This window comes from Psychrobacillus lasiicapitis, from assembly GCF_006861795.1.
GTDB lineage: Bacteria > Bacillota > Bacilli > Bacillales_A > Planococcaceae > Psychrobacillus > Psychrobacillus lasiicapitis.
In genome coordinates, this window is the sequence record NZ_VDGH01000004.1 from 223,993 (window position 1) to 281,663 (window position 57,671).

Consider the following 57,671-nt stretch of genomic DNA (forward strand, 5'->3'; position numbering starts at 1 on the left):
TTTATTTTTTTTTAGTCATTTAGTCCATTGACTACCGCAATCATTAGGTTTGCGTAAAATCTATTCATTTGCAAAATAACACAACATATAGTATCGTTTATAGATAATGATACACTATATGGTGTGTTTTATTTTTTTATAAAAAGGGAGGCAATATGATGGTATTAGCATCTCAAAACCCAAATGCAACCATTAACATTGAACAATTAAACAAAGATATTGAGCAATTTCCACAAGTACACCCTATTACAACTGACATGAAATTAACACATAAAGGTGTATCTAGACTTGTTATGATTGACCGTTACTCTTTTAAAGATACGGAGAAAAAAACGCTAAAAACAGGAGATTTTGTCGTATTAACGGTGAAAGACGATCCGAAGTTTCCGGCGCGCGGTTTAGGATATATCGTGTCGATTAATGTCGATGCGAAAACTGCAGATGTATTGATCGAAGAAGATTATCGAAGTGCAATTGATGACAGCAATCAAGTTGCATCAGGAGTTGTCACTCGTCCACTTAGCGTAATAGAAAAACCTTTAGAAGTATTCTATGAACAAATTGCTAAACGAAATGCTACTGGACTTGCTTCGGTGGAGAAGACAGAAGAAAAAAGAACAGAATGGTTTGAAAAGTTTTATCAACAATTAGTTTCGTTAAAATTCATTCCTGCTGGACGAGTATTATACGGAGCAGGAACAGGAACGGATGTTACATATTTTAATTGTTACGTAATGCCGTTTGTGGCTGATTCTCGTGAAGGAATTAGTGATCATCGTAAGCAAGTAATGGAGATTATGAGCCGTGGTGGTGGGGTTGGTACGAACGGTTCCACACTTCGTCCGCGTAATACATTAGCACGCGGGGTAAATGGTAAGTCTTCAGGTTCTGTATCTTGGTTAGATGATATTGCTAAATTGACTCATCTTGTCGAACAAGGTGGGTCACGTCGTTAACATATCGGCGACGTAATCTCGTGAATTGCTGGAACATCCTTAGAGCTTTCTTCACCACAACGTGACTAGCAATAGTGAGCGTGAAGGTTTGAAAAGAAGAGAGATTGGACAATCAGCAGCGAAGGGTCTTTGGAAACGGAGATCAACGTTCAACGACTATCGAAACTTCCTAATGCATTGCTATGGAAGAAGTAAATTATAGTTATCAGTAATGATTCTATAAGGCACGAGACAAAGAATAATGATATTTCTTTGATGATATAGTCTGAACTTATGTGAAAGCATAAGAGTTAGGCAGAAATGACCTAACCCCACATATGGTGGTGTAACAAAGTTGGGAGCACAAATGATAATGCTGGCCGATTGGCATCCGGATATTGCGGAATTCATCATTTCGAAAATGCAAAATCCACGAATTTTACGATTCCTAATCGAAAATACAAAAGACGAAACTATTAAACAATTAGCGAAGGACAAGCTTAAATTTAAACCGTTGACATTCCAAGAAGAAGCGATGTATCAAGGTATTATAAACTATAAAGCAATCCCTGGTCTTGGAGGATTCAGCAATGAAATCATTCGTGATGCAGAAACGAAACTTCGCGATGGTGGTACTTACACTGTTCATAATCCAGAATTTTTAACTGGAGCGAATATTTCAGTAACGTTAACAGATGATTTTATGAAAGCAGTAGAAAATGATGAAGACTTTGACCTTCGTTTCCCAGCTACTGAATCTTATACAGAAGAGGAAATGGCATTTTACAACGAAAATTGGCATATAATTGGCGATGTTCGCGAGTGGGAAAAAATGGGGTATGCTGTAAGAACTTATCGTACAGTAAAAGCGAAAGAACTTTGGAATTTGATTAATATTTGTGCAACATACTCAGCAGAGCCTGGCGTTTTCTTCATTGATAATGCAAATGAAAAAACAAATGCAAAAGCATATGGACAAAAGGTTGTTGCAACCAATCCATGTGGTGAGCAGCCATTAGCACCGTATTCTGTTTGTAACCTAGCTGCTGTAAACCTAGCACAATTTGCAAATAAAGAGACAAAGACAGTAAACTATGAAGCATTAAAAGAAACAGTACGCGTTGGTGTGCGTATGCAAGATAATGTTATTGACGCAACCCCATATTTCTTAGAAGAAAATAAAGTACAAGCACTCGGCGAGAGACGCGTTGGACTTGGCGTAATGGGACTAGCAGATCTACTTATTTATTGTGAAAAAGAATATGGTTCTGAAGAAGGAAATGTTTTAGTAGATGAGATTTTTAAAACCATAGCGATTGCAGCATATGAAACTTCTGCAGAATTGGCAAAAGAACGAGGAAGCTTCCCATTCCTAACAGGCGAAACAGAAGAAGAAACAAATCGACTTAGAAAAGCTTTTACTGAAACAGGATTCATGCAAACAATGCCAGAAGAAATTAGAAACACTATTTTAGAATCTGGTATTCGCAACTCGCATTTATTAACTGTTGCTCCTACTGGATCTACTGGAACAATGGTTGGTGTTTCGACTGGTCTGGAGCCATATTATTCGTTTACGTATTACAGAAGTGGACGTTTAGGGAAGTTTATCGAAGTAAAAGCTGATATTGTAAAAGAATATTTAGCTAATAATGAATCAGCGGAAGAAGAAAATCTTCCAAACTGGTTTGTAACGGCTATGGAATTACCACCAGAAGCACATGCAGATGTGCAATGTATTATCCAACGCTGGATTGATAGTTCGATCTCGAAAACAGTAAATGCTCCACGTGGCTACACAGTAGAACAAGTAGAAGCTGTTTATGAACGCTTATACAATGGCGGAGCAAAAGGCGGTACTGTATACGTGGATGGAAGTCGCGATGCGCAAGTATTGACGCTAAAAGCGGAGGAAAATACATTAGACGATCCGGAGCAGGAAGAAGAAAAAGTATTTGAAAAACGTCCTATCGTATTAATCGATACAATCCAAGATCTACGCTCGACGAATGTAACTATAGGATCAGAAGTTGGGAATACTTGTCCTGTTTGCCGAAAAGGGACAGTAGAAGAAATGGGTGGCTGTAACACATGTACAAACTGTAATGCACAGTTAAAATGTGGTTTATAATATAATAAAGAATTAAACAAATGTAGATTTAAAATAAAGTTTTACAGTTACACCCCTTTGGATAAAAAATATCTAAAGGGGTGTTTTTTTATGTCCAAAAGAAAACGATCATCTCAAATTATTTAATACTATTTCTGAAGTAAACATAGTTAGGATTTATGCAACTGTATCGTCGCTAGTGCGTTTATTTCCTTTATATATAAAATAAAGGGAAATAACCATAAATAATAAAGCGAAAACCCGTTTTATATCTAATTCTATGACTAAACTATTGAACCATCCAAAATGATCAATAATAAGCCCAATTACTAGTTGACCAGCTATACCAGCAATATTTGTTGCTATTACTCCAATTCTTGGTACTGCTATAACAGTGAAAAGTAAATACATAGTGCCTAAAAATGCTGCACTTAATTGCCATTTTGGTGCTTCTAAAAGTGCTAGTATATTCCCGCTACCAAAAAATAAAATAAAAATGGTCAAAAACATTGTTCCAGTGAGAAAGGTTAATAATGTTGTTTCTATTGTTCCAGCTTTTCGACTAAATGTACCATTGATAGATGATTGTGCGCTTAATGTGATGCCGCCAATTAATGTGAATATAATCATAAATAAACCCATAATGGTCATACCTCCTAGTTTATTAATATAAGTGCCATGATCATGGAAAGAACTGCAAATAGTTTTTCTTTATTAATCTTGTTTTTCTGACTACCTAACCATCCAAAATGTTCAATAATCATACTCATTACCAATTGCCCGATTATAACAGCAACCATTGTTATGCCAACACCAACGAATGGGACACTGACAACAATGGAAGTTAAATAAATAACACCCAAGACTCCTCCAAGTAATGACCACTTAGGTGCCTCTAAAGTATATGAAATCTTCCCTTTTCCAAAAAATAGCCACAATAGACTCATGATTATTGAGCCCATAAAGAAGTTATAAAAACTTGTCTCTATTTGTCCAATTGTTTTTCCTAATTCAGCATAGATAGCTCCTTCAAAGCTAAGTGCTGCTCCAGCTAGTAGGGCTAACATATAAGATATAAATCGCATATATCGATTCCTCATTTCTGTATAATTGTATATCTAGAAAAATAGATATAAGGTGGTAAAAAAAACAGAAATCAATATTAATTAGATGTCTGTTTTAAAATATTCAGCTAAATGTTGAATAAATTCTTCATTACGTCTGTAGTATGTCCATTGTCCATGACGAATAGATTCAAGTAAACCAGCTCTTTGCATCATATTTAAGTAGCTAGAAACGGTAGATTGAGAAATTTTGGCTTTTTCTTGAATATCTCCAACACATACTCCGCCTTTGTAACTTACCTCCTTGGGTAGGTGAGCGCCTTGTTTTGGGAAATGTTTCTCGGGTTCCTTTAACCACTCTAAAATCTTGAGTCTTGTTTCGTTAGATAATGCTTTGAAAACATCAATAGGTTTCATGAGGGTAATTATATATCTAGAAATTTCGATATGTCAAATTGAAGGCGAGAATAATTTCTTACATGCAAGCGGTACTCACAACATTGTAGTACCTACGCGCAACATTAAAAAAGAGTTACAGATACTGTCCTCTCATCTCATGTAAGTTTGCAATTTTGTGAATTGGTTGCTGTCAATCAGTGATTAGTCGCCCTTGGCCATCGGTTTGAGATAAGCATTTGTGTATTTACTTTTCCTTGTTTAAAAATTCCTTTTGAAGCCTACACTAAAGTAAAAAAAGTTGAGGGGATTTACATGAAAGGTTTAGCAATCAGTACTAGTTTTACAGTGGCATTGATTACTGTAATAATGCTTAAAATATTAGATTTTTTTCATTTCATCAAATGGGATCCAGTAGGATTTTCGGATACTTTTCATGTATTAAAGGATAGCAATACATTTATCAAATGGGTAATATTGTTTATCGTCGTGTGGGCAGCGAGCATTATTTTATATTATATTAGCTTGATATTCATGAAAATTCCGATAGCCATCACAAGTATTGCACTAGGATTAATCATCGCATTTATATTAGAATGGATCATTCTGGATGCTAGTACCATTGAAAAAACGATTAAACGAATGTCCATTCCCTTTATATGTATTATTATCGTGGCAACGCGATTTTTAATGGAATCTGCCATCTTTCATGCGCAAGACAAACCATTAAGTAAATGAAAATTTACCATCCTTATTTCATATGCTAAAATAATAGGTAGTAGTTATTAGAAAATGAGATGAGGGGTAATCATGAAAGTTGCGAAATTGCGAACAGCTATAGAAGAAAAAGGGGTCGACGCATTATTAATTACAAATGGATACAATAGACGTTATATGACAGGATTTACTGGTACGGCTGGTGTTGCCATTGTTTCTAAAAATGATGCAGTTTTTATCACGGATTTTCGTTATACTGAACAAGCTGCAAGCCAGATTAAAGATTTCCGCATTGTAAAACATGAGAAGACATTAATCGAAGAAGTAGCAAAACAAGTTGCTGAAATGGGCATTCAATCGCTTGGATTTGAAAAAGAGGATTTGACTTACAGTAGCTATGAATTGTATAAACAAGCCGTCAAAGCAGATTTAGTACCCTTATCTGGATTAGTTGAAAAAATTCGCTTGATAAAGACGGACGAAGAGATTAGTATAATAAAGGCAGCTTGTCGCATTGCTGATGAGGCTTATGAGCATATTGTTACATACATAAAACCAGGGATGACGGAATTACAGGTGTCCAACGAATTAGAATTCTTCATGCGCAAACGTGGAGCAACCTCTTCTTCTTTTGATACAATCGTTGCTTCAGGAGTGCGTTCAGCACTACCACATGGTGTTGCATCAGATAAAGTAATTGAAGTAGGCGACTTTGTGACATTAGACTTTGGCGCCATATATAATGGTTATATTTCCGACACGACTCGAACAGTTGCAGTTGGGGAGCCAAGCGAACAATTGAAAGAAATTTACCAAGTTGTCCTCGATTCACAATTACTTGCTTTAGAAAAGGTGAAACCGGGTATGACAGGTAAAGAAGCAGATGCAATTGCGCGCGACTATATTGCTTCTAAAGGCTACGGAGAAGCATTTGGGCATTCATTGGGTCATGGGATTGGTCTAGAGGTTCATGAAGGACCAGGATTATCATTCCGTTCGGATGTTGTGTTAGAACCAGGTATGGTTATTACGATTGAACCAGGTATTTACTTACCGAATATCGGTGGTGTACGAATCGAAGATGATGCACTAGTAACAGAAAATGGTTTAGAAAAGCTTACGCATTCGACAAAAGAACTATTAATACTAACTTAATTTTGGAGGGAAATAGATGATTTCAGTAAATGATTTTAAAACAGGCTTAACAATTGTAGTAGATGGTGTACTTTACCGCGTATTGGATTTCCAACATGTAAAACCAGGAAAAGGTGCAGCATTCGTACGTTCAAAATTAAGAAATCTACGTAATGGTTCGGTGAATGAAAAAACATTCCGTGCTGGAGAAAAAGTTGAAAAAGCACAAATTGATAACAAAAAAATGCAATACTTATATGCAAGTGGTGATCAACATGTATTCATGGACACTGATTCATATGAGCAATTAGAGTTAAATGAAAACCAAATCGAAGAAGAATTAAAATATTTACGTGAAAATATGGAAATTCATGTAATTCAATATCAAGGTGAAACACTTGGAGTAGAATTACCAAAATCGGTTGAACTAGAAGTAACGGAAACAGAACCAGGTATTAAAGGAGACACTTCTGGTGGTGGATCTAAAACAGCTAAACTTGAAACTGGTTTAGTAGTAACAGTTCCACTTTTCATCAATGTTGGGGATAGATTAATCATTAACACAGATGAAGGTTCATACGTATCAAGAGCTTAAAATAAAATGATAAATAGCGAGTCTTTCCTCGATTTTTTCGAGAAAAGGCTCGTTTTTTTGTTGTTTTCACATATTAAAAGCCTGGTCAGAATTTTATATTCGCACAAGAGCTTTAGTTGGAATATTGTAGTGCGTAGTTGGAATTTCGCTCTGATTAGTTGTAATAAAGCGCATTTTAGTTGTAAAAGGAAATTTATGGTTCCACTAACCCCTCTATTGTTTAATAGAGCATCCCCTAATTTCCGATAATCTTTTTCATATTCTTGAATATGCGTTCATATGTTATTCGTATGGAAGGGGGAGGCATTGTGGAACTTCACGATGTACTTCGAGTTGCGGGTATAGGATTATTGATTGCGATTCTGCACTTGTTTTTTGAATCTACTGGTAAAAAAGAATTTGCGTTTTTCTTGTTTTTTGTTGGATATATATATATGACAATCGAATTGCTGCGTTTATTAAGATTATTTTTTTACGAGATTTCCACATTTCTAGAATGGCTTCTTATGACGAGTTAGCCAATGATTGTATATGTGACGATTATCCTCGCATTTTGCTTGTTGGAATTAGTAAAAGAGACGTATCCGCGCTTACATTCGATTATCTATACCATTTATATCTTTCTTTTTTTAACGTATTTAGTGATTTCCCTTATAATACCGTTTGTAACTCACTATTTCTCCATAGTTCCAGTCGCCCTACTACCCGTATTTAAATTACTACTTTTTTCTGTCTTATTACTTTTTATTACTCAAATTGTGGAAGAACTTCTTTCGGAGTATGAGTATACAAGCCTTGCAACGATGTTTACATTTACTACAAAAGCAATCATCCTTCTCGCTTGGCTGCAACATATGAAGCAATTTTACGAAAAGTTTTTTTCCGTACTCGGATTACTTTCTTGAAGGAATGAACAATGAATGATGGATGAAATGTTACAGACACTATTGCAGCCGGTCAAAGAGGTCATCCAAACATTTACGTATATATTACTGTTTGGATTGGTATTTGTTTGTTTAGAGTGGTTAATACCATCTAGTAAACGATTATTAAAGTTTTTGTTTATCATGATTATTTGCTTTTATTGTTTAGAGCCTGCAATCCGGACATTAGATATGATCCAAGCGCTCTCGAACCAATTAGTAACGTTATTTTTAGGAATGTATCCATTATTAACAGCAGGAATTGCATTATCTGGTGGCGCATTACTAATCACCTTATGGAATCCAATGGTTATGGTATTTGCTTCTTTTACGACGGTATTAGCTGAGAAAGTATTAATTCCCTCCATTATGGCGGCATTTATATTTGATGTAATAACTAGAATACATCCAGCTACTTCGTTTTCAAAAATGTCCGATCTCATTCGCATGACGCTAGTTGGGACTACCTCTATTATCTTACTTTTATATAGTTTTTTTATGACTGTTAACGGTGTATTTACTTGGTCTGTCAGCGGGGCGGTTAATGAATCGGCAAAAAGACTAATCGCTAATAATATTCCATTTGTTGGATCTCTTTTAACAGAAAGTATTAGTACGATGAAAAGTTACTCATCTTCAGCTTCGGTTGTTACAGGCAATGCAGTACTGTTTTCTGTATTAGTCCTTGTATCGATCCCGACAATCCAGACAATTTTAATTGCTTTTTTATACCGATTATTGGGCGCGATTCTCGACCCTTTTATCGACGGTGATATTAGTGGTTTACTAGACGATATTGGAAGGACATTGTTTGTGTTATCCATTATTTCAGTTTTAATCGCATTTGCTTTCTTTTTTACCATTATTTTAACGATGCTTTTTGCGAAATTACTCATAAGTGTGAAAGGATAAGGAAAATCGTTACCAATTTCTTGTTTGGATTGTTATTGATTGTCGTTGTCGGAGAACTTCTTTCGATATTGCTAGAAGGTTCGGGCAGTGAACGGATAGACTTTCTTGTAAAAATTGCGATAATCTTCTGGATCTTGTCCTTTCTCTTCATATAAATAGTTTGTCTTGCATAAAGTATTGTAACCATCATGAAAAGAAGGGTGAACACTATATCAATTAAACAAAAGCCCACTTTTCGTTTTGTTGTCATAAGTATTGCTGTTCTCATTATCAGTCTACTTTTTTCAGAAATGTTCCTTTGGAATAATGAAAGCAATGAACAAGAAACAAAACTAGCTCCCAAAACAACAGAAGATTTAGGCTACATATTAGAGAAAATCAGTGGGGTTGGTCGCGTGGAAGTTTATTTTCATTACAAAGAGAGCACTGAAAAATCAACGGAAAGCGAGGTATCATTTTTCCAGTGGACAAGTGACAGTAGGGGGGACAAGGAAGAACTGATTGGGATACTAGTAGTAGCGGAAGGAGCGAGGGATAAACGCGTACAAAATAATTTGATTAAGACCCTTTCATCTGTTTTGCAAATAGCTCCACATCGAATCGTGATACAAGAAATGGAAATGGAGGATAAATAATATGAATATAAAAAAGAGATCGGTTTGGTTTTTAACTTTAATCAGTTTAGCAGCGGTAGTGACGGTTTTCTACTTATCGGATCGACCATCGCCTTTTGATGGAATCGCTCTTTTTTCCAATGACACATTAGATGACGTGGAATTAGTAGAAACATCATCTACGAACGAAGAATCATTTGCCTCTAGTAATAATGCATTCGAAGAGATGAGAATGGAAGTACAAGAACAACGTAGCCAGCTTCGTGCCCAATTAGAGACAAAAGTCGGTTCGAATGAATTTACTGCAGAACAAAAAGATGAAGCGTTTAACAAAATTGAAGAATTAGTTAAGGTAGATTCCACAGAAGCGATGCTGGAGCTAATTATTAAATCGTTAGGATATGACGATGCGCTTGTTCGAATCGAAGATAATGATGTATTAATAGATGTTGTGGCGAACGAACAATCTACTAAAAAAGCATCAGATATTATTTATGCTGTAAAAAGAGAATGGCCACAAGCTTACAATGTGGAAGTAAAATTCAACGGTTTATGATAAAAAAAGTGCCTCTAGCGGGCGCTTTTTTTCATTCTTTCGGGAAGATTTCCGCCGTAGCTATTTCAAATTGTCGTAAAAACGTCTAAAATGGGTAGAGTAAGTATTAATAATGTATATAAAAGGGAGACAAGTCACATGAAAATCCAAGAAATTAGAGAAATTATTAAATTGATTGATCAATCTTCATTAGACGAATTTTTATATGAATCAGATGGTACAAAAATTAAACTAAAGAAGAATGATAAAGGTATAATCTCTACAGGTGGACAATCATTTGAAAGCTCTTCTGTAGTGGAAGAACCGAAAATGGTAGAAGTTAAGGCTGAGCCAGTAAGTGAAATCAAGGAAGAGGTAGTTGTGACAGAAGCAAAACCTGTTGTAGAAGAAAGCTCGTTACATAAAATTACTTCGCCAATGGTCGGTACTTTTTATCAATCTTCTTCTCCGGATGCGGGTGCATACGTACAAGTTGGCAGTAAAATAAATGCAGATTCAATCGTTTGTATTGTAGAGGCAATGAAACTATTCAACGAAATTGAAGCCGAAGTAGAAGGCGAAATCGTAGAAATTCTTGTGAAAGACGGACAATTAGTTGAATATGGTCAACCGTTGTTCCTCGTAAAAGGAAATTAAGAAAACAAAAGACGAGGAAAGGGGCATAAAGAATGAAAAAAGTATTAATCGCCAATCGTGGTGAAATTGCGGTTCGAATTATACGTGCGTGCAAGGAATTAGGGATTGAAACGGTTGCTGTGTACTCAGAGGCTGATCGTGAAGCTCTTCATGTCCAAATTGCGGATGAGGCGTATTGTATTGGACCAAGATTATCAAAAGATTCGTATTTAAACTTTTCAAATATTATTAGCGTAGCAAAACTAACTGGGTGTGAAGGTATTCATCCTGGTTATGGGTTTTTAGCTGAAAATGCAGAATTCGCGGAGCTATGTGAGGAATGCGATATTAAATTTATCGGGCCGACATCTCAAGCGATTAGAAGTATGGGTATTAAAGACGTTGCAAAAGAAACAATGCAAAAAGCAGGTGTTCCAACAGTTCCAGGATCAAAAGGGATTGTGGAAACAGAAGAGGATGCACTAAATGTTGCAAGAGAAATCGGATTCCCAGTCATTATCAAAGCAACTGCTGGCGGTGGTGGTAAAGGAATTCGCGTTGCAAAAGACGAAGAAGATCTTATTAAAGGCATTAAAATTACGCAAAAAGAAGCTGCTGCTGCATTTGGCAATCCAGGCGTATACTTAGAAAAATACATTGAAGTATTCCGTCATGTGGAAATTCAAGTACTTGCAGACGGCCACGGCAACGCTATCCATCTTGGAGAACGAGATTGCTCTGTTCAACGTCGTATGCAAAAACTGGTAGAAGAAGCGCCATCTCCAGCATTATCACCAGAGCTTCGTGCTGAAATGGGAGAAGCTGCTGTAAAAGCAGCACTTGCAGTTGGCTATGAAAGTGCAGGTACTGTAGAGTTTATATTTGATCATATCCATCAAAAATTCTACTTCATGGAGATGAATACTCGTATTCAAGTAGAACATCCCGTTACAGAAATGATTACTGGTATCGACTTGATCAAACAAATGCTACTAGTTGCTTCAGGTGAAAAATTAGCATTTAAACAAGAAGATATTAAACTGAACGGATGGGCGATGGAATGCCGTATCAACGCAGAAAATCCTGCGAAAAACTTTATGCCATCCCCTGGATTAGTTGAGTTTTACTTGCCACCAGGAGGACTAGGTGTACGTGTAGACTCGGCTGTTTACCCTGGTTATAGCATTCCACCGTTTTATGATTCTATGGTAGCTAAGCTAATTACGTACGGCGAAACGCGAGAGGAAGCAATCGCGAAGATGAAGCGTGCACTTTCCGAGTTTGCCATAGAAGGCGTGGAAACAACCATTGCTTTTCATGAAAAACTGATGAATCATGAAGTGTTTGTATCTGGAGATTTTGATACGAAGTTCTTAGAAAAATACGATGTGATGAATTCATAAAAGGAGTGTTCTAAATGACAGAAAATAACGAACAAAAATTTGTTCAAATGACTCCTGAAGGAAAAGATAACTTAGGAACAATTGAAATTGCTCCAGAAGTAATTACAGTAATTGCGGGTATTGCTACGAATGAAGTAGAAGGAATTGCTGGAACTCGTGGTAACTTTGCTGCGGGTGTTGTAGAGCGGCTAGGAAAAAAAGTCCACGGTAAAGGGATTAAAACAGAAATCACAAACGATGGATTGTTTATCGACGTCTATTGTTTAGTTAAATACGGTGCTTCTGTTCCAGTTGTTGCAAGAGAGGTACAATCCCAAATTCGTCAAGCAATCGAGAATATGACAAGTCTTACTCCTAAAGAAGTGAACGTTCATATTACCGGTGTGCAATTCGAAACAGCAGAATAATAGGAAAAGAGTCATCCCGAGGGTGGCTCTTTTCATTTTTTCTTTCTTCTCCTACGCATTCTGGAGGGAAATATGCTATTATTGTTCTTTAGATAGCTACATTTAAAGGAGAACTTATTTATGAAACGAAGACAAGCAAGAGAGCTAGCATTGCAAGCACTATTTCAGTTAGACAATCATGAAATTTCCATAGAAGAGGCAATTGGCCATGTTACGGAAAAACAAGACCCATTTTTAACTCAATTAGTTAGAGGAACGATAGATCATAAAGAAGAGATAGATGCTTCTTTAGTAGACAAGTTAGAGAACTGGTCACTCGCTAGATTACCTAAAATAGAACGAACAGTTCTTCGTATTGCGGTATATGAATTATTATTTACGGAAGATACACCAGCGAAAGTAGTTATTAACGAAGCTTTAGAAATTTGTAAAGTATTCGGTGACGAAAAATCTAGTCGTTTTGTAAATGGCGTATTGTCTAAATATACAGAGCAATAATTTTTACAATGAAGGAGCATAAATAGTGACGAATCATATAATTGATGGAAAACAAATCGCAGGAAAAGTAACAGAAAAAGTAAAAGACCGTGTGGAACGTTTAAAAGCCCAAGGTGTAACACCTGGTTTAGCAGTTGTATTAGTTGGGAACAATCCAGCTTCTCAAACTTATGTTAACAACAAAACAAAAACATGTGAAAAACTAGGTATGTATTCTGTCATGATTGAATTAGAAGAGACGATCTCAGAAAATGCTCTTCTAAAACATGTCGAAACATTAAATAATGATCCAAAAATTCATGGTATTTTAGTGCAATTACCTTTACCTAAACAAATAGACGAAGATCGTGTAATTGCAGCTATCTCTCCTCTTAAAGATGTAGACGGTTTTCATCCAGAAAGCGTTGGTAAAATGATGATTGGTCAACCAACCTTCCTTTCTTGTACGCCATTTGGCATTATGAAGTTGTTAGAATACAGTGATGTAGAAATAGCAGGAAAACATGCGGTTATTATAGGGAGAAGCAACATCGTCGGCAAACCGATGGGACAATTGTTGTTACAAAAAGATGCAACCGTAACGTATTGCCATTCCAAAACAAAAGATTTACATACATTTACAAAACAAGCGGATATTTTAGTAGTTGCTACTGGACGTGCGAAAATGATTGACGCAAGCTATATAAAAGAAGGCGCCGTTGTTATAGATGTAGGTATTAATCGTGATGAAAATAACAAGCTTTGTGGCGACGTGGATTTTGCTTCAGCACAAGAAGTTGCATCAAAAATCACACCAGTTCCTGGTGGAGTAGGACCGATGACAATTGCTATGCTTATGGAAAATACATGCCTATCGGCTGAAAATACCCTAACCAACTAATACTAAGGAAAGCTGTTTTTCTACAGAAAGACAGCTTTTACATTGTGGAAAGTCTGAGGAGTTGTTTCGTTCGTGACATCACATACATACTTAACGGTAAAAGCATTAACTAAATACATAAAAAGAAAATTCGATGCAGATACACACTTGCGTGATGTGTATGTAAAGGGAGAGCTTTCTAATGTGAAAGTCCACTCGAGCGGACATATTTATTTTACATTAAAGGATGATGCTGCAAGAGTCACTTCTGTGATGTTTGCGATGAATGCAAGATCGCTCAAATTCATCCCTGAAAGCGGCATGAACGTACTTATTCGCGGTGATATCAATGTCTTTGAAGCAGCAGGTCAATATCAGCTCTATGCAACCAGTATGCAACCAGACGGTATTGGAGAACTTTTCCTCGCTTTTGAACAATTAAAAAAGAAATTAGAAAAAGAAGGATTGTTTCATCCAAGTCGTAAAAAGCCAATTCCTAGTTTCCCTAAAAAAATCGGAGTAGTTACATCGAAAACCGGAGCAGCAATTCGAGATATTTTGACCACTTTAGAACGTAGATATCCGCTTAGCGAAGTAATAGTGTTTCCAAGTATTGTTCAAGGACCTCAAGCAGCTCCCTCCATCGTAAAATCTATCGAACAAGCAAATAGTCTAAATTCGATAGATGTTCTCATTGTGGGACGAGGCGGGGGATCTATTGAGGATTTATGGGCATTCAATGAAGAAGTAGTGGCTAGAGCGATTGCAAATAGTGACATACCTATTATTAGCGCAGTGGGCCATGAAACGGATACAACGATTGCAGACTTTGTCTCTGATTTACGTGCTCCAACCCCAACAGCAGCTGCTGAGATGGCTGTTCCAAGTAAAGAAAACCTGATGAAAAATGTATTATCCTATCAATCTGCCTGTTTACATTTCATCACCAAAAAATTAGCGGATGAGAAAAATAGATTTAAACGAGCTATGGAATCACCTGTGCTTGCAACTCCCGAAAAGTTATATCGTCCTTTTATAGAAAGATATGTACGTGCAGAGCAACAACTGCAAAGAGAAACAAGTCGTTTATATAAAGATAAAAAACGTTCTTTCACGCAAATACAGAATAGATTTATCCAACTTTCACCTCAGAAAGTGATAGACCAACATCAAAGATCTGTACAAACAATTACAAACCAACTTAATCAAGTAGCTATATCAACATTTGAAAAAAATCGGCATCAATTTATCTCCTCTATTCGTACATTAGAAGCATTAAATCCACTAAAAATAATGGATCGTGGATATAGCATTGCGTATAAAAACGGTAAGTTAGTAAAATCAGTGACTGATGTACAGCAAGGTGATTCAATCGTTGTTACTTTATCGGACGGCCGAATTGAAGCGATTATTCAAGAAGTAGATAGAAATGAGAGAGGGGACTAATTTTTATGACTAAAAAAGAAATTCCATTTGATGAAGCTATGCTACAACTAGAGAATATTGTTCGTCAATTAGAGCAAGGGGATGTTCCATTAGAAAACGCTATAGAATTGTATCAAAAAGGCATGGAGCTATCCAAGCTTTGTAGTGAAAAATTACAAAGTGCAGAAAAGCAACTTGTCTCTTTCATGGGAGAAACGACAGAGGAAGCTGGTAAAGAAAATGAGTAATGGTTTACAAGCATTCATCCAAAAAAATCAGCCAATTATCGAACAAAACCTATCTACATTAATACAAGAGATACATGCCCCGGAAAAATTAAAAGAAGCAATGGTTTATTCACTTCAAGCAGGTGGAAAAAGAATTAGACCACTTTATACACTTGCTGTGTTAGAAGAGCTGAATACTAAAAGCGAAGTTGCTGCTACTGTTGCTAGTACGATTGAAATGATTCATACGTATTCCCTTATTCATGACGATCTCCCAGCGATGGATGATGACGACCTTCGAAGAGGTAAACCAACGAATCATGTAGTTTTTGGAGAAGCACTCGCTATTTTAGCAGGAGATGGTCTTCTGACACTTGCGTTTGGAATACTGGCCCGACTTCCTGAATTATCTTCAAGCCAGAAAATAGAACTAATAGAACGTCTAAGCTATGCAGCGGGAGCGGAAGGCATGGTTGGCGGGCAAGTGCTAGATATACTAGGTGAAGGAAAATCGTTAACGCTTGAAGAACTAGAAAAAGTTCATATAAACAAAACAGGGGCTCTTCTATCCTTTAGCATATTAGCCGGTGGTATTATAGCAAATGCTTCTGAAGAAATTATGAAAGCATTACAAACCTATGCGTTCCATATTGGCTTGGCTTTTCAAATTCAAGATGATATTTTAGATATCGAAGGAACCTCAGAACAACTCGGAAAAACTGCGGGGAAAGATGTATTAAGTGAAAAAAATACCTATCCTTCTATTTTAACACTTGATGGCGCAAAAGAGCAGTTGCAAAAACAATATGAGTCAGCAATTGTTGCATTAGAAGAAGTAAATATGCACAACGGCATTCTCATTGAATTTGCCAATTATATTACGAAAAGATCGAACTGATAGCGTATAACTTTGTTTTAATGGGATTTATTGATATTATATTAACTAGTTGTAAAGAAGGAAATCTTAAAAGAAGGTGTGTGATGGCAATGGATTTAACTTCAATTTCTAGCCCATCCTTTTTAAAAAGTTTAGATAATGAACAATTAAAGGAATTAAGTGAAGATATTCGATCGTTTCTTATAGAGAAATTATCTGTAACGGGTGGTCATATTGGACCAAATCTTGGCGTTGTAGAATTGACAATTGCACTTCATAAATCGTTCAATAGTCCAGAAGATAAGTTTCTTTGGGATGTTGGACATCAAGCGTATGTGCATAAAATTTTAACAGGGCGAGCAGATCAGTTTGATACGCTACGTCAATTTAAAGGACTTTGTGGCTTTCCAAAAAGAATTGAAAGTGAACATGATGTATGGGAGGCTGGGCATAGCTCCACTTCTCTTTCGGCTGCAATGGGAATGGCTAAAGCACGAGATTTACAGAATAAAAAGAATTATGTCGTTCCAATTATTGGAGATGGGGCATTAACAGGCGGAATGGCATTAGAAGCCCTCAATCATATTGGCCACGAAAAAACAGATATGATCGTTATTTTAAATGATAACGAAATGTCAATCGCTCCGAACGTAGGCGCGTTGCATAATGTGTTAGGAAAACTTCGTACACATGGCACATATAATCGAGCAAAAGATGATTTAGAATATTTGCTTAAAAAAATCCCAGCAGTTGGTGGGAAACTTGCAGGAACTGCGGAGCGAGTAAAAGATAGTTTAAAATATTTACTTGTATCCGGTGTATTCTTTGAAGAGATGGGCTTCACTTATTTAGGTCCAATTGATGGGCATAGTTTCGAAGCGTTAGAAGAAAATTTAAAAAACGCGAAGAAAATGAAAGGTCCTGTTCTCCTGCACGTTATTACGAAAAAAGGTAAAGGATATAAACCTGCTGAACAAGATAAGATTGGTACTTGGCACGGGACTGGTCCTTATAAAACAGAAACAGGGGCTTTTGTTAAATCAGCAACTAAAGCACCTTCTTGGAGCGGGCTTATTGCTGAAACTGCAAGGAAACTTGCACGAACAGACAAGCGAATTGTAGCGATTACACCTGCTATGCCTGTTGGTTCTAAATTAGAAGGATTTGCTTCTGAGTTCCCTGATCGCATGTTCGATGTTGGGATTGCAGAACAGCACGCAACGACCATGGCAGCTGGTATGGCTGCAGATGGGATGAAACCATTTTTAGTTATTTATTCGACATTCCTACAAAGAGCGTATGATCAAGTGCTTCATGATATTTGTCGTCAAAACTTGAACGTTGTAATCGGTATTGATCGCTCAGGATTAGTAGGAGCAGATGGTGAAACGCATCAAGGAATATACGACATTTCGTTTTTGCGTCATATGCCTAATATGGTTATTATGATGCCAAAAGATGAAAATGAAGGCCAACATATGGTAAAAACAGCCTTTGAATATGAGGATGGACCGATTGCCATACGTTATCCAAGAGGAAATGGCTTAGGTGTGCCAATGGATGAGAATTTAAAAACGATTCCAATTGGTTCATGGGAAGTATTAAAAGAGGGGACACAAGCTGTCATCTTAACGTTTGGTACGACGATTCCAATGGCAATGAAAGCTGCAGAACAACTGGCAGAGGCTAATATATCTGTCGAAGTAGTAAATGCCCGTTTTATTAAGCCACTGGACGAACAGATGCTAGTGAGCTTGCAGGAACGTAATATTCCGATTATAACAGTGGAAGAAAGTGCACTTCAAGGCGGTTTCGGAAGTGCTGTACTAGAGTTTTATAACGAGCAGCATTTGCAAGCAAACGTAAAACGAATTGGTATTCCGGACGTATTTATCGAACATGGTGATGTCGATCAATTATTAGAGGAAATTCATATTACGACAGAAGATATTGTTAAACTAGTGAGAACTTCTGTAACTGAAAGCTCAAGGTATATTTCGTCATGACAAAAGTACCGAAAGAGCGTGTAGATATACTATTAGTGGAACAAGGCTTGTTCGAAACGAGAGAAAAAGCAAAACGTGCAATTATGGCGGGTCTTGTATATAACAAAGAAGAACGCGTAGATAAACCTGGAGAAAAAATAGGAATCGATTCTGTACTAACCGTAAAGGGGCAAGTATTGAAGTATGTAAGTAGAGGTGGTCTAAAGCTTGAGAAGGCTTTAGAGCAATTCGATCTTACCGTTCAAGACAAGATTATGTTAGATATCGGTTCCTCTACTGGTGGATTCACAGACTGTGGGTTACAAAATGGTGTTAAGCATGCATATGCACTAGATGTAGGAAGCAACCAATTAGCATGGAAAATTCGTCAAGATTCTCGTGTAACGGTCATGGAGAAAACGAATTTCAGATATTCGACTCCTGCTGATTTTGAAGAAGGTTTACCTTCGTTTGCTTCTATCGATGTATCTTTTATTTCTTTGAAACTGATCTTTCCAACTTTAAAAACAATTTTGATTCCTAATGGAGATGTAATAGCTCTTGTTAAGCCGCAGTTCGAAGCAGGGAAAGAACGAGTTGGAAAAAAAGGTATTGTAAGAGACCCAGCTGTACATGTAGATGTATTAAATGATATTGCGAGCTTCGCGGAAACGCAAAATTTTCAATTGAAAAATGCTTCGTTTTCACCGATAACTGGGGGCGAAGGAAATATCGAGTTTCTTTTTCATTTAATAAGCGTAGATGAGGGACAAGTTGTTCCTCACGAAATAGATTTTACAAAGCTCGTCCATGTTGCACATAATTCTTTGAAATAATTCGCGGCTCTACACGAGAGTCGCGTTTTTTCTTGTGACTTTTATGGTGAAGTGCTAATGTATAAAGTAACTAATATAAAGTGAAAACTTCCATCAGTGGAGATTTTTCTCCCCCTGCCAATTAAATCTATTGGTCCAACCAATTTTGGATTCACGGGCGAATTCTTCCAAACTATTTTAGTGTATTTTCACACACAAAAGTTGAGTGAGGAGATTATACCCTGTAAATTCAGGATAAATATACAATGAGGTGACATATTTGAATAAAGGACAAAGGCATATAAGAATTCGTGATATTATTGCGAATAACGAAATTGAGACACAAGATGATTTAGTTGATTTTTTAAAAAATACAGGATATAACGTAACACAAGCTACTGTTTCTAGAGATATAAAAGAATTACACCTAGTGAAAGTTCCACTTCCAAATGGTAGTTATAAGTATAGTCTACCTGCAGACCAAAGATTTAATCCGACACAAAAATTGCGTCGTGCACTAACAGATGCTTTTGTTAGTATCGACGGAGCAAGCCATTTTTTAGTCATGAAAACGTTACCGGGTAATGCACATGCAATAGGTTCGTTAATTGATTATTTAGATTGGACAGAAATTCTAGGAACAATTTGTGGGGATGATACTTGCTTAATCTTATGCAGAGAAGAAGCGGATAGTGAAATCGTTAAAAGCAGACTACTGGAGATGCTATAACATCGCTTAGCAAATACTAAATGCTTATTAGTGGAGCTTCTCTAAGGACGCCGCGTCCTAGCGGTAACGCCTAATTGATAAAAAGAGGTGTGGACAGTTGTTAAAGGAAATATCCATAAAAAACTTTGCGATTATTGATGAACTAACGGTTAGTTTTGAAGAAGGACTAACCGTCTTAACTGGTGAGACAGGGGCAGGTAAATCCATCATTATTGATGCGGTTCATTTGTTATGTGGAGGAAGAGGCTCTCAAGAATTTATTCGCCATGGAGAAAAAAAAGCAGAATTAGAAGGATTATTTCTCATTTCTAATCCAAAACATGGTGTTTTCAAAAAAATGATGGATGTCGGGATTGAAATAGACGAAGAGTCGATTATTTTAAGAAGAGATATTAATGATTCCGGTAAAAGCGTTTGTCGAGTAAATGGGAAACTTGTCACAATAGGTATTCTAAGAGAGATTGGCGCTTCCTTGATCGATATTCATGGTCAACATGAAAGTCAGGAGCTGATGGATGACAAAGCGCATATCCATTTGTTGGATCAATTTGCCGGAGATAATTTAAAACTCGTAAAAGAATCGTATAAAGAATTATTTGCGAAATATAAAAAATGGAAAAAAGAACTTGCCACTTTAACAGAAAATGAACAACAAATTGCCCATAAAATAGATTTATATACTTTTCAAGTGGATGAGATTGAAGAAGCCGGTTTAGTCATCGGAGAAGAAGAACAGCTTCAGGAAGAGAAAAAGAAACTACAAAATTTCCATAAAGTCTTCGATAAAATGGGAAATGCTTACGAAGCCATTTTAGCTGAATCGAGAGGGTTAGATTATATCGGTACAGCAATGGCTGAATTACAGGATATAGCAGATGTCGATAAAAATATGCATGACTTAAGTGAAAACGTCTCAACCGCATTTTATATGCTACAAGAAGCTGCATACCAACTAAAAAATGAATTAGATGAAATGGAATATGATAGCAATCAATTACAACATGTAGAAGATCGGTTAGCCTTAATCCAAACATTAAAAAGAAAATATGGATCTTCCGTAGAAGAAATTTTACAATACAAAGATCAAATCGAGTTTAGTTTAGGACAACTTGTAAATAGAGATGAACAAATTCAAAAAATGGCAGAAAAAATTAATCAAATCGAAAAAGACTTAGAATTAGAAGCGACCGATCTAACAGATAAGCGAAAAGTAGCAGCGAAACAGTTAAGCGAAGCAATAATGGAACAATTACAGGAACTTTATATGGAAAAGGCTACCTTTTCTGTTATGTTTCATGAACCAGAGAAAATGGCTTATAATGAAAATGGCTTGGATGAATTGTCTTTTTATATTTCCACAAATGTGGGAGAACCATTAAAAGCATTAACTAAAATAGCATCAGGCGGCGAGCTATCCCGAATGATGCTTGCACTGAAAAGTATTTTCTCCAAACATCAAGGTATCACGTCGATTATATTTGATGAAGTGGATACTGGTGTAAGTGGGAGAGTTGCACAGGCAATCGCTGAAAAAATTGCAGGAATCGCTACAAATTCCCAAGTATTATGTATTTCCCATTTGCCGCAGGTCGCAGCGATGGCAGACCAGCATTTAATGATTAAAAAAGAAGTTAACGGCAATCGTACATTTACCGTCTTAGAAGAAGTAATAGGTGATAAGCGTGCTGAAGAACTAAGTCGCATGATGTCTGGTGCTGAAATTACGAGTACAACGTTAAGACATTCAAAAGAGCTATTAAAATTAGCGAAGGATCGGAAGAAAATATTAAGAAATGTATGAAGACCTATTTATTGGGTCTTCATTTTTTGGGTAACTTCAGTACTTTATTTTTTATCAATTATTTACCTCACATAGAGTTCTTTCTGCGGGACATAGTATTTGTATAGGAGGTGAAATATGAAAAAAACCTATCGTAAATGGTCGCTAATGCCAATACTTTTCATTACATTATTCTTTGCAAGCAACCCTACTTTTGCGGAGCAAACCTCAGTCGTCCCACTTGGTCAATCAATACAAATTGATCTTCAATACGGTGCTGTTTTCCTTAGTCACGACGTTATGCTCACAGATGAAGAATGGTTGCGCGCGGGTGATTCCATTCACCAAATTAACGATCATAAGATAACAAACGTTGAGGATGTAAAAAAGCACGTAAAAGACAAAGAACAAATTACTATTCAGTATGAGCACAATAAAAATATGCATACAAAAGAAATTACTTCCGAACAAACACTAAAACTTCTCCCCTTTTTACGTGATGCTACAGAAGGAATTGGCACATTGACGTATTTTGACCCCGCTACAAAAGAATTTGGAGCACTAGGACATCAAATTGTCGACCATACGACAGGAGTAACTCCCAAGTTTTCAGAAGGATCCATTTATTTATCTTCCATTGAACAAATAAAGAAAAGTATTCCGGGTCAACCAGGATATAAAATCACTTCCCATGAGGCAAATACTTCGCCAATAGGCGGTGTCGATGAAAACAATGTATATGGCATATTTGGTAAGTTAGAGGATAATGCTCTAGAAAATATTCCATTACAACAAGTAGAAATCGCAGATGCAGAAACAATAATGTCAGGTGAAGCAATTATGCGAACATCCATCGATGGTGAAAAAGTACAAGACTTTTCGATAAATATTTCTTCGGTCGATGGACATCTTTTTCAATTTACTGTTACCGATAAATCGCTTATAGAAAAGACAGGCGGAATTTTACAAGGTATGAGTGGAAGTCCGATTATCCAAAAAGATAAACTAATCGGTGTCGTAACACATATGTATGTGGACAAGCCTAAAAATGGTGCGGCACTAGCAATTACTGAAATGATGAAAAAAAATCCATGAAAATGATTATGAGGGTAGGCCAAAATTGGGTCTACCCTTTTTCATGAAGAGAAGTTACAATGTAGCTAGAGAGAAATGGACGAAATTGTCGAAACAATTATTTAATTATCGGAAAAGGTAGAAACTGTAATAGGAAAGGCTTATTTTTAACAAAAATAAAGGAAGTAGTCTAAAAATAGCGAATAGTACTAAAGTCAAAAAACATAAAGGTGGATGAGTAGGATGGAAAAAATTTAAATTGCAATTGTAGACGACAACAAGGACTTACTACGGACAATGGGGTCTTATTTTGATCAACATCCAGAAATAGAAGTTATCGGTACTGCGAGTAATGGGAAGCTTTGCTTGGAATTATTAGAAACTAAAAAACCAGATGTCCTTTTACTGGATATTATTATGCCTCATCTTGATGGAATAGCAGTACTGGATAGCTTGCAAAAAAATAACCAATTGAATGGTATTCAAATTATTATGCTCACTGCTTTTGGACAAGAGGACGTCATGAAGCAAGCGGTTGATTTAGGGGCATCCTATTTTATGTTAAAGCCGTTTGAATTTGATCGTCTTGTTACACAAATTAAGCAAGTTGCGGGCAAAAAAGAATTTGTCCAAGACATTCCTGTGAAGACAAATCCAGAAAAAGAAGCAGCACAAAGTAAACGGATGATTGATCATACAATTACAAACGTTATTAAAGAAATTGGCGTACCTGCACATATTAAAGGGTACTCGTATTTACGCGAGGCGATCCAAATGGTTTATTCGGATGTTGAGTTACTTGGCTCCATTACGAAAGTATTATATCCAGAAATCGCTAAAAAATTTCAAACAACACCTTCTCGTGTAGAGCGTGCAATTCGACATGCGATCGAAGTCGCATGGAATCGAGGAAACTACGAAACTATTTCGAAAATGTTTGGATACACAGTCCACCATTTAAAGTCAAAACCTACCAATTCTGAATTCATCGCGATGATTGCAGATAAAATTCGCATGGAGAACATGGCTAGTTAATCGTTGGTAATACTGGACTAATTATATATATAACCTAAACCAACGAATTATTGATTCGCTGGTTTTTTTATGGCTTAGAAAATTATAAGCCCTATAGCCTATGAATCAGTATAGGGAAACTGTGTGGTAGTTATCTTCGTCCCACTCCAAGTAAACTTGTTATTTTAAGAATTGGTTGCTTTCCATAGATGACTGGTTGCCCTTAGCCATTTACTGGATAATAGGGCAGTGAGATACTTCGAATTCTGGGGTTATTGCGCAATAAATATTTACAAGTCTCCGCTCTATTAACAAAAGTGCATCCGCTAGATTGGTTTTGTATTAGTCGATGTCGGGTTTGTCGCGTTGAGATAATATCTTCTAATTCATATGGAAGTAGGAATGGTCATATCTTTAGTCTTTATTCAATCACGAAAAAAATGAAACTAAAGAACTGTACAACTGAGTGAGTTTTCATTATTTTGTGACTGAGTTAGGTATTATTATGTAAATTCAGCTGCCGTCCTATTTTTTTCGTACGTTAATCATTATTAGACGTATAATAATGCAGGAGAGGAAGTGTGAACTTGAAGATTATCGAACAGAATGATGAAATCACATTAACTGAAAAGAATGGACGTGTGTTCATAGCGATAACTAATGGTGGATATACCTTGAAGAAATTTGATGAATTGACACGCAAGCACACCCGTCTGAAAGTATCGAATTTTTTAGCGTTAAAAAATGCATTTGAACATAAAACGCATGAACCTATTGAGATAGGTAGTTGGATTGAAAGCATGGAGTTAGAAATAAGTGCAGATAAAATGGAAGCGCTCTTGACGATTTATGAATCACAGACATACATCCAAGAAAATTTAGCTGAAATTTATACAAACATTCAAAAAGTATTGCAGGAACAACAGATCATCTATGGTCTTAAACCAATCGATTTACTAAATGTAAAGTCAGGAAAAACATACATAGTTGCAACAGGATTGCCTCCTCAAAAAGGGGGAAATGCGAAAGTGACATATTTGGGTCAAGCAGAAAAAAAGCCTGTCATTAAAGAGAATGGTAACACCGACTTTTTTGACATGAATTTTATTGTCGAAATAAAAGAAGGCTCCTGGTTAGGAGAAAAAATCCCAGCCCAAAAAGGGATAGATGGCATAAATATACTTGGGGAAAACGTACCAGCCGAACCAGGAGATGATATAAAACTAAATTATGATACAAAAAGTGCATACGAAGTAGAGGAAGACGGCAAAACTGTGCTTCGATCTAAAACAAAGGGTATTATTGGAGAGGTAAATGGTGTATTATCTGTTAAAAAGCATCTCGTCATTGATGGAGATGTTGGATTAGAAACAGGGAATCTAACATTTGATGGATCGATACAAGTGAAAGGTACTGTGATGGCAGGATATTCAGTTATCGCATCAGGAGACGTATCGATTGATGGAAAAGAAGGAGTAAATGCGGCGGAATTGATAAAATCCACTGAAGGTGATGTCTATATAAAAGGGGGCATTTTCGGACGAGGTGCAACAAAAGTCGAAGCATACAAAAATATTTTTGTTAAGCATGCGAACGAATGTACTTTAGAAGCAAAAGATACTATTAATATCGGATTTTATGCGCTCGGCTCTACTATTTCAGCCAACCAAATCCTCCTCAATGAACGTAAAGGGAAAATTATTGGTGGAAAGACGATAGCGGTCAATTCGATTATTGCTGCATATTCTGGTAATAGTTTGGAAAGAAAAACGGAACTGATTGTCCAAGGGATCGATCGGAAAATATTAAAAGAAAACGCAAAAGAGAAAGCGCAGGAAATGATTAAGCTACAAGAGGAAATGTCGAAGTTGAAACTCCAAATTGACCAATTAAAAAATGCCCTTACTGTTCAACAAATAGCTGTTTTCGAACAAACAAAGCAAAAGTACAACCAATTGCAGGTAGAAATAAAAGAAATTGATACAGAGATTAAGCGTATTTTAAGAACGTTACGACAACCCAATAATTATTATATTCATATTACAAAAGAAGCTAATGCTGGGACAATTATTCAAATCGGCTACAAAACTTCCGTCTTATCAAGTCCTACGAAAGGGAAATTTAAAATAGAAAATGGGGAGTTAAATGTCTAAAATACCCGTATATGCGCACCGTGGAGCTCCAAATCGAGCGGTAGAGAATTCTTTAAAAGCTTTTAGGCGAGTGCTGATGTTAGGAGTAGATGGAATCGAAATTGATTTACAGCTTTCTGCAGATGGTGTTGCATTCGTCACTCATGATATTGACTTTTTTAGATTAGCTGGAAATAGTCGACGTATTACAGATATGACAGCTGAAGAAATTTTACAACTTAAGCTAGGAAGTCCTTTATATCGTAAATTTTGGTACAGTCGAGTAATGACATGCGATCAGTTTATCCAATTAGTAGCTAATACCGGCATAAAACTAAATATTGAACTCAAGGAATCGTTTCTTGGAAAAATAGAGAAGATTGTAGAAGTTGTAGAAAAAACAAGAGGGATAGAAGATGTACATTTTTCTTCTTTCGAATTTAGTATATTACAAGCGATTCATGCGCTTGGTTTGAACGTCAAAACTGCTTTTATCGGAAAAAAAAACTCCGATTGGGATTATATTTTATCTATAAAAAAATGGGATGCAATCCATTTAAACAAGAGATATTATGATTCGGAGCTAATGCATAGAATATGGAACGCAGGTTTCCCACTTCGCTTTTATAATGTAAAAGGAAATGAAAAATATATCGTTCATCCTCATGAATCTGTCATAGGGTGGATTACAGATTATCCAGAAAAAGTTATTCAACGACAAAAAAGGAATCTGACCTAAAAAGTCAAGATTCCTTTTTCTTTTGAAATCGTGGAGCTACTTTTCCATTTTTTCGATCCCTGTTCAATAAAAATCCGGCAAAGAAGCCTAACCCTAAAACAGTGAAAATAATACCGCTTATAAATTGTACGGCCAAGCCTCCAATAGGGAGAATTTGTAATCCGAAAAACGTATCTCTCATTAATTTAATCCCGAACGCTGCTAAAATACCAGGAATTAATAACACGATTAAAGCCGCTAAACGACCCATTTTCTTCACTCCTGTTCCTAGATTTTAATTTTACATGCAAGAATATGATTGTCAACGAAAGAATCTTACGTTATGATAAATGAGAAGTGCAATAAGTTGCGAAAAAGAAAACGGGGGTGTGCATATTTTTGCAAAACATACTCATTGTAGGTGCAGGTAACGGTGGATATGCACTTCTGAAGTTGATGGAACAGGCGGATTACTTACAAGTAACAGCAATTGTTGATATCAACGAAGAAGCTCCTGGAATGATTTACGCTAAAGAGCATCACATTTCAACTTATTCAGATTGGAAGCCTCTTTTAAGCGGAAATATTCAAATCATCATTGATGTAACAGGGAATAGAGAGGTTTTTCAAGAACTTCTTGTAAATAGACCTGCAACTGCGGTAGTTATACCAGGTGAAATTGCTAACTTAATCGTTACGTTACTAGAAGAAAAAGATGATTATATTCAGATTATCGATCGTAAAAAAATGATGCAAGAATTAATTTTTAACTCTATCGAAGAAGGCATGATTGGGATAGACGACCAGGGAATCGTCAATTTTTTCAACAAAAGTGCAGAAAAAATGACAAAAATGCCAAGAGAAAAGGCTATTGGGAAGCATGTGCATGAAGTAATAGGCTTAAGTGAATTACCGAGAATATTCGAGACTGGTAGTGTCGAATTAAACAAAGAACTCACTCTTGAAAGCGGTACCAAAATTGTCACGTCAAGGTATCCGATGATTAATGAAGAGGGAAAAAGGGTCGGTGCATTCGCAGTATTTAAGGATATTACAGAGGTGCTTCGTCTTGCAGAAGAGATTACCAATTTAACAGAAATACAAAAAATGTTAGAAGCCATTATATATTCGAGTGATGATGCAATATCTGTAGTGGATGAAGAAGGAAAAGGGATTCTTATTAACCCTGCATATACTCGAATTACTGGTTTTAGCGAAGAGGAAGTAATCGGTAGACCTGCGACAGCGGATATTTCTGAAGGGGAAAGTATTCATTTAAAAGTGTTGCAAACGAAAAAGCCGATTCGTGGGGTAAATCTTCGTGTTGGAAAACAGAAAAAAGAAGTGATTGTAAATGTTGCACCAATCATCGTGAATAGCGAGCTAAAGGGAAGTGTCGGTGTAATTCATGACATGACGGAGATGCGTGGTCTGATGAAAGAGCTGGATCGTGCAAAAACGCTTATTCGTACCTTGGAATTATCGTATTCTTTAAAGGATATTTCAGGAAAATCGAAACAGATAAATTTTGCGATAGATCAAGCAAGACTGGCAGCAAGTGTACCTGTTACCGTTCTCTTAAGGGGAGAGGTTGGTTCAGGGAAGGATTTATTTGCCCATGCTATTCATAGTGAAAGCTCCAGAGCACCTCATCCATTTATCCGAGTTAATTGTAGTGCTTTGGAAGAACATTTATTAGAAAAAGAATTATTTGGCTTTGAAGAAAACGGATTGAGTCAAGCGGGACTATTCGAAAATGCTGAACACGGTACTATTTTCTTGGACGAAGTTGGGGAACTTACGAAAAAGACGCAAGCAAAATTGCTACGTGTTCTAAGAGAAAATATCATCATACGGGTAGGAGGGTCTTCTTCTATTCCGGTAGATGTACGGGTCATTGCAGCGAGTAGTTTAAATCTAGAAAAAGCAATGCGTGAAGGTACATTTAGAGAAGATTTTTATTTCCAATTAAATCGAATGCCTATCCATATTCCAGCATTAAGTGAGCGAAAAGAAGATATTCCGATAATTGCGGAACACTTACTGGTAAAGCTAAATCAAGAATTTGGTCGGAACGTGGAAGGTTTCACAGAGGAAGCGATGGACAGCTTGCTTGCCTATGATTGGCCCGGAAATGTGCGAGAACTAGAAAACATTATTAGTCGTTCTATGATTTTCTTGCAGCCGAACGATCGTTTTGTCGAAGAACAGCATCTACCAAAGTCGATGCTTGCGATAGAAAATAAAGACGATGATGAGCCGATCGGCACGCTAGCAGAACAAATGGATGAGATGGAAAAGAAAGTGTTAGCACGGGCGCTCAAAGCATCCGGGGGAAATAAATCGCAAACAGCTAAAAAACTTCAAATTTCTCTTCGCACACTATATTATAAGCTAGAAAAATATCAGTTAGTTTAAAATGGGAGTTATTTTCACATAACAAGGGGTATTTATATATATAACAGAAATTACTATCTAGGAGGAATTACACATGGAAATTTTCAAATATATGGAGACTTACGATTATGAGCAATTAGTTTTTTGCCAAGACAAAACATCAGGATTGAAAGCAATTATTGCAATTCATGACACTACGCTTGGACCAGCACTTGGTGGAACTCGTATGTGGAATTATGCGTCTGAAGAAGAGGCGATTGAAGATGCACTACGCTTAGCAAAAGGAATGACTTATAAAAATGCTGCTGCTGGTCTAAATCTTGGTGGCGGGAAAACAGTTATTATTGGTGATCCATTAAAAGATAAAAACGAAGAAATGTTCCGCGCATTTGGTCGTTTCATCCAAGGGCTAAACGGTCGTTATATTACAGCAGAAGATGTTGGTACTACAGTAGCAGATATGGATATTATTCATGAGGAAACAAATTATGTAACTGGTATTTCAGAAGCATTCGGTTCATCGGGTAATCCATCACCAGTAACTGCTTATGGTGTATATGTAGGGATGAAAGCTGCTGCAAAAGAGGCTTTTGGTTCTGATTCACTTGAAGGCAAAACAGTTGCCGTTCAAGGTGTGGGAAATGTTGCATACACATTATGCGATTATTTACACAAAGAAGGTGCAAAACTAATTGTTGCTGATATTAACCAGGCTTCAGTTGACCGAGCTGTAAATGCGTTTGATGCTGTTCAAGTTGGAGTAGATGAAATTTACTCTCAAGATGCAGATATTTTCGCACCATGTGCACTAGGTGCAATTATTAATGACAACACAATTCCGCAACTAAAAGCAAAAGTAATTGCAGGTTCTGCAAATAATCAATTAAAAGATACAAAACATGGTGATATCATCCACGAAATGGGTATTGTTTATGCACCGGACTATGTGATCAATTCAGGTGGCGTGATTAACGTAGCAGACGAATTATATGGCTATAATCACGATCGTGCAATGAAACGTGTTTCTGGAATATATGATACAATTGAAAAGATTTTCGCTATTTCTAAAAGAGATGAGATTCCAACATACGTAGCAGCAGACCGACTAGCTGAAGAACGCATTGAGCGTGTTGGGAAATCTCGTAGCCAATTTTTACAAAATGGCAAACATATTATTACTAATCGATAATATTAAATAGACGGATCATAGAAAATAAATGATAACCAAATGATGGGCCGACTTTGAAAAAAGCGGCCTTCTTCGTTCTAAATTGGTTTTGTTCAGTATTAAGGAGGCAAGGTCGTGGCAAAAGAATATGATGTAGTCATCATTGGTGGCGGTACAGGCGGTTATGTGGCTGCTATTCGGGCAGCTCAATTAGGATTAAAAACTGCAATTGTAGAAAAAGGCAATCTTGGAGGTACATGTTTACATAAAGGGTGTATTCCAAGTAAAGCATTGCTTCGCAGCGCAGAAGTATATGCAACAACCAAAAATCATGCAGCAGACTTCGGTGTAAACACAGGAGAAGTGACACTAGACTTCAGCCGTGTGCAGGCTCGTAAAGAATCGATTGTTAGCGGATTACATCAAGGCGTTCAGGGACTCATGAAAAAAGGTAAAATTGATGTGTTAGAAGGTACAGGAAGAATGCTTGGTCCTTCTATTTTTTCTCCATCACCAGGTGGAACAATTTCAGTCGAAATGAATAATGGTGATGAAAACGAAATGCTTATCCCGAAAAACGTAGTGATTGCGACAGGTTCCAGACCACGTACTTTACCGGGTCTAACAATTGATGGAACCCTTGTCATGAGTTCAGATGAAGCGCTTGCGATGACTGAATTGCCACAATCAATTTTAATAGTAGGCGGCGGTGTAATAGGTATTGAGTGGGCTTCCATGTTAAATGACTTCGGTGTAAAAGTGACTGTTATTGAGTATGCAGATCGTATCATACCAACAGAAGATAAAGATATTTCCAAAGAAATGCAAAAATTACTTGCTAAAAAAGGAGTCGCTTTTGCAACAAGTGCAAAAGTACTTCCAGAAACTTTGGAAACGGCAAACGATCAAGTTACCATTTCAGCAGAAATAAATGGTGAAAATAAAACATTCACAGCTGAGAAAATGCTTGTTTCAGTTGGTCGCCAAGCAAATGTAGAAGGTATTGGTATTGAAAATACCGATATCGTTGTAGAAAAAGGATTTATCCAAGTATCTGAAACATTCCAAACAAAAGAATCACATATTTATGCTATTGGCGATGTAATCGGAGGTCTCCAACTAGCACATGTGGCGAGTCACGAAGGTATCACAGCTATAGAGCATATCGCGGGTAACGACATTTCACCGATTGACTACAAACTAGTTTCACGTTGTATTTATTCAAATCCAGAAGCCTCTAGTGTTGGAATTACAGAGCAACAAGCAAAAGAGCAAGGATTTGACGTGAAAGTTGGTAAATTCTCTTTTAAAGCGATTGGAAAAGCGCTTGTTTATGGCGAATCAGATGGTTTTGTCAAAATCGTTGCAGATAAGAAAACGGATGATATATTAGGTGTTCATATGATTGGACCTCATGTAACAGATATGATTTCAGAGGCAGGTCTAGCTATGGTTCTGGATGCAACTCCTTGGGAAATCGCACATACGATTCACCCACACCCAACACTGAGTGAAGTTATGGGAGAAGCGGCACTTGCCGTAGATGGTAAAGCAATTCATATGTAAAAAGGAGGAGTTCTATATGACAACAAATCGTCACGCAGAATTAGGGTTAACAAATGAAGATGTGCTAAAAATGTTTGAAACGATGCTTATGGCACGTCGTATCGATGAACGTATGTGGTTATTAAACCGAGCAGGTAAAATTCCTTTTGTTATTTCTTGTCAAGGGCAAGAAGCAGCACAAGTAGGAGCGGCATTTGCTTTAGATAATACAAAAGATTATATTGCGCCGTATTACCGCGATATGGGTGTTGTTTTACACTTTGGTATGACGGCAAAAGATCTAATGCTATCCGCTTTTGCAAAAGCGGAGGATCCAAACTCTGGCGGTCGACAAATGCCAGGTCATTTTGGTCAAAAGAAAAATAGAATTCTGACTGGTTCTTCACCGGTTACTACTCAATTACCACATGCAGTGGGGGTTGCTTTAGCTGCAAAAATAGAAAAGAAGGATTTTATTACGTTTGTAACATTAGGAGAAGGTTCTTCCAACCAAGGAGATTTCCACGAAGGATTAAACTTTGCGGGAGTTCACCAATTGCCGTGTATCACAATGGTTGAAAACAATAATTATGCTATTTCTGTGCCTTTTGAAAGACAAGTTGCGAGTAAAACGGTTGCAGACCGTGCATCTAGTTACGGAATGCCAGGTGTGAGGGTAGATGGAAAAGATCCGATTGAGGTTTATAAAGTAGTAAAAGAAGCAGCAGATCGTGCTCGTAACGGAGAAGGACCAAGCTTAATCGAAGCGGTAACCTATCGTTTAACTGCACACTCATCGGATGATGATGATCGTCAGTACCGCACTGCGGAGGACATTGCAGAAGGAAAAGCATTAGATCCGCTAATCACGTTTGCAAAATATTTAAGAGATAATGATATTTTAACTGCAGAATTAGAAAAAGAAATTAACGACCGCATCATGAAGGAAGTAAATGAGGCAACAGATTATGCAGAAAACGCACCATATGCTGCTCCAGAAGATGCATTGAAACATGTATATGCAGAAAAAGATGGGGGGAACGCATAATGGCAATCATGTCTTATATCGATGCAATAACACTTGCAATGAAAGAAGAAATGACTCGCGATGAGCGCGTATTCGTTCTTGGGGAAGACGTAGGTAGAAAAGGCGGCGTTTTTAAAGCGACGAATGGCCTTTATGATGAATTCGGTGAATACCGCGTTTTAGACACACCTCTTGCTGAATCTGCTATTGCAGGTGTAGGTATTGGTGCTGCAATGTACGGGCTTCGTCCAATTGCGGAGATGCAATTTGCAGATTTTATCATGCCTGCAGTCAATCAAATTATTTCAGAAGCTGCGCGTATTCGTTATCGTTCGAATAATGACTGGACTTGTCCAATTGTTATTCGTGCCCCGTTCGGCGGAGGCATTCATGGTGCTCTTTACCACTCACAATCAGTGGAAGCTGTTTTTGCGAACCAACCAGGATTGAAAATTGTCATTCCTTCTACTCCTTACGATGCAAAAGGATTGTTAAAAGCGGCGATTCGCGATGAAGATCCGGTTATGTTCTTTGAGCATAAACGTGCGTATCGTCTTATTAAAGGGGAAGTTCCAGAAGAAGATTATACGATTGAAATCGGAAAAGCTGATGTAAAACGGGAAGGCGAAGACATTACGGTTATTACGTATGGTCTTGCTGTTCACTTTGCGTTGCAAGCTGCAGAACGTTTAGAAAAAGACGGAATTTCTGCTCATATCCTTGACCTACGGACAATTTATCCATTAGATAAAGAAGCTATTATAGAAGCAGCATCCAAAACGGGTAAAGTACTTCTTGTCACTGAGGATAATAAAGAGGGAAGTGTCATTAGTGAAGTGGCGGCAATCATTGCAGAAAATTGCTTGTTTGATTTAGATGCACCAATCATGCGTCTTGCTGGTCCGGATGTTCCTGCTATGCCATATGCGCCAACAATGGAAAAATTCTTTATGATCAATCCAGATAAAGTAGAAAAAGCGATGCGCGAGCTAGCGGAATATTAAGGAGGGACTAACATGGCTTTAGAACAAATCAAAATGCCTCAACTTGGTGAAAGTGTAACGGAAGGAACAATTGAAAAATGGTTGGTAAAACCAGGCGATCATGTCAATAAATACGACGCTTTAGCGGAAGTAAATACAGACAAAGTAACAGCTGAAGTACCCTCTTCTTTTACAGGAGTTATTAAAGAGCTTATTGCAAATGAAGGAGATACACTAGCGGTTGGAGAAATCGTTTGTACGATAGAAACTGAAGGTGGAGCTACCGAAGAAGTAGTGGAATCCGCTCCAGAACAGCCAACTGCTGAAACAGTTAAACCAGCAGAAGTACAAAAGCATACTGCACCGGTTAACCGTGAAAAAGGAGCAAAAGCTCGCTATTCACCAGCAGTACTAAAATTATCACAAGAACATGGAATTGACCTTTCGTTAGTTAGTGGAACAGGCAACGAAGGACGAATTACACGCAAAGATTTACTGAAAATCATTGAGAGTGGAGAAATTCCAGTAGCAGCACAGGCTGAACCAGTAGTTGAGCAAACACAAGCAACACCACAAGCTCAAGTGACAGCTCCACCAAAAGCTGCTCCTGTAAATGTTCCTGTATCAGCTGGAGATATTGAAATACCAGTAACAGGTGTTCGTAAAGCAATAGCAGCGAATATGCTACGCAGTAAACATGAAGCTCCACATGCTTGGACAATGATTGAAGTAGATGTAACGAATATGGTTCAATACCGAGACTCTATTAAAAATGACTTCAAACAAAAAGAAGGCTTTAATGTTACGTACTTCGCTTTCTTTGTAAAGGCTGTATCACAAGCTCTGAAAGAATTCCCAATGATGAATTCCATGTGGGCTGGAGATAAAATTATACAGAAAAAAGATATCAATATTTCCATCGCTGTTGCGACTGAGGATGCACTTTTTGTTCCAGTCATCAAAAATGCGGATGAGAAAACAATCAAAGGCATCGCTCGTGAGGTCAATGAACTTGCTGCAAAAGTTCGCTCTGGGAAGTTAAAATCAGACGAAATGCAAGGTGGTACATTCACTGTAAACAACACAGGATCATTTGGTTCTGTTCAATCTATGGGAATTATCAACTACCCTCAAGCAGCCATTCTTCAAGTAGAATCCATCGTAAAACGTCCAGTTATTATGGACGGTGGAATGATTGCAGCTCGTGACATGGTAAACCTATGTTTATCACTTGATCACCGAGTACTAGACGGTTTAGTTGCTGGTCGTTTCCTAGCACGAGTGAAAGAGATCTTGGAGAATATTACAAAAGAGAATACGTCTGTGTATTAATAAAAGTGACTCAAAATCGTTTTTGGAACGGTTTTGAGTTTTTTTTAATTGTAAGATTAAATTAATACCAGGAAATAATTCTGTACATTTATAGGAGATTAGCTGACTCTAATTCCCATGAAAGATTAATAAGAGAAGTACAAATTATTATGATAAAATTATATAATAATTGACTGAAAAATTTTAATAGAAAGGCAGATTAGTTAAATTGACTAAAATTCGATTGGGTTTGTTCGGAGCGGAAGATTCTATTGAAATAATGGAATCAGTTGTTAGGCAATATCCTGAATTCAGCTATATTTCTATCTCATATTGGCATGATGAGGAGATAATAGAGAAATTGACCATGTATAAGAAGGATGTAGATATGTGGCTTTTCTCTGGGCAAATTCCATATGGATTTGCAAAGAAGTGGGGGGGCATTGTACAACCAATGTTTTATGTACCATCTTCCGGCTCCAGCTTGTTTAAAACGTTGTTGCAAATTGCTTATAATCAGAAAATACCATTCGAACAAATAAGCTTTGACATGTTTCATCCTGATGAATTAGAGCGAGTGTTTAAAGAATCTAATATAGCTGTAAAACCACCGTATTTAAAATATTACGAAGGGGAAGTTCCTACAGATGAAATAGTAAACTATCATTATGAACTTTGGAAAAATGGAAAGACCTTAGCTGCAGTCACTTGTCTAAAAAATGCTCAACATGAACTTCGTAAACTTGGTGTTCCTGCATTTCGAGTACTTCCTACTCAATCTGCTATCGTTTCAACTTTAGCTCTTATTCTTCAAACACATGAGACGATGCATTTTAAAGATACACAAATTGCGGTGCAAATGATTGAATTCGATTCTTTTTCAAGTTTAACGAAAGATACTTTTAGCACAGATGAAATTTATAAAATTGAAATTAAAATGACCGAAAAGCTATTGGAATATACAAAAAAAATAAATGGATCCCTTAAAGCTGCGGGACCAGGCCGGTTTGTCATTTTTACCACGCATGGACTTCTGAGAGAAATGACAAGAGATTTCACTATTATCCCAGATTTCGAGATTCTACAGTTGAGAGGACAGGATGCAGTGACAAGTGGTATTGGAATTGGAAAAACTGTCTATGAGGCAGAGATTAATGCTGGGACAGCCTTATTGCACGCAAAAGAATTTCACAAAGGCGCATCGATGGTTATATTGGACGATAAAACAATTATTGGACCACTTGGTCGACCTGAGCAGATTACATATGGATATGCCCCAAAACATCTACAAATATTAAGTGAGCAAACATCACTAAGTATTGCAACTTTAAGTAAATTAGAATCAATTTTAAGAAAGATTGGCAAGATAGAAATCAATGCCCATGATTTAGCACAACATATGAGTATTATGCCGAGAAGTGCTAGAAGAATTTTGACTGAGCTGGAGTCTAAAGGTTTTGCACAAGTGATTGGAGAAGAAAACCCTCACCCTAGGGGTAGACCAAGAAAAATTTATCAAATTATATTAAAACAAGATCTTTAAATGGTCTTGTTTTTTTATTTTATTTATAGATTTTAGAAAATTAACACTTGATTCAAATGTCTCAATTAATATATAATTTTGGTCATAGCCGAAAATGAACCTAAAAAAATTCTATGTTTTACAGCAAGCTAATACATAGAATGTGAGGAGAAAATATGATGGAAAATACAGCGATTCCTCCTTTAATAGAGGAGATTAAGGATGAAGTGATTGCTTGGAGAAGGTATCTTCATACCCATCCAGAATTATCGTTTCAAGAAGAAAAGACAGCTCTATTTATTTATGAAACGCTTCAGTCTTTCGATAATTTAGAAGTTTTACGTCCCACGAAAACAAGTGTTATGGCACGACTAATAGGGAAGCGACCGGGTAAAGTGATAGCAATTCGTGCGGATATTGATGCATTGCCTATTCAAGAAGAAACTTCTTTATCATTTTCCTCGCAAAATCCAGGTGTTATGCATGCTTGTGGTCATGATGGACATACGGCAATTTTACTTGGAACAGCGAAAATTCTTTCTACTTTGCAGGATCAATTGAAAGGCGAGGTCCGTTTTCTATTTCAGCATGCGGAAGAGTTGGCTCCCGGTGGAGCGGAAGAAATGGTGCAGGCAGGAGTTATGGACGGAGTAGATATGGTCATTGGAGCTCATCTGTGGTCACCACTAGAAACCGGAAAAATTGGAGTTGCAGCTGGTCCTGTAATGGCATCTCCTGATACCTTTACTATTTCCATTACGGGGCAAGGGGGACATGCAGGTCTTCCACATCAAACGGTCGATGCTATTGCTGTAGGAGCACAAGTCGTATCTAATTTACAGCATATTGTCTCTCGAAATGTGGATCCGTTAGATACACTAGTCTTATCTATAACTAAATTTGCAGGTGGGACTGCCATGAATATTATTACAGGATCCGTTGAAATTGCGGGGACTGTTCGCCTCTTTAATATGGAACTTAGACCAGTTGTTGTTGATTTGATGGAACGAGTGGTAAAAGGAATAACGGAAGCTCATGGAGCTACTTATCTTTTTGAGTATATGGAAGGTCCATTTCCAGTTATTAACGATAATGAGATAACTCGTTTAATAAAAGAAACAGTATGTGAACTTTATGGAGAAGAAGCGTTAGTTAAGGTGAAACCCAATATGGGAGCGGAGGATTTCTCTGCTTTCCTACGGAAGGCCCCAGGCACCTATTTTTTCATTGGTTCAGGCAATAAAGAAAAGGGAACTGACTACCCGCATCACCATCCACGTTTTGATCTGGATGAAGATGCTTTTTCAAAAGGGATGAATATGTTTGTGCATGCAACATTAAAGCTTTTAGGTTGATGATGGATAAGTGAAATAGTTTAATTTTTAACAGAAGGAGGAGCCTATGAAAGCTGCAACAAAAAATAAGAAACGATTTTCTTTAAAAATGCCAGATACGTACGTTTTACTTTTTGGCATTTTATTAATTGCCGCAATAGCTACGTATCTAGTTCCAGCAGGACAGTTTGAAAGAGTTGAAAAAGATGGACTAACAATGGTCGTCCCTGGCACTTACCACAGTGTGGAGAGCATGGGGGTTGGTGTAATGGATATTCTTTTATCCATGCAAAAAGGTATGGTGGAATCCGGTAGTATTATATTCCTTGTGTTATTTATCGGTGGGCTGATGGAGGTCATTGAATCGACTGGGTCTATTAAAGCAGCAGTAATGAAAGCGATAGATAAAACAAGAGGAAATGAATTTATTTTAATAGCTGTTATTACGATTCTTTTTGCTTTAGGAGGAGCTGTAGGTGCTGTCGCTAACTCAGTCATCGCTTTTGTTTCCATTGGGCTTATTATTTCCAAAGCGTTGAGACTCGATCCGATTATTGCAGTTGCGATTACTTTTGGAGCTACCTTTGCAGGGTTTAATGTGGGCTTCATCAATCCTTACTCAGTTGGTATAGCACATAAAATCGCTGAGTTGCCACTATTTTCTGGGCTACTGTTCCGTGTTATTGTTTTTGTCGTAATTGTATCGATTACCATTTGGTATACATGGCGCTATGCTAAAAAAGTGTTAAAGGATCCTAAAAATAGTATACTTTCTCATTCATTCTTAGAGGAATCTGACCTTGATGAAAGTGAGCTTCATAGTGAATTTACGAACAAACATAAAGGGATTCTCCTTTTTGTAGGCCTTGCTTTTGCTTTTATGGTGTATGGTACGATACAGTTCAAATGGACACTTGATCATATGTCTGCGTACTTCTTGGGTGTTGCAATTTTGGTTGGAGTGATTGGAAAGATCCATTACAATCAGTTTATCGTTCATTTTATGAAGGGTGCTGAAAAATTATTGTATGGAGCACTCATTGTAGGAGCAGCACGTGCCATATTAGTCGTATTGGAGCAGGGACAAGTATTAGATACAATTGTGTATGCTTTATCGAATTTATTTACCGGTCTCTCGCCAATAATGGCTACAATGGCGATGTTCGTTGCAAACACAATTATTAGTATTGTCGTACCCTCTGGGAGCGGACAAGCTGTACTTATTATGCCAATTATGACTCCTTTAGCGGATATGCTAGGAGTAACAAGACAGGTTGCTGTTCAGACGTATTTGTTCGGAGATGGGTTCACAAATAGTATTATTCCAACGTCAGGAACATTAATGGCAAGTCTTGCGATAGCTGGAATTCCATATACGAAGTGGTTCAAATGGATGTTTCCTCTTTTCCTTATTTGGATGGTTATCGCTGTCATTACGCTAATTATTGCAGTTTCGATCAATTGGGGACCATTTTAGTAATTAGTAAATACTTAAAAAGTTGTTTGAATGAACTAGCATAGATGTTATGATTTGTTAAGGTAAAAAAATCCTCTTCTATGAATACTTGTTCAGCAAGTATTCTTCAAGAAGGATTTTTTTATTTTAACGAATATCTGTCTCCATTTTCATCATTGAGATTTGAAGGATTTAGACAGCATGGGGAGGTAGATTGGCAGGAATTTAGGAACGATAAGAGATTTTCAAATTACATAAAAAGAGGTAGAGTATTTTCAAGGAGGAGAAACTATTGTTAAAAGATTGGAAGCTTCATATTATCGTTCTTTTTTTCGTTCTGATAGGTGAAGCTATAGGTGTGAAACAGTTCAATTTAGGAGTAGGTACAATTGCTTTGTTTCCAATGTTATATGTTTTATTGATGGGTGGAGTGGTTAGTTTTCCAAAACTGAAATTAATGAATGAAGTACAGATGAAGCGTGCAGCTGGAATACTAGGAATATCTTTTTTACTTTTTGTAGCAAAGCTTGGATCGATGTTAGGCCCATCATTACCTAAAATTTTCGATGCAGGAGTATCATTAGCTGTTCAAGAAGTTGGACATGTTTTAGGAACGATTATTATTGGATTGCCAATAGCATTACTCATTGGTATGAAACGAGAGGCGATCGGGGCTACCTTCTCAATCGACCGAGAGCCGAATTTAGCCATAATTTCAGAAAAGTACGGGGCAGATTCACCAGAAGGAAGAGGAGCATTAGGTGTCTACATCTGTGGAACAGTATTTGGGGCAATCTATTTGGCTATTTTAGCAGGATTTTTAGGAAGCTTAGGAATTTTCCATCCCATATCATTGGCGATGGGAGCAGGGGTTGGATCAGGTAGTATGATGGCGGCTGCTTCTGGGGCACTGGCTGTTACATTTCCAAATGATGCGGAAGATATCGCTTTGTTTGCGGCTGCGGCTAACTTGATCTCTACAATTCTAGGAACGTATTTATGTGTATTCTTCTCACTTCCAGTAACGGCGCGTCTTTATGAATGGCTCGAGCCTAAAATAGGACGTACACGTAAGGAGGGCGCAAAATAATGCTAGAAAAAACAAAAGTATTAGTATTAATAGGAATCATCGCCATTCTCGGAAACTGGGTGGGATATGGTGTATCTCCTGTACAAGCACTGCCTGGTATGCTACTTATCGTATTGTTTACAGTAATCGGTTTAGGTTTAAACAAGCTCATACCTAAAATGCCAGCGGTCGTATGGATTTCATTGATAGCATTAATTGCGACTACTCCAATTTTTCCCGGGAATGAATGGATTGTTGCAAAAACGGCAGAGATTAATTTTATGGCCTTAGCTACCCCAATTCTAGCATATGCAGGTCTATCTCTTGGGAAAGACTTAGAAAGCTTTAAAAAGCTAGGTTGGCGAATTGTCGTCATTTCTCTCGTTGTCTACACAGGAACTTTCTTATTCGCCACATTATTTGCGGAGATTGTTTTTAAATTGCAGGGTAGATTTTAAACAGAACTGGATTATTTAGATTTCTGTATAATTATTAGTAAATATAAGTTATCTATAATCTTCAAAAGCTGGCAGAAGTAATTTATCTGCCAGCTTTTGTTTTGTATTTGTAAGAAAAAGAATTATTTCTTTTATAAAGTTTTTATAGATTTGTTATGTGGTCAGCCCTAATAACTTTTGAAATTTCGCATTTACTATAAAGTATATGGAAGGAGGTGAATGAATTGGCACTTTCCCTGATGAATATTCATGTAAATGTTTCTGGTACCTCAACAAGATTCTTTAATGTATTGGCTGCACCATTAGTTGTAACTGATGGAACAACCATCCCTGCAACTGAATTTTTAGATGACAGTGGAACGGCAGCAACTGCTTTTCCAGTAATTACGAATGGATACTATAATCTTTATGTAAACGGTGTACTACAAGAAGGCGACGCATATACGATTTCTGCTACAGAATTGACCTTTAATGAGGTCGATGGAATTATTACTGCTGGAACACCTCTAGTTGTAGAAGCTGTAGATTTAGTTACAGTAATTTAATGAAAATAAAAGTTCATAAAAGTTACTGAATTATTTTAACTGAGTTTTCTGAAATAAGGAATGGGGTAATTCCAAATTATCCACAGCATGTATAGGATAAATGAATAACCCCGTTCATTTTCTATTCAAAAATTTAGATTGTACTCTACTGGATTCACATCAATTATATACGATTCTGAAATACGTAAATTAATGGTTGAGATAGAGAATTCATTTTATGAACCTTTTTGCAAAACAAAAAACTAACTATGTACATATAGTAAAAGGAAGGAGGTGTCCATACGATGGGAAAACATAAAAAGCCCCAAAAAATAATGCGAGTATATGATTGTCATACGAACAGAAGAAGGTTTGTCTGTAAATCTTTCAATGAAATTACAATAATAGCTCCCCCTGTCGTAAACGTTATACCGACTGTTAAAAGGTATTTCTATATTCCAGAAGCTAATTTGAATTTGGCAAGTGGGACTACTATTTTTTCCAATTTATTTACTGACGACGATGGAAACCAAGTAACTAACTTTATGAGCTTTAACCCAAATGGCTACGCCAATCTATATATCAATGGTGTAATTCAAGAGGGAGGGCTGTATACGGTAAATACCCAGTCTTTAACTATTGCCCCAGTCAATTCTACAATTAGTGCACAAACCCCTATAATAGTTGAGTTGTTGACGTTCTCAACCACACTAAGCTAAGACGTTAACCTTAAGACAGGTTTTTAGATAGAGTATTGTAAACCAATGAAAGAATAAGATGATTGGTTTCTTTTAGTGTAAACGAATAAGTACACTTCCCCATTAAGGAGAAAGTGTACTCTCGAGTAACGAAATTATTAAGGTGTAGAACTTTCAGAAGAATCGGTACCCTCATCCACCTCTTCCTCATTTTCATCATCAGGAACGCCAATGTCATTTTCACCATCATCTTCTAACATTGGGTCGTTTACTTCCACATCATCTAAGTCATCATCATTATCTCCACATGCGCCTAATAAAAGGGCTGTTGATAGCGCAAAAGGCAAAGCAATCATTCTTTTTTTCATAGTTATTTCCTCCGTTTCCATTTATAAAAGTTATTCGCCTATTATTTATGTACCTCTTATTTCACAATATAAACACATTTCTATTAATAGAGTCAGAAAGTCACTTTTGTTTACCAACCAACAGTTAAAGAATACAATTTGATAAAGAGAACAATTTCTATCTAACTTTACATATATAGAAGGGAAGATCATCGAATGAAGTTAAGTGTTCTAGATCAAGCACCTATCACCGTAGGTAATACTGCGGTAGATGCTTTAAAGAAAGCGGAAGAGCTTGCAATATTAGCTGATCAGTTGGGTTATCATCGAATGTGGATGGCAGAACATCATGGGACTGGAACGATTGCGAGCTCAGCTCCGGAGGTTATTGCAGCACATTTAGCCGCGAAAACGAACAATATTCGCATCGGGACAGGTGGTGTGATGATGATGCATTACTCACCACTCAAGCTTGCGGAAGTGTTTAAAACTTTAAGTGCATTTTCACCGGGGCGTATAGATTTTGGTGTGGGACGTGCTCCAGGTGGAGATAATTATGCTATGTATGCTCTATCAGAAGGTCGTCAGCCAATGTTAAATAATATGTATGAAAAGCTGTCGACTACCTTGCAATTATTGAACGATGAAGTACCAGAAGATAGCTTATATAATCGTTCAATTGCTACTCCTTCGAATGTCGTTTTACCAGAAGCTTGGTTACTCGGCTCCACTGGAAATAGTGCCATTCAAGCAGGTCGATTAGGAGTCGGCTATTCATTTGCACAGTTTTTCCAAGGCGGTATGACAAAAGAAATTTTTGATGCTTATAGACGCAATTTTACACCTTCCGCATTAATGGAAAAACCAGTGATCAATGTAACATACATGGTAACTGTTGCTGAAACGAAAGAAGAAGCAGAATTTGAAGCGTTGCCGCAGGATATTTCCAGATTATCACTAATGAGAGGGCAAATCCGCCAAACATTAACACCAGTAGAGGCTCAAAATTATCCATTAACGGAAATGGATCGTATGGCAATTCAACAAAATCGCAAAATACACTTAGTTGGAACGCCAAATGAGGTTGCCACTATACTACAAGAAGAACAAGTCAAGTATGGATTTGACGAAGCGATGATTTGTAGCATTCCACACTCTCAAGAAAAACGGTTGGACGTCTACCGACTTCTTGCACGTGAATTGTTTTAATTTATAGGCAAAGACATTAGAAAAAGAACCATTCTCAATGAGATGGTTCTTTCCTACTGTTTGATGCGTTAAGTAGTATAACTCCGGCTATAATAAGTGCCAATCCAGAAAGAGTGAGTAAGTTAAACGGGTCATCCCAAATGAGCACACCTATAATTGCGGTAATTGCAGTACCGACACCAGACCAAATGGCATATGCCAAACTTAGAGGAATTGTTTTTAAACACAAAGACAAACAATAAAATGATAAGCCATATCCGGCAATAACCCCAAAAGTAGGGACAAGATTTGTGAAACCCTCCGATAATTTCAACATAGCTGTCCCAAAAACCTCCGTTAAAATTGAAATGCTTAGTAAGCTATAGCCCTTCATATATGAATTCTCTCCTTCTCTACGCAAACGCATCTCCAGTTGATAAATTTAATAAGATAACTCCGCAAATAATCAATACAAGACCGAAAAGTTTTTTCCTATTATAGGCTTTCTTATAGAGAACTATGCCGATTAAAGCAGTTAATGCAGTTCCTACTCCGGCCCAAATTGCATAAGCAGTACCAATTGGAAGTGCTTTTAGCGATAAAGACAATGCATAAAATGCAAGGGCATAACCTAACACCACCCCAATAGAAGGCAGCACTTTTTTAAAACCTTTTGTCACTTTCAACATAGAGCTACCAAAAACTTCACTAATAATTGCGATTGCAAGTAATATGTATGCATTCATATAAAACACCTCCTATCATTATTAAAACGTTAAAAGCAAGCAAACGTCAAACTTACATACTTTCAATTTTAAAGAAGGAGTTTTGTATAAGTATGTGGAAGGTACATTAAATAAGCAGATATGAAGTAATAGTTTAGTAAAAGAGACAAGTAAATGTTTCTGCGGGTAGAATGTAAAATTGAAATGTCTAAATTGTTGACTTATGATTAGATATATATTTATTGTTCCCTGAGAGCTTTTAATATTGTTCTAAATCATATACGTGTTAATTAGACAAGCAATGGTAAAAAGGAATTAATAGTTCCGAGAGGTGCCACTACCTTTATGAAACGAATTTGGGGAAGTCGTAAAGCTTTACTCTGAATAACTATAAAATATCTAAGCTTAAGAAGATAAAAAAGCAGGAAAAAATACAAAGGAGAAGCGATATGATTGGTTTACTTAATCTTGGAAGCCTTGTGCTTGGACTAATTGCTTGAATACTGCCGGTTGTTAATCTCATGGGATATCAAAAACAGACTCATGGAAACTGGATCGCCCTTTCCGTTGTGAGCATGATTGCCTGTGCTATCTCACTATGTTTTCAAATTTTCTACAATGCTTACTTGGTACAGACTGAGGATTGGTCTGCTCTTATGGACACATCATATGCTACTGCTTCAGCCGCAGCAGTACTTCTCATTGTTACGATTTTATTAAATGTAATCAGCTGCTTGTGTATCGTTATAAAATGGCTAAAGAGTAGTTGAACAGCAATATTAAAACGAATGGATTTTAATACAAAAATCATGGATTTGCAGACAAATGGTAGTGGTGTTTTGGATGATTGTATTCGCGGTGGAAGACATGTGAGAAAAACAATAAAAAGAAGGAAGTGTTAAACGATGGATTTGGAAGTGGTTATGCAGGAGCTTGAAGCTCTAGGTAAAGAACGATCGAAAAAAATGTACATATCAAATGGTGCACGTGAACCCTTATTTGGGGTAGCTACCGGAGCGATGAAACCAATCGCTAAGAAAATAAAAATAAGTCAGCCTTTAGCTGAAGAACTTTATGCTACAGGGAATTACGATGCGATGTATTTTGCGGGTGTTATTGCAGATCCAAAAGGTATGACAGAGTCGGATTACGATCGGTGGGTGGATGCAGCGTATTTTTACATGCTGTCTGATTATGTGGTGGCCGTGACATTATCGGAGTCAGATATTGCACAGGAAGTATCGGATAAATGGATTGCGAGTGGTGAAGAGCTAAGGATGTCAGCGGGCTGGAGCTGCTACTGTTGGCTTTTAGGAAATCGAAAAGATGTAGAGTTTTCAGAAACCAAGATTTCAAATATGTTGGATATAGTAAAAGCTACGATTCACGATTCTCCAGAACGTACCAAATCTGCTATGAACAATTTTGTATATACAGTAGGAATTTCCTATTTGCCTCTTCATGAAAAAGCAGTGGAGACAGCAAAGGAATTAGGAATAGTAGAAATGAAACGAGACAATAAAAAAAGCAGTTTTTTAAATGCTTACGAAAGTATTCAAAAAGAACTCGATAGAGGAAGGCTAGGCTTTAAACGTAAGTATGTAAGATGTTAATATAGCCTCGCAATATAAAACAATTTTCTACTATTGGAAGAAGTTGTCTCAAAAAGAACAATCAATATAAAACCGCTAGAGAAGAAATATATTCTCTAGCATTTTCTCTTTTAACATCTATTTACTTACTAGTGCCATTACACCTTTAAAAATCAGGACAAGCGAGAAGATTACAATAGCCAAAATACCGATTAGATCAGTTACTGGCTGTAAACCAGATAAGAAAGTACCTGTTAATGGAGCCTTTAATAATGCGAAACCAGCCAATATACTAGCTAACATTAAAAGAATAAAACGATCCATTTCGTTATGCCTCCTCTTTTGTACAGTATATGAACAAATGGAAGGAAAGTTGAACTGATAGCATCTTTAAGTTTTTAATTGGTGATTAAAGATAAAGTAGTCATTATTATGGGAGCTTCTAGTGGAATAGGAGAAGCGACAGCGAAATTATTAGCACAACATGACACAAAATTAGTTTTAGCTGCTAGACGAATAGATAGCCTGAAAGCTATTAAAGAAGCGTATCCAGAAGCAAATATTCACATACAGCAAGCAGACGTAACAAACTTTGAAGATGTAAAAAAGGTTGCTCAGCTTGCATTAGACACATTTGGAAAGATAGATGTATTGTACAACAACGCAGGTATTATGCCGACTGCTCCTATCATAGAAGGAAGACGTGATGAGTGGAAACAAATGCTTGATATTAATATCATGGGTGTGTTAAACGGCATTGCAGCTGTTATCCCGTTTATGGCTGAGCAAAAGTCAGGACATATTATTGCTACGGATTCTTTAGCAGGACATGTAGTGTATCCAGATTCAGCGGTGTATTGTGGAACAAAATTTGCCGTACGTGCAATCATGGAAGGGTTAAGACAGGAACAGAGGGAGAATAATATCAAATCAACTATCATTTCCCCTGGTGCTGTAGCTACTGAATTGTACAATACCATAAATGATAAAGACGTTGCGGAGAAAGTCCATCAGATGCAAATAGAATCCGGTTTAATCCCTGAAGATATTGCATCTGCAGTTATGTTTGCGATAAGTACTCCTGATCGTATGTCTATAAGTGATATGATTATACGTCCAACCAGTCAACAAGTTTAATGCAAGCTCTCATTGACCCTCCCTGGATTGGATAAGTACAGGGAGGGTTAAGTTTGTTTTTTTACTCAATAGGCTCATGATTGGAAAACTTATCCTTAATTTCTTCAAAAAACAGATTTGCTGCATGGGAGAAAACCTGATGCTTTTTCCAAACAATATTTAGACCCGATTCAAGTCTCGGTTCTAATGGCCTAAAACAAAGGTTACTATCACGGGATGTATTTGCTATTTTATCAAGGGTGACTGCATAACCGATACCTTCCTCAACCAAGATGGCAGCATTATAAACAAGATTATACGTCGTGACAACGTTCAATTTATCATAATCGTCTCCAAACCATTCTGAAAACTCATTTTTAGATAATCCAGGTTTTATAGCTTGTCTTGATAAGAGGAGAGGTACATCTATTAGATCAGTCTTCTGTATGCTTTCTTTTACAGCGAGCGGACTATCTTTTCTCATCACAACTCCCCACACGTCTTTAGCTGGAAGATTGATATAATTGTATTTAGACAAATCGGCCGGTTGAATAAGAATACCAAAATCGAGTAATCCCTTATCAAGTTGTTCCGTCACATCATCGGAGTTTCCGCTATGAAAGTGATATTTGATAGTTGGATATTTTAACTGCAAATCTTTTACTATCTGCGCAATTAGCTTCATAGCTTTTGTTTCTCCGCCCCCTATGTAAATATCTCCTCCTACAGATTCTTCCATAGAAGAAAATTCGGCTTCCACCTTAACTACCATGTCAATGATTTCTTCTGCTCTCTTTCTTAGGATCATTCCTTCCTCTGTCAAAACAATATGATGACTTTTCCGGATAAATAATTTCTTTCCCAACTCCTCTTCCAGCTCTTTTAATTGCCTAGACAAAGTTGGCTGTGTAATATGCAAAAAATTAGCCGCTCCTGTTATACTTCCTTCTCTTGCGACAGTAAGAAAATAACGTAGAACTCTAAATTCCATAAATTAATTTACCTCCACACGCTTAATATACCTTATAAGCATACCACATAATAAGATATAGGTATTGGTAATTGCTCGTACGTAAAAGTAAAATAAATAAGCAGATGTGCAAGAGAGGAGCTATTTAAAATGCAACGAAAAAATTTATTAATATTTATTTTGACAATAGGAGTTTTCGGCATCTTAAATACCGAAATGGGGTTTATCGGGATATTACCTAATATCGCCAATCACTTTAGCGTTAGTGTTTCAACAGCAGGATGGGTGGTAAGTATTTTTGCCATTGGTGTTGCAATATCCGCGCCAACCATGCCGTTATTATTTTCAGGGATAAATCGAAAAAAAGTGATGATCGTTGTCCTAAGTGTTTTTGTTGTAGGAAATATTATATCCATATTTACATCCAATTTTACTGTTTTATTAATTGCTCGAATTATTCCAGCGCTTTTTCATCCGGTCTATGTTTCTTTGGCATTTTCAGCGGCTGCCGATTCTGTTAGTAAAGAGGAAGCTCCCAAAGCTATATCCAAAATCTTTATAGGTGTGTCTGCGGGGATGGTAGTGGGAGTTCCAATCGTTAGTTTTATCGCTAGCGTGTCTAATTTACAACTTGCGATGACATTTTTCGCTATTGTTAATATCCTTGTACTTATTGCAACATTATTATTTGTTCCATCTATGCCGGTTAAAGAAAAAATCTCCTATGGAACTCAATTGAATGTATTGAAAAAGTCTGTAACATGGCTTTCTATTATAATTGTCATTTTGCTAAATTCAGCTGTTTTTGGGGTTTACAGCTATCTCGCAGAATATTTACAAACCGTCACGAACATAGCGGCGAATATAACTAGCTTGATGTTATTCACTTACGGAGCAGCAAATATTATTGGGAACATTTTGGCTGGAAGGCTACTAACTATTAATCCTATCAAAACAATCTTATCTCTTCCTTTTCTATTGGGAATTGTTTATATCATTCAATTTTTCATGGGATATCTCACTTTGGCTATGGTAATTATTATCTTACTATGGGGAATTTTAGCTGGAATATCAGCAAACATTACTCAATATGTAGTTACATCGGCGGCACCTGAAGCCCCTGACTTTGCTAACGGATTGTTTTTATCATCTGCAAATATAGGAACAACAATTGGTACAGCTGTAGGAGGCTTTTTTATCTCCATAATGGGAACGCAATACGTTATCTTAGTAGGATTATTATCCGTAATATTGAGTGCGGTATTTATTTTTTTAAGAAACAACATGTATAGTGCTAAATAAAATACTGTCGAGGTGAGAAAAATCAACTAGTTGTATTCGATGCACTAGCAGTTGCCTCCATCGCTTGAGGAGCAAACTTCATTATAAATTACTACACCTGGAAGAATATCAGAATGGGTAACCTCAGCGATAGATTATAAGTACCGCCAATCCCAAGTTAGCCTTATATATTCATTCAAAACAAATTTAAGGTTTGTTGCAGTGCTCTCATTAAGTTATTTTCTTCATCTCTCTAAAATTATCCTTTCAAGAAACTGTAAAAAAAGATCATATTAATAGTATAAATTTATGTTAGTATTTATATAGCATGAATAATACGAATGATCGAAAAGTTGGGAGAGTGCGTTATGACAGAAGAAGAATATATGAATGAGGGGTATAGAAAATACGAAGGAACAGATCTAGATATATTTTACTCAGCAAAAAAATGTCAACACGCCGGAATTTGCGTTCAAGGTAATGGAGATGTTTTTCAAGTAAAACGTAAACCTTGGATTCTACCGGATAACGGGAAAACAAGTGAAGTAACAATAATAATCGATGCATGCCCATCAGAGGCATTGCGTTATATAAGAAAGGAAGTAGAACCTATGGTAGATTTATTACAAGGTAAGAACCGATTTTATTTAGAAGATGATAATAAACAATTAATTGCCGAAATTACTTTTACAGAGCCTAATAATGAGTTCTTTATTATTGATCATACTTTTGTAGATGATAGATTGAGAGGGAAGGGCATAGCGCAAGCGTTAGTAAAAGCTGTTGCAAATAAAGCACGAGTAGAAAATAAAACAATCATACCATTATGTCCTTTCGCTAAATTGGAATTTGAAAAAAAAGCAGAATATACTGATGTGTGGAAACGCTAATCTAGTACAAAATATATAAGAAATCCCCACTATAATATTATATCTTTAAGAGGACTTTTAATAAGAGGTGAGGATATGCACATAAAAAAAGCCCGATTGATTAATGTGGAAGGAAACGATACAGCAGTTCTATTACTACATTCTTATACAAGCCATACGCGTGACATGAAAGCGTTAGCCGAATCAATTCATCAAACATTAGGTTTTACTTGTTTTGCTCCATTATATAGGGGACATGGTGAGGAAGCAGAGGCATTAATTCCTTTTACAATTGATAATTGGTGGGAGGATGCACTAGAAAGCTATAAGCAATTAGCAAAGAAATATAATCAGGTCTTTGTCATTGGATTATCGGTAGGGGGAATTTTCGCTTTAAAATTAGCCCAATAATTTCCGATTGAGCGTATGGTAGTCATGTCTGTGCCTACAGATAAATCGCCTATACAAGCGAAACAACGTATTATTGATTATGCTGTACGCTATAAGAAATTAGAAAATAAATCCGAAGTACAGATACAAGACGAATTAAAGAAATTTGATCGATTACCAATGAACTCATTTGAGCGGTTTCAAGAATTTATACATGAGACCATGATTGACTTATCTGTAATTACATCTCCAATAGCTATTTACTATGGAGGGCGTGATGAGGCAACCTATGAAGAAAGCGCGGTTGAAATTGCTGAAAGTGTTTCCTCAGCTTTAATCGAACTAAAAAAATTTGAAAACACCTCACATCTTATGACATTAAGTAAAGAAAAGGATGGTATATATAGACAAATCATTCAATTTCTCGGCCCTGATGTTTGATAAAAATGGAATTAAATGAAACTTCCATCCTTGTGGTAGCGTACATAAGGAAAGGGGGAATGCATGATGTGGCAACACTTACAAGAAAAACAAGCTCAGTTAATCGTCAAGAAAAATGAACGCGATCGGCTGCAAAGAAAGCAGGCATCGCTCCAAACACAGCGGATGGAATTAGAAACCGTATGTAAGAAGTTGGAAGAAAAGCGTTTGAAAGAGCAAAAAGATGTTCTAAAATTAGAGAAGTTCTCCCTTTCCAATTTAGTTAGCAAGTGGAATGGAACGATGAACGAAAAACAAAAAAAAGAAATTTCAGAAGCAACAGAAGTTGAAATGAAATATCAAGAAGCGGAAAAAACCTTAAGTGATCTCAAGAAAGATATAGAAATTGTCAAACTAGAACTGCAAAATGCTGATTATTGTTTAATAGATCAGCATTGGGAATCATTAATGCATGAAAAGAAGGAGTGGCTTTACGCTAACACTGTCGATGAACGACAAGAGTTGGAAAATCTATATGAAAATCGGGCAGATTTGGAGTCGATGGAAAAAGAAATAGAAGAAGCTCTGGTAGCGGGTAGAGCTGCCAAAAGCGCACTTGAACAAGCGAGCTCGGAACTCGATTCAGCATCTGCGTTGTCGACTTGGGACACCTTCCTCGGCGGCGGTGTTTTTGTGACAGCTATGAAGCATAACAGTCTCAATAGTTCACAAGACTATATCCATTTAGCGCAAATGGCCCTTCGTCGTTTTGAAACGGAATTGACGGATGTAAAAAACATTGTGACAGAAGTCATTCAAGTGGATCGTAGCAATTTCATGACATTTACCGATTATTTCTTCGATAATATATTTACGGATTGGATGATTCATTCACAGATTAATACATCTAAAGATCGACTGGAAGAAGTCTTGGACCAAGTGGAAAGAGTGGTAGAAAAGTTGAGCACTAAGATGGATGAAGTGAAGTCTGAATTAGAAAATGTCAAAGATAATCTAAAAAGTATTATAGAAATGTGAAATTCTCGTGGTTCAAATTTGTTAAAGTTAAAAGCCAAATGCAGTAAAACAATTTTGTTTGTTGTGAAAATCGAACTCATCATGCAAATTTTCATTGAAAACGTCCTATATCGGGACGTTTTTTTAATTTCCAATAACACCATATAAAGTACTATTGATAATAATACTTTACAAAACTTTTAGTTATAGTGTACTATGTAACTAATACACTAATACTTAAGGAGAAGAGCATATGAAACAATTGAAAGGACTAATCAAAAAAGAATGGATGCTGATGAGGTTTTGGCTCGTCATTCTGTTCATTTTGAATACGTTAGGGATTGTAGGTATCCCGTTATTGTTGAAGACATGGATAGGCGATATCCCTATTTTTAAGACCGCAGTTATATTAGCTGGGATTTGGCTTGTTTTTAGTCATCTGATCGCCATCCTTCTATTTATAGTAAGTTTGCAACTTGATATGAAGAGACCAGATATTTGGTTACATACGGAAAGCTCTATTTATAAACTAATTGGCACAAAGCTAGCATTTGCTACTGTCCTCACATCATTCTCATTACTGTGGATCGAATTATTATTGGTCATGTTGCAAGCGGTAAACAGTGATCCCGAGTTTATGACTTTTGATCAACTATTGGAGATGAAAGTGTATGTATTTGTTGGTATCTTTTTCTCCATCCTATTGAACTTAATTATCGTGCTTTTCTTTTGGGTCATTTACCATTTAATCCGTCCATACGTAAAAGGTTTTTCTATTATTATTACCGTTTTCTTGTTTATCGTAAGTTCTATTCTTTGGAGTATGAACAGCACGGTCGAATTATTTGAAAAGTTTCCTCGTTTTGGAAGCATCCGCATTCCTATTCCGGATTTTATTCAGAAGTTTAGAAAGTATGAGAACTATGAAGATTTGACGTTTTTGGTAGAACCGACAATTTACGTTAGTGAAATTGTTTTCATCACTGCGTTTGCAATCATTCTTTTTTGGGTGTCGGCTCTGTGGTTCGACAAGAAAGTGAGGATTTAATATGAGTATCGACTTTTTGCCGGACAAACCAATTTATCAACAACTAATTGACCGAATTACTGGGGAAATTATTCGAGGAAATGTGAAACCAGGCGAGAAATTGCCTTCGGTTCGTGAATATGCAGTGGAAGTCGGTGTGAATGCTAATACAATGCAACGTGTATATAAGGAGCTGGAGATGATGAGGATTTCAGAAACGAAACGTGGTCAAGGAACTTTTGTAACGGATAACGAAACACGTTTACAGCAATTACGCGATGAAGTAAAGGAAGGGCTTGTGGAGTCATTTCTAAACAGTATCGAAGCATTAGGTTTTTCAAAAAAAGAGATGATTGAATTTATTCAAACAAGGGAACGAGGGGAGAAACAGTGATTGCCTTAGAACAGGTTGAGAAAAATTATGGAAAGAAGCAAGCGTTAAAAGGAGTAAATCTCATCATTCCACCCGGAAAGATTATTGGATTAGTAGGCGAAAACGGAAGCGGAAAATCCACGCTTTTAAAGATCATTGCTGGTCTCACAACTCCCTCAAGTGGAACCATTCAGGTGAATGGAATTAAGGCAACGAGAAGCATCGCAAGTAAGGTAGCGTATATGCCAGATGCGGATGTCTTCTATCCAATCTTTTCTGTCGAGAAATTATTCCGTTTTTATGAAACACAGTTTGAAGACTTCAATTATTCGAAAGCCTGTATAGTGGCGCAATATTTAAATATACCTTTGGAAGCGAAGCTAAAAACTTTATCAAAAGGGAACAGGGGTCGTGCCAAAATGGCGGCGACATTAGGAAGGGAAGCTTCTTACTATTTGTTGGATGAACCGTTTTCGGGATTCGATCCACTTGTTCGGGAGGATATCATCAAAGGGATGATACAATTTACTGATCCTGAAACACAAACGGTTCTTATGTCCACACATGAAATTAAGGAAGCGGAGCCGTTACTTGACGCTATTATACTATTGAATCATGGAAAAATTTTAGCTTATGAGGAAGTGGAAACTATCCGTGATCAGTTCCGTATGGATTCAATAACATGGATGACGAAACTAATAAAGGAAGGTGATTTGAGTGGAAATGAAACCTATCGTTGAATTGAAAAATTTATCGAAAACAATCGGAAAGAAAAAAATTATTGATCAATTGAATCTAACCTTATATCCTGGACAAATTACAGGGTTTTTAGGACCAAATGGAGCTGGTAAAACTACGACGATCCGTATGATGGTGGGTCTCATGAAGCCAACTACTGGCGATGTGATAATCGATGGTCTTTCTCTGCAGTCGAATTTCGAAGCAGGTATTAGTAAAATGGGGGCGATCGTGGAAAATCCTGAAATGTATAAGTTTATGTCTGGATATAAAAACTTGGTCCATTTCGCTCGCATGCATAAAAATGTGACGAAGGAAAGGATTGACGAGGTCATTCGACAAGTAGGAATGGAAAAACGCATTCATGAAAAGGTATCCACCTATTCGCTTGGTATGCGTCAACGCTTAGGTTTAGCTCAGGCGTTGTTAAATAAACCAAAGTTTCTTATTTTAGATGAACCGACGAACGGTCTAGATCCTGCGGGCATTCGAGAATTTCGTACCTATTTACGGAAAATTGCAGAAGAAGATGGTGTTTCCGTATTAGTGTCGAGTCATCTATTGTCCGAAATTGAGTTAATGTGTGATCGGATTGCAGTCATTCAAAACGGTAAACTTGTAGCGATTCGAGAAGTAAATGAAACAGAAGAGTCGCAATATTATATCGAGGCACAGCCGGTAGATAAGGCTCGTCACATACTAATTGAAAAAGGAATAAGTGTAGAAGACTACCAAAACGGTTTATTAATTAGTGTAGAACAGGCTGACATTCCAACAGTTGTTGAACAATTAGTACAACAAAATATATTAATTTATACGGTTTCACATCATCGTAAAACATTGGAAGAGCAGTTCTTAGAAATGACAGGAGGTGGGCAAATTGTTGAATCTAATTCGAAATGAATGGATGAAGCTGTGGCATAAAAAGGCAACATGGGTAATGGTAGCATTATTAATTGCAATGATTATTGGACTCGTTGCGATTACGAAATGGATAGATCGTAATACGGAAACTCCTGCTTGGGAGCAAACAGTTTCAGAAGAACTTACGATAGTTAAGCAACAGTTGGCAACACCTGGTATAGATGAAGAAACGAAAAAGAGCTTGGAAGAACAGCAAATGTTACTTCAATACCGTCTAGATGAAGGCATCGCTCCTCTAGCAAGTAATAGTTTGGAAGGGTTTATAATGGATTCATATGGCATGTCATCTATTATTACATTGTTGACTGTAATTGTGGCTGCAGGGATCGTTGCTTCCGAGTTTTCGCAAGGAACTATTAAAATGTTACTGGCACGTCCTGTACAGAGATGGAAAATCCTAACTTCGAAATTTTTGACAGTCGTTGCTTTTGCTTTATTCTTAACAGTGGTCGCATACGTTGTTTCACTCGTGATGGGCTTAATTTTTTATGAGGCTTCAGGGGGCGGACTTTTAGAAGTTGTGAATGGGCAAGTAACAGAAGTTTCGTATTGGTTAAAATCGATTTGGTTAAATGTACTGGCACTAGGTGACGTTATCATTATTGCAAGTTTTGCCTTTGCAATTGGTACCGTTTTCCGTTCTAGTTCATTGGCAATTGGAATCGCGATTTTCCTTATGTTCACTGGTTCCCAGTTTGCCTTTTTCTTGAAAAATTATGAAATCGTGAAATATATATTATTCTCCCATACGTTCACTCAAATGGAGACAGGGGGTTCCTTTATAGAAGGAATGTCTACACCATTTTCGGTGGCTGTATTAGTTGCTTACTTTATTTTCTTCCTAGCAATCAGCTATTGGACATTTACAAAACGTGACGTCACAGCATAATAATAAAATATTAACTGGAAAAACACTGCGGCTTGCAGTGTTTTTCTTATTCATTTACAAATACAAATGTATCTTTCATTACCTTATTAATCCCGCAGAAATTATGTCTTGCAAAGAATTTGGGTCTTTCGTTGTTTGTATTAAGTCAAAATCAAACAGGGCACCCCCCGATCCATAAATTAATGGACTGAGGGGTGCCCTTTAGAGCATATATTAACCTGTTAATTGTTTTTTATAAACTAGAGAATTTGTACTAATTCTGAGTGTAAAACTCGTTGAGCAGTAATAATTACACCTGAAGCTGTTCTTCCGTAGACTGAATACAATCCGCCGGTTTGATTTGGAACGATTTCAACTTCATATTGAGATGCTCCTCCAACTCCAAGGGTTACAAATGTTGAAGCATTAGCAGCTGCGCTAAAGTTAGCTGATGAAACTTGTTCTCTTGTCCCATTAAGTCTGAAGACTCTAACCACCCCAGTAAGTCGTCCTCCAGTACGATTAAGGATTTTGACTCGAGCATTAGTTGCATTAGCCGGTTGATTTCCTTGATTTTCAATTGGTCCAGTTGTTAAAGGCATTTAAAATACACCTCCTCACATTGAGGGAATTATAATCTGCAGATTATACATTCATTCTATTCAGTACTCTATTAATTCTCTAAACTTATTCACTAATTTTCTTAAAGTAATCTTATTGCTGTCCCATGTAGGACATGATATACATAACTTAAAATAGGAAAAAAAGTTAGCAATAATGTAGAAAATCAAATTTCACTCACATTTCTTTATTTTTTTCTCTCTATTAAAGAAATGGTGCTAGTGAAGTAAAAAAGATGATAATAAGAAGAAAAACAGATGTGGAAATGGTTTTTTTGTTTTTTATTAGTTTATGTTTAAAGAAGGATTAATTAATGGTAATAAAGAATTGTTAAAGTTATTAATAATTCTAGGGGGAAAATATTTTGGAAAAAATATTTATAGATGAGGATTTTAAAAAATATTTTAAGAGCCATAAACAAGACTTTGAAAATCATTTATTAAACCAAGCTGTGAATGTAAGAGACAAAATAGATGATATCCTGAAGTTTGGAGAAATTGACCTCATTAATAATGCACACAAACTCATTAATTTCATAATCGATGGAGAAAAACAGGCAGAACTTCGTTTATTTGCTAAACAAGAAGGTATAGCTTGGGCAACACATTCTTTAACTTTATCCTTTAAACTGGAATGGGTACAAGCGATTCGCAGGACCTTATGGAGCTTCTTGCAGAAATTTAACAATCAAACGCAAAAGTTTAATTTAGATGCGATATTCTTATTGGAAAAACAACTCAATAATAATGTTGATGACTTTTTAAATTCATTCTTTATAAGCTATTCTACATTCAAGGATTCTTTAATTCTCGCTCAAAGAGAAGTAGTTGAAAAGTTGTCAGTTCCAATTATCCCTATAACTCCAACTATTTGTATACTGCCCTTAATTGGAACAATAGACTCCTTTAGAACAACTGTTTTAGAGGAAAAGGTTTTAACAGAGATTAATAGACTTCAAATTGAAACTTTAATAATTGATTTATCGGGTATAGCTGAAATGGAAAACAAAGTAATTGAACACCTAATGAAAACTATTTATGGTACTTCAATGATGGGATGTCGCACAATTATTACAGGCTTGCGCCCTGATGTTGTCAGACAAATGATTAATTTAGGTATTAAATTTGATAAAGAAACAAAAACCTTTGGTACTTTACAACAAGCTTTAAATGAATTCTTTATTGGAAAATAAGATTGA

General features: G+C 36.8%; 61 protein-coding genes and 3 pseudogenes. 54 read left to right on the forward strand and 10 right to left on the reverse strand.

Annotation, left to right across the window (positions count from 1 at the left end; all coding sequences use genetic code 11):
• Window positions 1-158: 158 nt before the first annotated feature.
• Window positions 159-953: pseudogene (locus FG382_RS08565) on the forward strand (ribonucleotide reductase N-terminal alpha domain-containing protein); the annotation flags it as partial.
• A 325-nt stretch (window positions 954-1,278) separates the two neighbouring features.
• Window positions 1,279-3,066 (forward strand): annotated as a pseudogene (locus FG382_RS08570) (vitamin B12-dependent ribonucleotide reductase); the annotation flags it as partial.
• A gap of 156 nt (window positions 3,067-3,222) precedes the next feature.
• On the opposite strand, the gene FG382_RS08575 reads toward FG382_RS08570, so the two are convergent.
• The 3 genes from FG382_RS08575 to FG382_RS08585 all read right to left on the reverse strand — a co-directional run bounded on the left by FG382_RS08575 (window position 3,223) and on the right by FG382_RS08585 (window position 4,526).
• Window positions 3,223-3,687, reverse strand: coding sequence for a DMT family transporter (locus tag FG382_RS08575; RefSeq protein ID WP_142538484.1), 465 nt, complete (start codon window positions 3,685-3,687; stop codon window positions 3,223-3,225).
• A gap of 14 nt (window positions 3,688-3,701) precedes the next feature.
• Entirely contained in the window at window positions 3,702-4,130 is a 429-nt protein-coding gene (locus FG382_RS08580) for a DMT family transporter (protein ID WP_142538485.1), read from the reverse strand.
• A gap of 81 nt (window positions 4,131-4,211) precedes the next feature.
• Complete coding sequence (locus tag FG382_RS08585; protein ID WP_142538486.1) at window positions 4,212-4,526, reverse strand: ArsR/SmtB family transcription factor; 315 nt, start codon at window positions 4,524-4,526, stop codon at window positions 4,212-4,214.
• A 294-nt stretch (window positions 4,527-4,820) separates the two neighbouring features.
• On the opposite strand from FG382_RS08585, the gene FG382_RS08590 reads away from it, so the two are divergent.
• From FG382_RS08590 to FG382_RS08705, 24 genes are all read left to right on the forward strand, one after another.
• Window positions 4,821-5,243 carry a hypothetical protein gene (locus FG382_RS08590; RefSeq protein ID WP_142538487.1) on the forward strand — a complete coding sequence of 141 codons (423 nt, stop codon included), beginning with the start codon at window positions 4,821-4,823 and terminating at the stop codon, window positions 5,241-5,243.
• A gap of 69 nt (window positions 5,244-5,312) precedes the next feature.
• On the forward strand, window positions 5,313-6,377 hold the full coding sequence (locus FG382_RS08595) for a M24 family metallopeptidase (protein WP_142538488.1): 1,065 nt from the start codon (window positions 5,313-5,315) through the stop codon (window positions 6,375-6,377).
• A 16-nt stretch (window positions 6,378-6,393) separates the two neighbouring features.
• Window positions 6,394-6,951 (forward strand): elongation factor P, encoded by a 558-nt coding sequence (gene efp, locus FG382_RS08600; protein WP_142538489.1) that lies wholly within the window; start codon window positions 6,394-6,396, stop codon window positions 6,949-6,951.
• 308 nt (window positions 6,952-7,259) lie between these two features.
• The gene (locus FG382_RS08605; RefSeq protein ID WP_093265786.1) at window positions 7,260-7,469 is read left to right on the forward strand and encodes a SpoIIIAC/SpoIIIAD family protein; all 210 of its coding nucleotides are present in this window, start codon (window positions 7,260-7,262) and stop codon (window positions 7,467-7,469) included.
• Window positions 7,470-7,472: 3 nt separating this feature from the next.
• The gene (locus FG382_RS08610) at window positions 7,473-7,856 is read left to right on the forward strand and encodes a hypothetical protein (RefSeq protein ID WP_142538490.1); all 384 of its coding nucleotides are present in this window, start codon (window positions 7,473-7,475) and stop codon (window positions 7,854-7,856) included.
• A 15-nt stretch (window positions 7,857-7,871) separates the two neighbouring features.
• The gene (locus tag FG382_RS08615) at window positions 7,872-8,786 is read left to right on the forward strand and encodes a stage III sporulation protein AE (RefSeq protein WP_142538491.1); all 915 of its coding nucleotides are present in this window, start codon (window positions 7,872-7,874) and stop codon (window positions 8,784-8,786) included.
• A gap of 188 nt (window positions 8,787-8,974) precedes the next feature.
• Complete coding sequence (locus FG382_RS08620) at window positions 8,975-9,421, forward strand: hypothetical protein (protein ID WP_211356380.1); 447 nt, start codon at window positions 8,975-8,977, stop codon at window positions 9,419-9,421.
• A gap of 1 nt (window position 9,422) precedes the next feature.
• The gene (locus tag FG382_RS08625; protein ID WP_142538493.1) at window positions 9,423-9,956 is read left to right on the forward strand and encodes a SpoIIIAH-like family protein; all 534 of its coding nucleotides are present in this window, start codon (window positions 9,423-9,425) and stop codon (window positions 9,954-9,956) included.
• A 138-nt stretch (window positions 9,957-10,094) separates the two neighbouring features.
• Window positions 10,095-10,592, forward strand: coding sequence for an acetyl-CoA carboxylase biotin carboxyl carrier protein (accB, locus tag FG382_RS08630; protein WP_142538494.1), 498 nt, complete (start codon window positions 10,095-10,097; stop codon window positions 10,590-10,592).
• A 32-nt stretch (window positions 10,593-10,624) separates the two neighbouring features.
• On the forward strand, window positions 10,625-11,974 hold the full coding sequence (gene accC / locus FG382_RS08635) for an acetyl-CoA carboxylase biotin carboxylase subunit (protein ID WP_142538495.1): 1,350 nt from the start codon (window positions 10,625-10,627) through the stop codon (window positions 11,972-11,974).
• 14 nt (window positions 11,975-11,988) lie between these two features.
• Window positions 11,989-12,381: an Asp23/Gls24 family envelope stress response protein gene (locus FG382_RS08640; RefSeq protein ID WP_142538496.1), complete on the forward strand. Its 393-nt coding sequence runs from the start codon at window positions 11,989-11,991 to the stop codon at window positions 12,379-12,381.
• Window positions 12,382-12,501: 120 nt separating this feature from the next.
• Window positions 12,502-12,879, forward strand: coding sequence for a transcription antitermination factor NusB (nusB, locus tag FG382_RS08645; RefSeq protein WP_142538497.1), 378 nt, complete (start codon window positions 12,502-12,504; stop codon window positions 12,877-12,879).
• Between the two features lie 25 nt (window positions 12,880-12,904).
• Window positions 12,905-13,759: a bifunctional methylenetetrahydrofolate dehydrogenase/methenyltetrahydrofolate cyclohydrolase FolD gene (gene folD / locus FG382_RS08650; RefSeq protein ID WP_142538498.1), complete on the forward strand. Its 855-nt coding sequence runs from the start codon at window positions 12,905-12,907 to the stop codon at window positions 13,757-13,759.
• 72 nt (window positions 13,760-13,831) lie between these two features.
• Window positions 13,832-15,184, forward strand: a complete 1,353-nt coding sequence (gene xseA, locus FG382_RS08655) for an exodeoxyribonuclease VII large subunit (RefSeq protein WP_142538499.1) — start codon at window positions 13,832-13,834, stop codon at window positions 15,182-15,184.
• A 5-nt stretch (window positions 15,185-15,189) separates the two neighbouring features.
• On the forward strand, window positions 15,190-15,411 hold the full coding sequence (xseB, locus tag FG382_RS08660) for an exodeoxyribonuclease VII small subunit (RefSeq protein WP_142538500.1): 222 nt from the start codon (window positions 15,190-15,192) through the stop codon (window positions 15,409-15,411).
• Window positions 15,404-16,288 carry a polyprenyl synthetase family protein gene (locus tag FG382_RS08665; RefSeq protein WP_142538501.1) on the forward strand — a complete coding sequence of 295 codons (885 nt, stop codon included), beginning with the start codon at window positions 15,404-15,406 and terminating at the stop codon, window positions 16,286-16,288. The genes xseB and FG382_RS08665 overlap by 8 nt, the downstream gene beginning before the upstream one ends.
• An 89-nt stretch (window positions 16,289-16,377) precedes the next feature.
• The gene (gene dxs / locus FG382_RS08670; protein WP_142538597.1) at window positions 16,378-18,273 is read left to right on the forward strand and encodes a 1-deoxy-D-xylulose-5-phosphate synthase; all 1,896 of its coding nucleotides are present in this window, start codon (window positions 16,378-16,380) and stop codon (window positions 18,271-18,273) included.
• Entirely contained in the window at window positions 18,270-19,088 is an 819-nt protein-coding gene (locus tag FG382_RS08675) for a TlyA family RNA methyltransferase (RefSeq protein ID WP_142538502.1), read from the forward strand. The genes dxs and FG382_RS08675 overlap by 4 nt, the downstream gene beginning before the upstream one ends.
• 259 nt (window positions 19,089-19,347) lie before the next feature.
• Window positions 19,348-19,797: a transcriptional regulator AhrC/ArgR gene (gene ahrC, locus FG382_RS08680; RefSeq protein WP_142538503.1), complete on the forward strand. Its 450-nt coding sequence runs from the start codon at window positions 19,348-19,350 to the stop codon at window positions 19,795-19,797.
• Between the two features lie 97 nt (window positions 19,798-19,894).
• Window positions 19,895-21,598, forward strand: coding sequence for a DNA repair protein RecN (recN, locus tag FG382_RS08685; RefSeq protein ID WP_142538504.1), 1,704 nt, complete (start codon window positions 19,895-19,897; stop codon window positions 21,596-21,598).
• A 117-nt stretch (window positions 21,599-21,715) separates the two neighbouring features.
• Window positions 21,716-22,672, forward strand: a complete 957-nt coding sequence (locus FG382_RS08690; protein WP_142538505.1) for a SpoIVB peptidase S55 domain-containing protein — start codon at window positions 21,716-21,718, stop codon at window positions 22,670-22,672.
• Between the two features lie 276 nt (window positions 22,673-22,948).
• Complete coding sequence (gene spo0A, locus FG382_RS08695; protein ID WP_229677362.1) at window positions 22,949-23,686, forward strand: sporulation transcription factor Spo0A; 738 nt, start codon at window positions 22,949-22,951, stop codon at window positions 23,684-23,686.
• 560 nt (window positions 23,687-24,246) lie between these two features.
• Window positions 24,247-25,818, forward strand: a complete 1,572-nt coding sequence (locus tag FG382_RS08700) for a flagellar assembly protein A (RefSeq protein WP_229677361.1) — start codon at window positions 24,247-24,249, stop codon at window positions 25,816-25,818.
• Entirely contained in the window at window positions 25,811-26,536 is a 726-nt protein-coding gene (locus tag FG382_RS08705; protein ID WP_142538506.1) for a glycerophosphodiester phosphodiesterase, read from the forward strand. Before FG382_RS08700 ends, FG382_RS08705 begins: the two co-directional genes overlap by 8 nt.
• Before the next feature lie 4 nt (window positions 26,537-26,540).
• Here FG382_RS08705 and FG382_RS08710 read toward each other — a convergent pair whose 3' ends face one another.
• A complete protein-coding gene (locus FG382_RS08710; RefSeq protein WP_093265733.1) occupies window positions 26,541-26,786 on the reverse strand; it encodes a DUF2627 domain-containing protein in 246 nt (81 codons plus the stop codon).
• A 128-nt stretch (window positions 26,787-26,914) separates the two neighbouring features.
• On the opposite strand from FG382_RS08710, the gene FG382_RS08715 reads away from it, so the two are divergent.
• The 13 genes from FG382_RS08715 (at window position 26,915) to FG382_RS08775 (ending at window position 42,028) form a co-directional block, all read left to right on the forward strand.
• Window positions 26,915-28,933 carry a sigma 54-interacting transcriptional regulator gene (locus FG382_RS08715; protein ID WP_142538507.1) on the forward strand — a complete coding sequence of 673 codons (2,019 nt, stop codon included), beginning with the start codon at window positions 26,915-26,917 and terminating at the stop codon, window positions 28,931-28,933.
• 73 nt (window positions 28,934-29,006) lie between these two features.
• Window positions 29,007-30,101, forward strand: coding sequence for a branched-chain amino acid dehydrogenase (gene bcd, locus FG382_RS08720; protein WP_142538508.1), 1,095 nt, complete (start codon window positions 29,007-29,009; stop codon window positions 30,099-30,101).
• A gap of 114 nt (window positions 30,102-30,215) precedes the next feature.
• Entirely contained in the window at window positions 30,216-31,646 is a 1,431-nt protein-coding gene (gene lpdA, locus FG382_RS08725; RefSeq protein ID WP_142538509.1) for a dihydrolipoyl dehydrogenase, read from the forward strand.
• 16 nt (window positions 31,647-31,662) lie between these two features.
• Window positions 31,663-32,673, forward strand: a complete 1,011-nt coding sequence (locus FG382_RS08730) for a thiamine pyrophosphate-dependent dehydrogenase E1 component subunit alpha (protein WP_142538510.1) — start codon at window positions 31,663-31,665, stop codon at window positions 32,671-32,673.
• Window positions 32,673-33,656, forward strand: a complete 984-nt coding sequence (locus FG382_RS08735) for an alpha-ketoacid dehydrogenase subunit beta (RefSeq protein ID WP_142538511.1) — start codon at window positions 32,673-32,675, stop codon at window positions 33,654-33,656. Before FG382_RS08730 ends, FG382_RS08735 begins: the two co-directional genes overlap by 1 nt.
• 12 nt (window positions 33,657-33,668) lie before the next feature.
• Complete coding sequence (locus tag FG382_RS08740; protein WP_142538512.1) at window positions 33,669-34,967, forward strand: dihydrolipoamide acetyltransferase family protein; 1,299 nt, start codon at window positions 33,669-33,671, stop codon at window positions 34,965-34,967.
• A gap of 208 nt (window positions 34,968-35,175) precedes the next feature.
• A complete protein-coding gene (locus FG382_RS08745) occupies window positions 35,176-36,489 on the forward strand; it encodes a helix-turn-helix domain-containing protein (RefSeq protein WP_229677360.1) in 1,314 nt (437 codons plus the stop codon).
• Between the two features lie 158 nt (window positions 36,490-36,647).
• Window positions 36,648-37,823, forward strand: a complete 1,176-nt coding sequence (locus FG382_RS08750; RefSeq protein WP_142538513.1) for a M20 family metallopeptidase — start codon at window positions 36,648-36,650, stop codon at window positions 37,821-37,823.
• A gap of 46 nt (window positions 37,824-37,869) precedes the next feature.
• Window positions 37,870-39,279 (forward strand): YfcC family protein, encoded by a 1,410-nt coding sequence (locus FG382_RS08755; RefSeq protein WP_142538514.1) that lies wholly within the window; start codon window positions 37,870-37,872, stop codon window positions 39,277-39,279.
• A 271-nt stretch (window positions 39,280-39,550) separates the two neighbouring features.
• The gene (locus tag FG382_RS08760) at window positions 39,551-40,348 is read left to right on the forward strand and encodes a DUF3100 domain-containing protein (RefSeq protein WP_229677359.1); all 798 of its coding nucleotides are present in this window, start codon (window positions 39,551-39,553) and stop codon (window positions 40,346-40,348) included.
• Complete coding sequence (locus FG382_RS08765; RefSeq protein WP_142538516.1) at window positions 40,348-40,785, forward strand: hypothetical protein; 438 nt, start codon at window positions 40,348-40,350, stop codon at window positions 40,783-40,785. The genes FG382_RS08760 and FG382_RS08765 overlap by 1 nt, the downstream gene beginning before the upstream one ends.
• A gap of 215 nt (window positions 40,786-41,000) precedes the next feature.
• Entirely contained in the window at window positions 41,001-41,330 is a 330-nt protein-coding gene (locus FG382_RS08770; protein WP_229677358.1) for a DUF4183 domain-containing protein, read from the forward strand.
• 284 nt (window positions 41,331-41,614) lie between these two features.
• Complete coding sequence (locus tag FG382_RS08775; RefSeq protein WP_142538518.1) at window positions 41,615-42,028, forward strand: DUF4183 domain-containing protein; 414 nt, start codon at window positions 41,615-41,617, stop codon at window positions 42,026-42,028.
• Window positions 42,029-42,165: 137 nt separating this feature from the next.
• On the opposite strand, the gene FG382_RS08780 is transcribed toward FG382_RS08775, so the two are convergent.
• Window positions 42,166-42,375 (reverse strand): hypothetical protein, encoded by a 210-nt coding sequence (locus FG382_RS08780; protein ID WP_170206466.1) that lies wholly within the window; start codon window positions 42,373-42,375, stop codon window positions 42,166-42,168.
• Between the two features lie 195 nt (window positions 42,376-42,570).
• On the opposite strand from FG382_RS08780, the gene FG382_RS08785 reads away from it, so the two are divergent.
• Window positions 42,571-43,563 carry an LLM class flavin-dependent oxidoreductase gene (locus tag FG382_RS08785; RefSeq protein WP_142538520.1) on the forward strand — a complete coding sequence of 331 codons (993 nt, stop codon included), beginning with the start codon at window positions 42,571-42,573 and terminating at the stop codon, window positions 43,561-43,563.
• Window positions 43,564-43,597: 34 nt separating this feature from the next.
• Here the strand turns inward: FG382_RS08785 and FG382_RS08790 are convergent, their stop codons facing one another.
• Together FG382_RS08790 and FG382_RS08795 are read right to left on the reverse strand one after the other, a co-directional pair.
• Window positions 43,598-43,936 (reverse strand): DMT family transporter, encoded by a 339-nt coding sequence (locus FG382_RS08790; protein WP_142538521.1) that lies wholly within the window; start codon window positions 43,934-43,936, stop codon window positions 43,598-43,600.
• Between the two features lie 19 nt (window positions 43,937-43,955).
• Window positions 43,956-44,288, reverse strand: a complete 333-nt coding sequence (locus FG382_RS08795; RefSeq protein WP_142538522.1) for a DMT family transporter — start codon at window positions 44,286-44,288, stop codon at window positions 43,956-43,958.
• 884 nt (window positions 44,289-45,172) lie between these two features.
• On the opposite strand from FG382_RS08795, the gene FG382_RS08805 reads away from it, so the two are divergent.
• Complete coding sequence (locus FG382_RS08805) at window positions 45,173-45,880, forward strand: DNA alkylation repair protein (RefSeq protein WP_142538523.1); 708 nt, start codon at window positions 45,173-45,175, stop codon at window positions 45,878-45,880.
• Between the two features lie 117 nt (window positions 45,881-45,997).
• Here FG382_RS08805 and FG382_RS08810 read toward each other — a convergent pair whose 3' ends face one another.
• On the reverse strand, window positions 45,998-46,183 hold the full coding sequence (locus tag FG382_RS08810) for a hypothetical protein (protein ID WP_142538524.1): 186 nt from the start codon (window positions 46,181-46,183) through the stop codon (window positions 45,998-46,000).
• A gap of 81 nt (window positions 46,184-46,264) precedes the next feature.
• Here FG382_RS08810 and FG382_RS08815 point away from each other — a divergent pair, with 81 nt between their 5' ends.
• On the forward strand, window positions 46,265-46,996 hold the full coding sequence (locus FG382_RS08815) for an SDR family oxidoreductase (protein WP_268238262.1): 732 nt from the start codon (window positions 46,265-46,267) through the stop codon (window positions 46,994-46,996).
• 61 nt (window positions 46,997-47,057) lie between these two features.
• Here FG382_RS08815 and FG382_RS08820 read toward each other — a convergent pair whose 3' ends face one another.
• Window positions 47,058-47,966 (reverse strand): LysR family transcriptional regulator, encoded by a 909-nt coding sequence (locus tag FG382_RS08820; RefSeq protein ID WP_142538525.1) that lies wholly within the window; start codon window positions 47,964-47,966, stop codon window positions 47,058-47,060.
• 129 nt (window positions 47,967-48,095) lie between these two features.
• Between FG382_RS08820 and FG382_RS08825 the strand changes: the two genes are divergently transcribed.
• From FG382_RS08825 to FG382_RS08870, 11 genes and pseudogenes are all read left to right on the forward strand, one after another.
• Window positions 48,096-49,247, forward strand: coding sequence for an MFS transporter (locus tag FG382_RS08825; RefSeq protein ID WP_142538526.1), 1,152 nt, complete (start codon window positions 48,096-48,098; stop codon window positions 49,245-49,247).
• 365 nt (window positions 49,248-49,612) lie between these two features.
• Window positions 49,613-49,813, forward strand: a pseudogene (locus FG382_RS22935) ((4Fe-4S)-binding protein); the annotation flags it as partial.
• Window positions 49,814-49,837: 24 nt separating this feature from the next.
• Window positions 49,838-50,116, forward strand: a complete 279-nt coding sequence (locus FG382_RS22940) for a GNAT family N-acetyltransferase (RefSeq protein WP_188713320.1) — start codon at window positions 49,838-49,840, stop codon at window positions 50,114-50,116.
• 75 nt (window positions 50,117-50,191) lie between these two features.
• A complete protein-coding gene (locus tag FG382_RS08835; protein WP_142538528.1) occupies window positions 50,192-50,506 on the forward strand; it encodes an alpha/beta hydrolase in 315 nt (104 codons plus the stop codon).
• Between the two features lie 15 nt (window positions 50,507-50,521).
• Window positions 50,522-50,926, forward strand: a complete 405-nt coding sequence (locus FG382_RS08840; RefSeq protein ID WP_211356381.1) for an alpha/beta hydrolase — start codon at window positions 50,522-50,524, stop codon at window positions 50,924-50,926.
• 66 nt (window positions 50,927-50,992) lie between these two features.
• Window positions 50,993-51,943, forward strand: a complete 951-nt coding sequence (locus tag FG382_RS08845; protein ID WP_142538530.1) for a hypothetical protein — start codon at window positions 50,993-50,995, stop codon at window positions 51,941-51,943.
• A 232-nt stretch (window positions 51,944-52,175) separates the two neighbouring features.
• On the forward strand, window positions 52,176-52,970 hold the full coding sequence (locus FG382_RS08850; RefSeq protein WP_142538531.1) for a hypothetical protein: 795 nt from the start codon (window positions 52,176-52,178) through the stop codon (window positions 52,968-52,970).
• A gap of 1 nt (window position 52,971) precedes the next feature.
• Window positions 52,972-53,343: a GntR family transcriptional regulator gene (locus tag FG382_RS08855; RefSeq protein WP_142538532.1), complete on the forward strand. Its 372-nt coding sequence runs from the start codon at window positions 52,972-52,974 to the stop codon at window positions 53,341-53,343.
• A complete protein-coding gene (locus FG382_RS08860; protein WP_142538533.1) occupies window positions 53,340-54,062 on the forward strand; it encodes an ABC transporter ATP-binding protein in 723 nt (240 codons plus the stop codon). Before FG382_RS08855 ends, FG382_RS08860 begins: the two co-directional genes overlap by 4 nt.
• The gene (locus FG382_RS08865; RefSeq protein WP_188713319.1) at window positions 54,046-54,963 is read left to right on the forward strand and encodes an ABC transporter ATP-binding protein; all 918 of its coding nucleotides are present in this window, start codon (window positions 54,046-54,048) and stop codon (window positions 54,961-54,963) included. The genes FG382_RS08860 and FG382_RS08865 overlap by 17 nt, the downstream gene beginning before the upstream one ends.
• The gene (locus tag FG382_RS08870; RefSeq protein ID WP_244950527.1) at window positions 54,932-55,873 is read left to right on the forward strand and encodes an ABC transporter permease; all 942 of its coding nucleotides are present in this window, start codon (window positions 54,932-54,934) and stop codon (window positions 55,871-55,873) included. The genes FG382_RS08865 and FG382_RS08870 overlap by 32 nt, the downstream gene beginning before the upstream one ends.
• A gap of 239 nt (window positions 55,874-56,112) precedes the next feature.
• Here the strand turns inward: FG382_RS08870 and FG382_RS08875 are convergent, their stop codons facing one another.
• Window positions 56,113-56,454, reverse strand: coding sequence for an ATPase (locus FG382_RS08875; RefSeq protein WP_142538536.1), 342 nt, complete (start codon window positions 56,452-56,454; stop codon window positions 56,113-56,115).
• A 380-nt stretch (window positions 56,455-56,834) separates the two neighbouring features.
• Between FG382_RS08875 and FG382_RS08880 the strand changes: the two genes are divergently transcribed.
• Window positions 56,835-57,665, forward strand: a complete 831-nt coding sequence (locus FG382_RS08880; RefSeq protein WP_373287606.1) for an STAS domain-containing protein — start codon at window positions 56,835-56,837, stop codon at window positions 57,663-57,665.
• The last annotated feature ends 6 nt before the right edge of the window (window positions 57,666-57,671 follow it).

What these genes read in the sequence shown, in the direction of transcription:
- xseB (WP_142538500.1), top strand. Translation starts at nt 15,190, where the DNA reads ATGACTAAAAAAGAAATTCCATTTGATGAAGCTATGCTACAACTAGAG.
- nusB (WP_142538497.1), top strand. Translation starts at nt 12,502, where the DNA reads ATGAAACGAAGACAAGCAAGAGAGCTAGCATTGCAAGCACTATTTCAG.
- FG382_RS22940 (WP_188713320.1), top strand. Translation starts at nt 49,838, where the DNA reads ATGGTAGATTTATTACAAGGTAAGAACCGATTTTATTTAGAAGATGAT.
- FG382_RS08795 (WP_142538522.1), bottom strand. Translation starts at nt 44,288, where the DNA reads ATGAATGCATACATATTACTTGCAATCGCAATTATTAGTGAAGTTTTT.
- FG382_RS08705 (WP_142538506.1), top strand. Translation starts at nt 25,811, where the DNA reads ATGTCTAAAATACCCGTATATGCGCACCGTGGAGCTCCAAATCGAGCG.
- FG382_RS08865 (WP_188713319.1), top strand. Translation starts at nt 54,046, where the DNA reads ATGAAACCTATCGTTGAATTGAAAAATTTATCGAAAACAATCGGAAAG.
- FG382_RS08810 (WP_142538524.1), bottom strand. Translation starts at nt 46,183, where the DNA reads ATGGATCGTTTTATTCTTTTAATGTTAGCTAGTATATTGGCTGGTTTC.
- bcd (WP_142538508.1), top strand. Translation starts at nt 29,007, where the DNA reads ATGGAAATTTTCAAATATATGGAGACTTACGATTATGAGCAATTAGTT.
- FG382_RS08765 (WP_142538516.1), top strand. Translation starts at nt 40,348, where the DNA reads ATGCTAGAAAAAACAAAAGTATTAGTATTAATAGGAATCATCGCCATT.
- FG382_RS08615 (WP_142538491.1), top strand. Translation starts at nt 7,872, where the DNA reads ATGATGGATGAAATGTTACAGACACTATTGCAGCCGGTCAAAGAGGTC.
- FG382_RS08750 (WP_142538513.1), top strand. Translation starts at nt 36,648, where the DNA reads ATGGAAAATACAGCGATTCCTCCTTTAATAGAGGAGATTAAGGATGAA.
- FG382_RS08710 (WP_093265733.1), bottom strand. Translation starts at nt 26,786, where the DNA reads ATGGGTCGTTTAGCGGCTTTAATCGTGTTATTAATTCCTGGTATTTTA.
- FG382_RS08855 (WP_142538532.1), top strand. Translation starts at nt 52,972, where the DNA reads ATGAGTATCGACTTTTTGCCGGACAAACCAATTTATCAACAACTAATT.
- FG382_RS08875 (WP_142538536.1), bottom strand. Translation starts at nt 56,454, where the DNA reads ATGCCTTTAACAACTGGACCAATTGAAAATCAAGGAAATCAACCGGCT.
- FG382_RS08610 (WP_142538490.1), top strand. Translation starts at nt 7,473, where the DNA reads ATGATTGTATATGTGACGATTATCCTCGCATTTTGCTTGTTGGAATTA.
- FG382_RS08850 (WP_142538531.1), top strand. Translation starts at nt 52,176, where the DNA reads ATGAAACAATTGAAAGGACTAATCAAAAAAGAATGGATGCTGATGAGG.
- FG382_RS08590 (WP_142538487.1), top strand. Translation starts at nt 4,821, where the DNA reads ATGAAAGGTTTAGCAATCAGTACTAGTTTTACAGTGGCATTGATTACT.
- FG382_RS08805 (WP_142538523.1), top strand. Translation starts at nt 45,173, where the DNA reads ATGGATTTGGAAGTGGTTATGCAGGAGCTTGAAGCTCTAGGTAAAGAA.
- FG382_RS08690 (WP_142538505.1), top strand. Translation starts at nt 21,716, where the DNA reads ATGAAAAAAACCTATCGTAAATGGTCGCTAATGCCAATACTTTTCATT.
- FG382_RS08640 (WP_142538496.1), top strand. Translation starts at nt 11,989, where the DNA reads ATGACAGAAAATAACGAACAAAAATTTGTTCAAATGACTCCTGAAGGA.
- FG382_RS08665 (WP_142538501.1), top strand. Translation starts at nt 15,404, where the DNA reads ATGAGTAATGGTTTACAAGCATTCATCCAAAAAAATCAGCCAATTATC.
- FG382_RS08775 (WP_142538518.1), top strand. Translation starts at nt 41,615, where the DNA reads ATGGGAAAACATAAAAAGCCCCAAAAAATAATGCGAGTATATGATTGT.
- FG382_RS08790 (WP_142538521.1), bottom strand. Translation starts at nt 43,936, where the DNA reads ATGAAGGGCTATAGCTTACTAAGCATTTCAATTTTAACGGAGGTTTTT.
- FG382_RS08575 (WP_142538484.1), bottom strand. Translation starts at nt 3,687, where the DNA reads ATGGGTTTATTTATGATTATATTCACATTAATTGGCGGCATCACATTA.
- FG382_RS08585 (WP_142538486.1), bottom strand. Translation starts at nt 4,526, where the DNA reads ATGAAACCTATTGATGTTTTCAAAGCATTATCTAACGAAACAAGACTC.
- dxs (WP_142538597.1), top strand. Translation starts at nt 16,378, where the DNA reads ATGGATTTAACTTCAATTTCTAGCCCATCCTTTTTAAAAAGTTTAGAT.
- accB (WP_142538494.1), top strand. Translation starts at nt 10,095, where the DNA reads ATGAAAATCCAAGAAATTAGAGAAATTATTAAATTGATTGATCAATCT.
- spo0A (WP_229677362.1), top strand. Translation starts at nt 22,949, where the DNA reads ATGGGGTCTTATTTTGATCAACATCCAGAAATAGAAGTTATCGGTACT.
- FG382_RS08675 (WP_142538502.1), top strand. Translation starts at nt 18,270, where the DNA reads ATGACAAAAGTACCGAAAGAGCGTGTAGATATACTATTAGTGGAACAA.
- FG382_RS08825 (WP_142538526.1), top strand. Translation starts at nt 48,096, where the DNA reads ATGCAACGAAAAAATTTATTAATATTTATTTTGACAATAGGAGTTTTC.
- FG382_RS08620 (WP_211356380.1), top strand. Translation starts at nt 8,975, where the DNA reads ATGAAAAGAAGGGTGAACACTATATCAATTAAACAAAAGCCCACTTTT.
- FG382_RS08845 (WP_142538530.1), top strand. Translation starts at nt 50,993, where the DNA reads ATGTGGCAACACTTACAAGAAAAACAAGCTCAGTTAATCGTCAAGAAA.
- FG382_RS08835 (WP_142538528.1), top strand. Translation starts at nt 50,192, where the DNA reads ATGCACATAAAAAAAGCCCGATTGATTAATGTGGAAGGAAACGATACA.
- FG382_RS08740 (WP_142538512.1), top strand. Translation starts at nt 33,669, where the DNA reads ATGGCTTTAGAACAAATCAAAATGCCTCAACTTGGTGAAAGTGTAACG.
- FG382_RS08755 (WP_142538514.1), top strand. Translation starts at nt 37,870, where the DNA reads ATGAAAGCTGCAACAAAAAATAAGAAACGATTTTCTTTAAAAATGCCA.
- FG382_RS08580 (WP_142538485.1), bottom strand. Translation starts at nt 4,130, where the DNA reads ATGCGATTTATATCTTATATGTTAGCCCTACTAGCTGGAGCAGCACTT.
- FG382_RS08785 (WP_142538520.1), top strand. Translation starts at nt 42,571, where the DNA reads ATGAAGTTAAGTGTTCTAGATCAAGCACCTATCACCGTAGGTAATACT.
- FG382_RS08840 (WP_211356381.1), top strand. Translation starts at nt 50,522, where the DNA reads ATGGTAGTCATGTCTGTGCCTACAGATAAATCGCCTATACAAGCGAAA.
- FG382_RS08820 (WP_142538525.1), bottom strand. Translation starts at nt 47,966, where the DNA reads ATGGAATTTAGAGTTCTACGTTATTTTCTTACTGTCGCAAGAGAAGGA.
- FG382_RS08780 (WP_170206466.1), bottom strand. Translation starts at nt 42,375, where the DNA reads ATGAAAAAAAGAATGATTGCTTTGCCTTTTGCGCTATCAACAGCCCTT.
- FG382_RS08625 (WP_142538493.1), top strand. Translation starts at nt 9,423, where the DNA reads ATGAATATAAAAAAGAGATCGGTTTGGTTTTTAACTTTAATCAGTTTA.
- FG382_RS08730 (WP_142538510.1), top strand. Translation starts at nt 31,663, where the DNA reads ATGACAACAAATCGTCACGCAGAATTAGGGTTAACAAATGAAGATGTG.
- efp (WP_142538489.1), top strand. Translation starts at nt 6,394, where the DNA reads ATGATTTCAGTAAATGATTTTAAAACAGGCTTAACAATTGTAGTAGAT.
- accC (WP_142538495.1), top strand. Translation starts at nt 10,625, where the DNA reads ATGAAAAAAGTATTAATCGCCAATCGTGGTGAAATTGCGGTTCGAATT.
- FG382_RS08735 (WP_142538511.1), top strand. Translation starts at nt 32,673, where the DNA reads ATGGCAATCATGTCTTATATCGATGCAATAACACTTGCAATGAAAGAA.